The following is a 57,671-nucleotide window of genomic DNA, read 5'->3' as shown; positions in this document are numbered from 1 at the left end:
CAGTTGAATACAACAGGAGCGTATTGGGGTATGGGTGTTATACCATGCAAACCACGACCAAATGCAGATGAAGAAAAAGAACGTCAGAAAAAACTCTTTACCGACAACGCTTTCTACCTTTTGGCCCATAGTGAGCGTATCTTACGCGACAGCAGAATGTTTCTTGCTCCTGTTGCCGTTCAAAACGGACTCGCATACACTGGCACATCAGGCTTCAATGCCCCTACAGTGGGCATATATTTGGAATGGTGGGCAACTTGCCCAAAAGCATTGCGCACAAATAAAGAAGGTCTTCGAAGTCTTGTCTTTCACTTGGCAGGCAGCCCGTTGAGTGGTGCGAACCGCTGTGCAGAGGTCTATGAAGACGGTCGTGTTAAATCTGTATCCGTCTCCTTATTTGCAAGCCATTGGCAATCATTCACGGCTATCAACACACGGTATGACGAGGCTAAGCACATCTATCAAGTCTACACGCTTGAGCAGGTGCTTGACATCTTGCACGCTGAGGATAGTGAAGATTGGAACTATTCTGTTGAAATCAAGGAGCACTTTATGCAATCTGAGATTAACCAACTGAAAAAGAGCATAGAACAAATTACTGCGGAATCGGACAAATGGCACTCTATGTATGCGGACACTTGGTTAAAGCACAACGATGAAGAGATAAGTGGAGCCTTTTCCGAATTTCAATCCTTCAAAGAGCATACTGAGAGGGAAATCGACCTGATCAACAAACAGAAACGAAAATTGAAAGTCGAACTGAAAAACGGTCATATAAAGAACACCACTTACCAACGAACATTAACGCCGTTGAACAAGCAGATAGATGCCTTAGAACTTAAGGTAATAACAAGGCAGCACGAGCTTTTCGACCAATTCCTCTCAGCTGGCATCAGTTATTGTATGATAGAAAGTTACATGAACAAAAAGAATGAAGGGTGGTTCTAAAAATTCTGTTTTTAGAGTTCTGCTATTCTGAAATGTGATTTGCACGCTCTCGAAAGTGTCTTTCTGAAAGTTTGTTCGGTCACATAGCCCGCTATGCTCCCTCACAAACTTTCAGAAATACACTTCCGATAGCGCACAAATCCCTATTTCAGAATTATTAGAACCACCCTAAATGCAAGCAGGCATAAGTAGGGACGAAATCGGGAACGATTTTTGATAAATCGTACAAGAAAGGGGGATTTGTTGACAATCAGTAATTCACGTCAACAAATCCCCTACTCTTTAGGCTAAAACCAAATTACATGACATTTAGCCCCTATATTTCGGCATTCCGATCATTCCCACTCAATAGTTGAAGGCGGTTTTGACGAAATGTCGTAGCATACGCGGTTAACACCCTTCACATGGTTAATGATGTCGTTCGACACCTTAGCCATAAAGTCGTAAGGCAAATGCGCCCAGTCAGCCGTCATGGCATCAGTACTTGTCACAGCACGCAATGCTACAGGGTGTTCATAAGTACGCTCATCACCCATCACACCAACCGAACGTACGGTTGAGAGCAACACGGTACCAGCTTGCCATATTTGGTCGTAAAGGCTTACTTCTATCTCGCCGTCCTTCATGTCAGCCGGCACACCTGCGGCAAGCACGCGACGTGCTTCCTCTCCCGAGAGTTTTACCTTATAGTCGCGCAGGCCACGTATATAGATGTCATCAGCATCTTGCAAGATGCGCACCTTTTCGGGTGTAATATCGCCAAGAATGCGCACAGCCAAGCCCGGTCCGGGGAATGGGTGACGCGTAATCAAATGCTCGGGCATGCCCATTGAGCGTCCCACGCGGCGCACCTCATCCTTAAACAGCCACTTGAGCGGCTCACAAAGTTGCAAGTTCATCTCCTTGGGCAGACCGCCCACATTGTGATGGCTCTTTATAACCTTGCCTGTAATGTTCAACGATTCTATGCGGTCAGGATATATCGTGCCCTGTGCCAACCATTTGGCATCAGTAAATTTCTTAGCTTCGGCGTTGAACACCTCCACAAAGTCACGACCGATAATCTTACGCTTTTGTTCAGGATCAGTAACACCCTCCAAGTCGGCAAAGAATTTGGCCGAAGCATCAACTCCGATCACATTCAAGCCCAAGCATTCATAGTCGTGCATCACATCACGGAACTCGTTCTTGCGCAACATGCCATGGTCTACGAATATACACGTAAGATTCTTGCCGATGGCACGGTTGAGCAACACGGCAGCTACTGAACTGTCAACACCGCCCGACAGACCAAGAATAACACGGTCGTTACCAAGTTGCGCCTTCAGTTCGGCCACTGTTGTATCCACGAATGAGTCAGGACTCCAATCCTGGCGGCTGCCACAAATGTCTACCACAAAGTTCTTGAGCAACTGCGTACCTTGCAGAGAGTGGAACACCTCCGGGTGGAACTGCACACCCCACAGCTTCTCGTTGTCAGCCTGATAAGCTGCAAACTTTACCTTTGACGTTGAGGCAATGCAATGAAAGTTTTCGGGAATAGCTGTAATGGTATCGCCATGGCTCATCCACACCTGAGAGTTTTCGTCAAACCCCTTAAACAAGGGATTCTCATGGTCAAACTGCTCCAAGTTAGCACGTCCATACTCACGGCTGCCGGCTGATTCTACCTTTCCGCCATAAGTCTGCGCCATATACTGTGCACCATAGCAAATGCCCAGGATAGGATACTTGCCACGGATATTGGTCAAATCTACCTTAAAGGCCTCCGGATCGTACACGCTATAAGGTGAACCAGAAAGGATTACACCAATCACGCTCGGGTCGTCGTGTGGAAACTTGTTGTAGGGCAGAATTTCGCAAAACGTGTCGAGTTCGCGCAAGCGGCGACCGATCAACTGAGTCGTCTGCGAGCCGAAATCGAGAATAATGATTTTCTGTTGCATACGTTATAAAATGGTTTTGCGTACAAAGATAGTGCAAACCGAGCGCAATACAAAATGAAAGGCCCAAGACTTTCATTTTTATTGCCGAGGTGCAGCCTATCATAACAAAATCACATATCCAAAGGCATATAAAACTGCAAACAAGAAGGCATATAAAACCGCAAACAATTTATACAAAAAGCCACACCTCACGCCGCAAATTCAACCACATCAAACAATTTTCCCTCCGAGTGAATGCAGTTTTGAATAATTTTATGTAAGTTTGCACTTGTCGCATCATAAGATTATGACTGCCCATAAAACAGACATACTCATTAACTGCAAGCTAATAACACACCGATTATGAAAACAATCAAAAAGCAAGCCACAATGTGGACACTCGCACTCATCACACTGATGACCATGTTCAGTTGTGACGAAGATTGGTGGAACGACTGGGACGGTGGTTCAGACATAACAGGCCAATGGAGAATTGTCGAGACCACAGGCTACGGCCCATACAGACAAGACGACTATTGGACGTTTTACAAAAACGGCGATTTTTACACCGAGGGATATGGCACACAGCCAGAGCATGGATATTGGCGCATGAACGGCCGGCGCAACATACAAATATTATTTGGCGATTACGTCAGCATGGACGCATACGTCAGCACCTTCAGCGGCGACTACATGACACTCAACGTCGATGACTACGACAGCCGCACCAGTTACACGCTGAGATTTGTACGCGCCGGTGGTTACGATTGGTAAACAGGCAGACAACGCCAAGACGACGCCGTCAATGCACCACTGCTACACACCATCTATATTAAGACTGCAAGCACCTGATGAAAATTCTTACACAAGAAGAGATAAAGCATAAAATAGACACCCCACTTTTTAACAAACTTACCGAAACCGCCGACGAGTTGCAGCTTGAATGCTATCTGGTTGGCGGTTACGTGCGTGATTTATTCTTAGAGCGACCCACCAACGACATTGACGTGGTAGTAGTTGGCAGCGGCATCAAAATGGCCGAAGCCTTTGCCCAAAAGCTTGGGCGCGGCGCCCATCTGTCAGTGTTCCGCAACTTTGGCACAGCACAAGTCAAGTGGCACCACAACGAGGTTGAGTTCGTGGGCGCACGCAAAGAGAGCTACTCACACGACTCACGCAAACCCATTGTCGAAGACGGTACCCTTGAAGACGACCAAAACCGCCGCGACTTCACCATCAATGCCATGGCCATCTGCCTCAACGCAGCCCGGCTCGGCGAGTTGGTCGACCCTTTCGATGGTGTGCGCGACCTTGAGGACGGCATCATAGCCACCCCACTCGACCCCGACATCACTTTCAGCGACGACCCGCTGCGCATGATGCGCTGCGTGCGCTTTGCCACCCAGCTCAACTTTACTATTGAGGACGAAACCTTCGAAGCCCTAGGCCGCAACCGCGACCGCATCAAGATAATCAGCGCCGAACGCATCATTACAGAGCTGAACAAAATAATGATGTCGAAGGTGCCATCTATCGGCTTCGTAGAACTGCAACGCTGCGGACTGCTGCCCATCATTCTGCCCGAAGTGGCCAATCTCGACTGCGTGGAAACGCGCAACGGCAAATCGCACAAGAACAACTTCTACCACACACTCGAGGTACTCGACACCGTGGCATCAAAGAGTGACAAACTCTACCTGCGCTGGGCAGCCTTGCTACACGACATTGGTAAACCACGCAGCAAGCGATGGGAGCCGGCCATAGGTTGGACCTTCCACAACCACAACTATCTGGGCGAAAAGATGATAAAACCGCTCTTCAACCGCATGAAACTGCCACTTGACGAGCGTATGAAGTATGTGGCCAAACTTGTAGGATTGCACATGCGCCCCATTGCCATAGCCGACGACATCGTGACCGACAGCGCCGTGCGACGACTGCTATTTGAGGCTGGCGACGACATTGAAGACCTCATGCTGTTGTGCGAAGCCGACATCACCAGCAAGAATGAGCAACGCAAAAAGAACTTTCTGCAAAACTTCAAAATCGTGCGCCAAAAGCTCATCGACATTGAAGAGAAAGACCGCATACGCAATTTTCAACCACCCGTTACAGGCGACGAAATCATGCGATTGTTCACCTTGCCCCCTTGCCGCGAAATTGGTACGCTGAAGAGTGCACTCAAAGACGCCATACTTGACGGCAAAGCCGAAAACAAACCCTTGGCCGCCCTTAATTTTGTGATGGAACGCGCCCAACAAATGGGATTGTCTGCCAACCAAGAGGCCTATGCCGAAATCAGGCAACAAAAAGAAACTGACGAAAAGGCATTGGCTGAAACTGCCGGTTAACAACATCAAGGTGCAGCCCACCACGGTGACTTGCAAAATCCCCCCACACACAAACAAAAGATCAAAAGCGTATGACCCCCGACATCATCGAAGCCAACAAGCAGCGCTTCATAGCCCTCTGTCATGAACACATCAAGCGTGAGGGTGTTGACAAAGTGTTGGCCTATCTCGAAAACACCGACTTCTACACGGCACCAAGCTCTACAAACTTCCATCTCAACGAGGACGGTGGCCTGTGCCAACACTGCATCAACGTGTTCGAAACGGCATGCAGCATCTACGACAGTGTGGCACAGCCTGCCATCGAAAACGGCACATCGCCATTTCAAGAGCAAATATCGCGCGAGAGCATTGCCATTGCCACATTGTTCCACGATATATGCAAAGTCAAAATGTACCACAAAGCCGAACGTTGGAAAAAAGACGACAAAGGCAAATGGCAGTCGTACAATGGATATGAAATAAAAGATGATTTTCCCTTCGGGCATGGTGAAAAGTCGTGCCTTATGCTCAGCTGGTATATGCGCCTCAAACCCGAGGAGATGTTGGCCATACGTTGGCACATGGGCATGTTCGATGTGGGCGAAAACGGCAGCACCAACCGCTACTCCTTTTTCACAGCCAGCGACAAATCGGCCCTCGTAAGCATTGTACACGCCGCCGACTTTTTGTCATCAAAACTTAAGGAGAAAACCACTACATACTAATGATGCACTTTGGTGGAGTGTATACACTTTACTGCATCGTCAGCACCCTACAATTTATTTTTTGCCATTTTGTCTACACTCTACACTAATAGCACGTAACACAATGAATATCAACGGCTTTAGGAGTGTAGACAAACTCGTAATTTATCTACACTATATCTGCACACCGCATTCGGCAAGCTAAATGCACAGCAAGCGCACCAGCCATACTGTGCACAAGCATCAGTCAACGCGGTCATGCGCGCAAGCAATGACAGTAACGGGAGGCCGTTATAACACACGGAGCAACACATTTTTCTACCTCCCGCAACTGTTTTTTCTATCCCACATGACTGAAAATTACACCGGCGCGCCCCAACTGACGCACACGTATATAATTAAGATGGTGCAAGTGATTGATTGCGGGCTGAGGGGGTAGAAATAGAGAGGGTGAATATAGCGTGTAGAGGGTAATGTGCTAACAAAGAGTGTAGATGACAAGTGCAGGCAAAGTGTAGATGGTTTTACAAGTTGTCTACACGCAATAACAAACTGATTATCAGTACATTAAACACGCTTAGTGCAGAGTGCAGACAAAATGGATATAACTACTTTTTAGGGGTAAGCACAAAGCGTGCATACACCATCTGCACAACCGACATTACCCACACCCACTTACTACAATAACAGACAGAAACACAAGCCCCATTGCACCACCATGCCATGAGGCCAATCATACAAAGAAATATCACATTAACCATTCAACCCCATACATCGATGAGGCATTACAAACATCACTTCAAAAGCATCAAACTCTTCGTTGTGCTTTTGGCCTTGGCTTGCGTGCAAACACTTGCAGCAGCCACACAAAATCCGCCCGCTGTAACTGCCCTGCTCAATCGCATTGGTGGCGACGGCACAGCCGACCGCTTTGTCACCATTGTCGACGAGCGCATCAGCAGCAACGGCAAGGAAGCCTTTGTCATTACACGCCAAGATGGCAAACCTTGCATCAAGGGCAGCAACATTTCGGCGGTGACAACGGGTATTAACTGGTATCTCAACCACTATGCCCACGTCAATCTGTCGTGGAACAATCTGACCACGGACCTAAGCAGCAAAACACTGCCCGTGCCCACTACCGACGAGACACACGAGAGCAGCGTTGACTACCGCTACTACCTCAACTACTGCACCTTTTCATACTCCATGTCGGTATGGACCTGGGACCGCTGGCAAAAGGAAATTGACTGGATGGCCCTGCACGGCATCAACATGCCGTTGCAGATTGTGGGCCTTGACGTAGTGTGGAGAAATCTGTTGGTCAACGACCTTGGCTACACCAAGGACGAGGCCAACGCATTTATTGCCGGCCCCTGTTTCCAGGCTTGGTGGGGCATGAACAACCTTGAGGGTTGGGGTGGTCCCAACCCCGATTGGTGGTACACACGCCAAGAGGGTTTGGCCAAAAAGATTTTGGCCCGCGAGCGCGAACTCGGCATGCAGCCCGTACTGCCTGGCTATGCTGGCATGGTGCCGAGCAACATCGAGAGCAAAAAGGGCTACAAAGCTAACAACCAGGGCAACTGGTGCGAATTTGTGCGCCCTTACATTCTCGACCCCAACTCCGACGCATTTACCGAAATATCAGCACTTTACTACAAGCGTCTTAAAGAGTTGATGGGCACATCTGAATATTACAGCATGGACCCCTTCCACGAGGGGGCCAACACCAAGGGCATAGATGTAGCCTCGGCTTATAGCAAAATAGCCGGTGCCATGTACAAGGCCAACAGCAATGGCAAGTGGGTCATTCAGTTTTGGCAATGGAGTGACGCGCAATACAATGTATTAGACAAAGTAGAAAAGGGCAAACTCATTGTGCTTGACCTCTTCAGCGATGCACACACACATTTTAATGATTACAAAGGCCATGATGCCGTTTACTGTGCACTGCCCAACTTTGGTGGCCGCACGGGTTTGTTCGGCCGTCTGTCTAAAATCATGACCGATTTCTTTACACAGAAGTCTACATACAGCAACATCAAGGGCATTGGCGCCACTCCCGAGGCCATTGAGCAAGTGCCTGTACTTTACGATGCCCTGTTCGAACTGCCATGGCGCAGCAGTGCCCCCGACCCCAAGGCGTGGCTTGCCGCATACAGCACAAGCCGCTATGGCACAGCCAATGCCAAAGCCGAGGAGGCTTGGGAGAAAATGCGCAACTCGGCACTTAATTGTCAAACCGCACTGCAAGGCCCCCACGAGGCGGTGCTCTGCGCACGTCCGAATTTGAGTGTTGGCCAAGTGTCAAGCTGGGGCGGTACTGAGATTTTCTACAATGCGCAAGATGTGCTTGATGCGGCCTACAAAATGCTGCAGGCCAAAGACGAACTGAGCGGCGAAAACTATAGCTACGACCTGACCGACTTTGCACGTCAGGCTCTGACAGACTATGGCTACTATCTGCTCAAAGGCATTAACGAGGCCGCCACAAGCAATAATGCCACGGCCTACGCTACGCGTCGCGATGCGTATTTGCAACTCATTCTCGACCTCGATGCGCTGCTCAACACCAACTCCAACTTTATGCTGGGCCGTTGGACCAACATGGCACGCAACATTGCCGACGAAGCCAATGGCACAACTGGAAATGACAAGCAATGGCTCGAACTTAATAACGCCCGTACACTCATCACGACATGGGGTGAAAACAGCAACAGCGAAGGAGCAGGGTTGCGCGACTATTCATACCGCGAATGGGGCGGCATGCTCAAGGATTTTTACTACAAGCGTTGGAAAGCTTTCTTCGACAATAGAGACAATGGCACCACCCTACCCAACTGGTTTGACAACGATTGGGCATGGGCGCACAATGCCTCACTCAGTTACAACAATCAGCCTACGGGCAACACCGCCGATGTAGCAACAGAACTATTCGGCAAATATTTCATTACTGTTAACCCGGCCAATGCCAGCTCGCGTTGCTTTTACCGCTATATGAGTACAGACCTTGGCACAGCCCTCAACGTGTCTGCCACACGTGGCGCAGCATACACCTTCCCCACCACTCTGCCCACGGGAGTGACTGCCACACTGAGCATTGACTTTAACAACGACGGCACTTTTGGCGAAAACGAGACTGCCAACGGACTTACCATCAACGTGCCCACCACAGCTATTGCCACGCAAGTGGCTGCCCGTCTGACATTGAGCGATGGCACAGCGGCTGACTTCAGCATTTTGCTTAAAGACAACATCACTACGGCGCGTACCGTAAGCGTAAACTGTGACAACAAGCAAGGTTCTGTGGCTATTGAGGGCAGCGACGCACTCAGCGTGACAAACACCGAGGCGGTAAGCCTCAAAGCCACACCTGCTGGCAGCTATGACTTTAAGAATTGGACCGATGCCAACGGCAATGTGGTAAGCACCGCCAATCCATACATATATGGCGGAGCTGATGCAGCTACCTTCACGGCTAATTTTGTAAGTAACAAGTGGGCTATGCCCAAAGAAGACCTTTCTGAAATTGGTACAATCCGCGATTATAACCAGTATCTGAAATCACTGACTTTCAAGCAGAACAACAGCGATGAGCTGAATGTTTACTCCACAGACGAATGTCCAAGTTCATTGTTCCACACGACCGAGATGGCTGCGGCTGCCAAAGGTAGCGAAATCATCTTGCATTGGTTGGGTGCAGGCGGCATGGGTTATACCAACTTGTCGGCCTACATTGACCTGAACAGCGATGGCGACTTTGACGATGAGGGCGAACTGATAAAGGTTGAAGGCAAAAAAGAAAGCGAAGAGAACACCCAATTCAACGACTACACGCTCAAGGTGCTGCTGCCCTACAATATGCCCGAGGGCATTACACACATACGTTTGCGTCTTGATGGTGCTTGGCAGGATGGTTACGATGCCCAAACGGGTGCCATGCCTGCCGACAACGGTTTGATGCGTATGGCCTATGATGTGCCTGTCGACATTTTGCCTCAATCCTCAGCCCCCTGCACCGTGACTGTGAAGGCTGATGACAGCGGACACGGCACGGCAGATGCCAATGGCCAGACCGAGACCTATACTTATAAAGCTGGCGAGAGCGTTGTGCTGCGCGCCTCCCCCGCCGATGGCTACCGCGTGTACTGGACCGACCAATACGGCCGACGCATACCGCAAAGCTGGATTGAAGGCAACACAATTCGCTTCAAGGCTTCTGAGAATGGTACTTACACGGCCAACTTTGAGGTTTCGGATTTGACCTTTGGCTCATGGAAATTTGACTACCAATATGATGACAATGGCATCACACTGACCAAAGTGCTCAGCGGCGAAGGTGAACTGACAATTCCTGCAAGCTATGAGGGGCGCCCCATCGTGGGCATCGCCCCTACAGCCTTGCACGGCCAAACGGCACTCACGAGTCTCTCGCTCTCTGAAAATATCAAGCAACTTGGCGGTTCGGGCCTTGTGCTCAAAGATATAACAGGCGCAAAGATTGAGAACGCACCTATCGCACTACCTGATACACTTAAAAACCTGTTGGCGGAATTAATTTAGTGCATACTTAATTCTGCCAATGGGCTTGTCGTTAATGAAGTTTACGTATTGCAGAATGGTAAGTGCACTAATTTTGCCAATGATCCTGGCAAACAAACCATTCGTTATTTTCGCATAGTTCCTGATGACCAAGAACTGGTCTGTAAGTTGTGAGAATATTGTCTCAATCCTCTTTCTTGCCTTTGCAAACGGAATGAATGTCGGTTTCCAATCCTTTTGGTTGAGCCGATACGGACACTCCAGTCTTATGTGTGCGGTTTCGAACAAGTCAAGCTGTACGTCAGCTCCAATATACCCTTTGTCACCATAGATGCTACAGTCGTGATAAGTATGTTTTACATCCTTCATATAATGGAGGTCCGCCACACTTGCCTTTGACAGATCATATAAATACCTGTTGGCGGAATTAATTTAGTGCATACTTAATTCTGCCAATGGGCTTGTCGTTAATGAAGTTTACGTATTGCAGAATGGTAAGTGCACTAATTTTGCCAATGATCCTGGCAAACAAACCATTCGTTATTTTCGCATAGTTCCTGATGACCAAGAACTGGTCTGTAAGTTGTGAGAATATTGTCTCAATCCTCTTTCTTGCCTTTGCAAACGGAATGAATGTCGGTTTCCAATCCTTTTGGTTGAGCCGATACGGACACTCCAGTCTTATGTGTGCGGTTTCGAACAAGTCAAGCTGTACGTCAGCTCCAATATACCCTTTGTCACCATAGATGCTACAGTCGTGATAAGTATGTTTTACATCCTTCATATAATGGAGGTCCGCCACACTTGCCTTTGACAGATCATAGGAATGGATAACTCCACTTAACCCACAGAGAGCGTGTAACTTATAACCAAAATAATACGTGTTCTGCGAAGCACAGAAGCCGAAGTCGGGAGCTTGCGAGAAATTGCCGGTACGTCCCATCTTGCAACGTTTTCCTCTTGCAACCCTACAGACCTCTATCGGCTTGGAGTCAACAAAGAATTGTTCCTCTCCGCCATCCATTTCCATGGCAATCCGCTTGCGCAGTTCCTCACACAGGCCTGCCGTTTTCTTCCTGCGGTCATTGAACTGTCTCCTTGATATGAGATTAGGAATGTTGTCCTTGTACTCTTGCAATTTATAGTCGAACAACCACTTCTCACTATCAATGCTCTCGGTCTCTGCCGTCAAGGATAGCGCCACCACTTCCAAATCCGAAAACTTGGGAACAGGACCACGACGTGGAACATTACCCGATTCATTGACGAGATTTTCAGAGAATTGCTTGCATATCTCGAGTATTTTGACGAATTTTGTATAAAGGTTGTACATACGATGGTTTGGACTTAATGTTTTGAACACCACTAAGTTACTAAAAATCAGCGATATGTGCAACTTTTTACTCATATTTATCAACTTAAATTAATTCCGCCAACGGGTACTTAAAAACAATAAGGATTGGCAAGTTAGCTTCAAGGTGCAGAACAATGGCAACACTTTTAACAAATGGGGCTCAAGTTTGTTAGCCACAGGCAGCATTGCCTTGGACGAATACTATCATAACGGCTTCCAGTTTTATCTGAAGAAAGACGGAAGCCTCATCATTAAGACAAATGGCAATAAGGAAACGACGCTGACTGCCACACAGAATGTGTCGAGTTTTGACTTGAAGATTTCGCACACGAAAGATGGCACGCTGACCTTTACGGTTGACAATGGCACAACGACCGAAACGCACACCGAACAGTCGTACCAGCTTAATGATATTACGCAGTTTAGCACCGCACTGCCCCAAGGCATCAATATTGAGAACCTTTGCGTTAGCATACCCAGTATGGCCGTTAACCCCTTCAAAGGTTGCACAAACTTGGCAAGTGTAAACATTGACAATGCCACCTACAAGAGTATTGACAATGTGCTGTACACGGCTGATGGCAAAACGCTACTGGCCCGTCCTGAGGGATTGGTTCAAGCACTCAGTTTGCCAGCTGAAGTAAAAGCGATTAACACGCATGCCTTCACCAACACGCAGAACTTGCGTTGCATCATTGCCAACACAAGTGAACCTGCGCTTATGTTGAATGAAGCTTTTGATAACAATACCATATATGTGCAGACGGCACCTGCAAATGCTGCCGCTTACCGCGAAGCATGGTCGCAGCCTGTGGTGTTTGATGTGAAGGCTACCAGCTCATTGAGCGAAACAGATGCTGCCCTGCTTGCAGCCGGCGATGCGGTAAACCTTAATGCCACTGCCACACAAAGCGGTACCGCACCCACACTTGCCACCACGCAAAAGGTGTGGCTGACTACCACACTGTCTGCCGATGAAAAGCGCCCTTTTTGCTTTCCGTGCACACCGAGCAAACTTTGGGTTGAAGGCGTTGGCACGGCTGACCTCAGCGCACTGAAGTTGTTCACTTTCAATGGCAAATCATTTGAAGATGTGTCGACCATTGCAGCTGGCTCGTATTTGGTGCAAGTGCCCGAAGCTTGGAACAACCGCACACTCACCTTTGAGTTTGACAAAACGCTTGATAAAGCCACTACTGGCAGCGCCCCAAGTTTTTATGGCAATGCCACTACAAAAACCATTAGCGTAGAAGCACCTTACTACACCTACGACGAAAGTGAAAACGAGTTTGTAGCACATAACACAGGCAGCGCACTGACCTTATACCCTTTCATGGCTGCCATCAAAGCGAGCTCTGCAACAAGCAAAGACTTTGATGGTCCGAGTCCGGTGGTTTACCACAAAGTAAATGCACTAACAACTGACAGAGAATATTTAATTGTGGCAACAGACGACGAAGGCAATTATTATAGCTTTAATGCCAACAAATTATCAACTAAATATCAAACCAAAATTGATGCTACCCCAATCTCTGTTAACGAAGGACAAGCCACACGTTACAACGAAACAGAGGGACTTTACTGTGAGTTATCTTCAGGCAAGGCCAAACTGGAAAGTTTGCTAAATGGAAAATATCTCATTGTTAATGATAAAGGCTTTGTGGTTGGTAGCAGTTCTGATTTCACAATAACTCCTGACGCCACTAATGAAACCTTCAAATTGAAAAGTAAAAACAATTACTATATTTACTTTAACAAGAATACCAAGCAGTTTAAGTATACAAAGAGCACTAATCTTGCGTCATACGAAACTGCTGATTTCAAATTATTAGAGCGCGAACCTATCGCTTACATCAACGTGGTTGCTCCCGAAGGCTACACTACATTCTATTGCAAGGACAAATACATTTGGCCTGAGGGCATTGAACAGTTTGCCAGCATTACAGGAGTAAAAGATGGCAAGATAGCCATAGAATGGAAGCCAAGACCTGACTACAGCCAAATGCAGGCTAAGCAAGCCTTGCTAATCAAGGCCCCGCAAGGGAAATATCCCTGTTACAAGGCATGGTTTAACGGTGCACATGAGATAAGCGGCAACTGCCTTTTCGGTACCGAAAGAGACAAGATGATTGAAGCTGATGACAACAGTTACTTCTATCAACTGACATACGGCACCATTGACGGCAAACGCACATTTGGCTTTTTCTGGGCTAAGGCTGATGGTGCACCATTCATCAACAAAGGTGGTAAAGCTTACCTCAAACTGCCTAAGAATGTGGCAAACAATGCTCAAGGCTTTGCATTGCTGCCAACCACCACAGGCATTGACGCGGTATCGACCGACAATCACGCACCCTTGGCAATCTTTACACTCGACGGCAGAAAGCTGCAAGATAAGTCTGTTGAGGAACTGCCTGCCGGTGCATACATCGTAAATGGCAACAAGGTTATTGTAAAATAACAGGACCATTACTTACGTAATGCCCGTAGCTATAAAGGAACGACCTCCGTCAGGTGCTTTACACACCCTGACGGAGGTCGCCTTTTGCAATGCACTTTATGCCCTGACTTGGTTCACGCAAATGCGCTCGCTACATTTTAGCGCACAAAAAGTTTTGTGCATCGCTTATCTTACACTACCTTTGTAGGAGTAAATTACAACAGCAATTATATGAACAAGCAACAACTCATTGACAACATTCGCGCCAAGCACTCTTTTCTGTGCGTTGGCTTAGATACAGACTTGAAGAAGGTGCCCGAACACCTGCTCAAGGAAGAGGACCCCATCTTTGCCTTCAACAAGGCCATTATCGATGCCACAGCCCCTTATTGTGTAGCATACAAGCCCAACCTGGCATTTTATGAGTGCTTTGGCTTGAAGGGCTGGACTGCTTTTGAAAAGACAGTGCGCTACATCAAGGACAACTATCCCGACCAATTTATCATAGCCGATGCCAAGCGCGGCGACATTGGCAATACTTCTGCCATGTATGCCCGCTCCTTCTTTGAAGAGATGGACATCGATTCGCTGACAGTGGCACCCTATATGGGCGAGGACAGCGTGACCCCATTCTTGCAGTATGAAGGTAAGTGGGTTATTTTGCTTGCTCTCACCAGCAACAAAGGTTCACACGACTTTCAGCTGACCGAAGATGCCGAAGGCGAACGTTTGTTTGAGAAGGTGTTGCGCCGCTCACAGCAATGGGCTGACGACAAACAAATGATGTATGTGGTAGGTGCTACACAGGGCCGCTTGTTTGAGGATATCCGCAAAATTGTGCCCAACCACTTCTTGCTCGTACCCGGTGTTGGCGCACAGGGCGGCTCACTGCAGGAGGTTTGCAAATATGGCATGACCAAGGACTGTGGCTTGCTTGTCAACTCCTCACGAGGCATCATCTATGCCGACAACACCGAAAACTTTGCACAGGTGTCGGCACAGAAAGCGCACGAATTGCAGCAGCAAATGCAAATCGAACTGGCCAAGGTTGGCTTGTAACACGTTGTTGGGACATTAACCAAACACAAGGGCGTGTCAAATTGCAGTATCTATCATTCTCTGCAATTTGACACGCCCACTCTTTTTATCGTGAAGTAAGTGTGATGCAACCGCGCCTTATTTATCGGCTATTTATGATTTCGGAAATCAGGTATCTCAACCGGCATTCCACCCTGAATGGCCGACTTTTGTGTCAACTCTGCCAAACACGACCACTCGGCGGCATCATACACGTCCATGTCGAGCGGCAAACCATTGTTCAAGCAATAAATCAAGCGCGCGTCCATGGCATAGTTCATCTCGTTGGGAACACCAAGCGCATGGCCCTCCTGCCAGAGCAAAGCTGCCGGTTGTGTGGCATAGTGTTGCATGGCATCGAGTGCCTCAGCCCCAGTCAATGGCTCACCCTCTGCCCTCTGCAAGGTGGGGAGGGGGTATTTCTGCACAAAGGCTTTCGTGCCACAAACGGTCTGCAGGCGATTGTACGGACGAGGGGTGGTGACATCGAGCTGCAACATGATGCTCACGCCATTGCGTGTTTGTATCAAAGCAGTGTTGATGCGCCCCATGACATCAGTCTCATCGCCCTCGAAAGCCCCCTTTGCCGTAACCGACACAAGTGAAACCATGCGGTCGGCATGATGGAAGTCCAACAACTGTGCTATCGGCCCAATGGCATGGGTGGGATAAGGATTGCCCCCATGAGCTGCACAAGAATGCACCATCCAGTTACGCTGGGTGTCGCTATGATAGCACCCCGTGGGCTGTGGCGATTTGATGTGGTGAATGTAGGCTCCCTCGCAATGGGTGATATGCCCGAAGTGGCCCTGACGAGCCATCTCTAACGTTTCGAGAGCAAACAAATCGTAGCAACAATTCTCGGTCATGAACAAATGCCGCCGTGTGCGTTCTGCGGTTTCAACCAACTGCCAGCATTCTGCTACGCTTGTGGCTGCGGGCACCTCAACGGCTACGTGCTTACCACAATTCATGGCTTCGACAGCAATGACAGTGTGCCACCGCCATTCTGTACAGATGTACACCAAATCGATGTCTGCCAACTGACAAGCCTCCTTCCATGCCTCTGCACCCTGCATAGCACGTGCCAACGGACGCCCCGTTGCCGTCAATTTGGCATTGGCCTCGTCAAGGCGTTGCTTGTCTATGTCGACAAGACAACAGATTTCAGCATTCTTTATGTACTGATAGCGTTCGAGTGTCTTCATACCACGATTGCCAAGGCCTATCAAGGCTATGCGTACAACAGGTATTGGTTGACAAGCGAGTAGTTGTGCTGATGGCATAATGCGATAATGGTTTTTCATTAGCAGCATTTGGCTGCTTTATATATTAAAAAAGTGGACGTGCCCTTTCAGACACATCCACTCTACCACTTGGGTGTTACCTTGCCCTTTGATAAGATCGATCTTTATTAGAGCGCGAGTAAGGAGAATTACTTGCGGCTCTTGCCGTAACGGCTCATGAACTTGTCCACACGACCTGCGGTGTCCACCAGCTTTGACTTGCCAGTGTAGAAGGGGTGTGAAGTGCTTGAGATTTCAAGCTTTACTACGGGATAAGTCTCGCCTTCGAATTCAACTGTATCAGTTGTCTTGCAAGTTGAACGTGAAAGGAACATATCGCCGTTGCTCATGTCCTTAAATACTACGGGACGATAATTCTCAGGGTGAATACCTTTTTTCATTGTGCTATAGCTTTTATGGTTTATCAAATTGTTTTGGTAACAACTTAGTGTAATGGTCTGATAATCGGCTGCAAAAATACGACATTTTGAGTAAAGAGCCAAATATCTATCTTTTTTTCTTTGGCATTCACGCGTTAAGCCTTAACTTTGCCTATATGAAACGATTATTGTTGTTGGTCATTTTGCTCAGCAGCCTTATGCCGCGCTGCATGGCCCAGACACTTGATATATACTTTGTCAATGCACCAAAGAGTGTGCTTCCGCTACTCGACCGGACAGCACGACTCGACTTGATGGACTTGTATGCCAGCGGACTTCCGGCCAAGGCCGAAAACCTGTATGGCGGGCAATCTGAACTGCTGAAAAAGACAAGCGATTACCTGATGCTCAAAACATCGGACGCCGGCACATGGCAACTGAAAGTGCTGACTGCCGGACACGACACGCTACTTGTTTGCATACAATCGGTTGAAGCTGATGGCGTGTCGTCACGCATCAGTGTATATCAGAATGATTGGAAAATGGTTAAGCGCGACATGCCACATCTCACTAACGAGAAGTTTGTGAAGAACAGCACCGAAGTGACAGACTTTGACAGACAAAGACTGATGCCCACACTACTGCATCTGCCTATACAAGCCACATGGCACGCTGACGAACCGGTAATAACCTTCTGTCTGAGCCTGAACAGTCTGCCGAAAGAATATATCAATTTGGCAAAGGAACTCACGAAAAGCATATCTTACAAATGGCAGTCTGGCAAATTTGTCGCACAGCCCTAATACATACGAACACAACAAAAGTTATACATGAACAAGCATTTGATGGCAGCAACCATGCTGGCCCTGACACCGCTTTGCAGCCTTGCCGAAAACGAAATATCAGACAACAACCCTTACAATAACCCCGACTACGAGACTGCTGGTTACACCTTTAGAGCCAAAGGCGACTCTAAACTCATGCAGCAGATGCAACCGACTATCAAATTTGGCGGTTACATCATGGGCAAATACAGCATCAGCGACCGCAGCGGTCAGAACACCAATGGCGGTTTCGACCTGCGCTTTATACGTCTGTATGCCGACGGCCACGTTTACAAAGACTTTTACTATAAACTGCAGATGGAGGTCAATGGCGCACCGGGTGAGAACAAAGGGCCGCGCGTATTGGACGCCTTTATTGAATGGCAAAAGTTCAAGTTCTTCCGCGTCAAGTTGGGCCAGTTCAAGCGGTCATTCGGCTTTGAAAACCCCATGAGTCCATTGGCCATCGGCATGGGCAGCTATTCACAAGCTACCATGAAATTGGCCTCGATAAACGATCGTAACGGCGAGGGGGGCTACAACAAAAGTTCGGGACGCGACCTTGGCGTGCAAGTGCAAGGCGACTTTATCACAGCCCCCGACGGACACAACTGGCTGCACTATCAGTTGGGCGTATTCAACGGACAGGGCATCAACCATGCTGATAAGGATCACCACAAGGACTTGATTGGTGGATTATGGTTCTCTCCCATAAAGGACCTTTGCATTGGCGGTTTTGGGTGGAACGGCAAATATACCAACGAGAAATATAATGCCACGGACCCAGCCTCGCTCAAAAGTGTAAAGCGCGTGCGGTGGGGAGCTGGTCTGAAATATGAAAGTGACTGGACGGTGCGCGGCGAATATATGAGCTCGGTGGGCGGCGTCGTAACGAAGGCTACCGAACCTGACCGCTCTGACGCATGGTATGCCACACTCGGTGTGCCCGTGGCAAAGGGTTTGAAAATATATGGACGCTATGACTGCTACCGCAACGACAAACACTCGTGGAAATCGTTGCGCACAGATTATGGCTTGTCGGGCAATTACACCCTGGGCAAGAACCTCATATTCCAACTCAACTACACCTTCACAGATGACCGTTCGGCACGCCATGCCACAAATCCGAAGGACTCACACTACAACACATTTGACGTGCAAGTGACAGCACGTTTCTGACGCCAATCAAACTATTTGGAGGCTAAGGAGTTATAAACACACAACAAAGTAAAGAGTATTATGGGCGAATTGAAAAGACTTGAGACTGAGCGTCACGACTTTGTCAAAGCGCTGCACAACATTTACAACAACGAGCATATACGTCCCCAACAGGCTGAGGCACGCAAATTGGCCGACTTTATAGCAAGCGCAATCGAAACCGACAACTCGCTGCTACGCAACGAATTTGGACATAACCGCATCATACTCGCCCTGCAAGCCATCAGTTTGGCTGGACAGGAGATTGGCTTGCGTGGCCATTCGCTCACAGCCTACTTGCTGCGCGCAGTTATACGCAAGCCAGAACAATGTGCACTCGTAGAGCGCTACTTTGGCCAGGACGTGGCCAACACGCTGCAAGGTTTTCTGCGTGTTGAAGCCATCGAGGTTAAAACCGAAGCCATGCGCACCGACAACTTCCGCAACCTGCTCATTTCACAAGCTGGCGACATGCGCATCATTCTCATGCTCATTGCCGACAGTGTAAACTTGATGCGTCAGATCAAGGACGTTGAAAACATTGAAGCCCAAAGACGTGTCAGCACCGAGGCGGCATGGCTCTACGCACCTCTGGCCCATAAGCTGGGACTTTACAAGCTAAAGAGTGAACTTGAGGACCTCAGCCTCAAATACCTGGAGCACGATGCCTACTATATGATTAAGGAGAACCTTAATGCTACAAAGCGTGCCCGCGATGCTTATATCGAAAACTTTATTGCTCCTATCCGCAAAATGCTTGATGCCGAGGGACTGCGTTACCACATGAAGGGGCGCACAAAGAGTATACACTCCATTTGGCAGAAGATGAAGAAGCAGCAATGCGGCTTTAATGGGGTGTACGACTTGTTTGCCATACGCATCATTCTCGACTCTCCGCTCGAGAAGGAGAAGGAACAGTGCTGGAAAGTGTTCTCTCTCATAACCAACAAATACGAAAGCAATCTGAAACGCTTGCGCGACTGGCTCACTGTGCCCAAGAGCAACGGCTACGAGAGTTTGCACATCACCGTCAAAGGCCCCGAGGACAAATGGGTCGAAGTGCAGATACGCACCGAGCGCATGGACGAAATCGCCGAACATGGCTTGGCAGCTCACTGGCGCTATAAAGGCGTCAAAAGCAGCGGTGGTGGTGTGGACTCCTGGTTGGCCGACATTCGCTCAGCACTCGAAACTGGCAACGAGGGGTTGCTCACACAAAGTTTGAGTTCTGACCTCAAGGAACAAGATGTGTACGTGTTTTCGCCCAAAGGCGACTTATACCGTCTGCCACCACACTCTACCGTACTCGACTTTGCATATACCATACACACGGGGGTTGGAAATCGCTGTGTGGGCGGGCGCATCGACGGCAAAAACTTCCCGATACGCCAACAACTCGAAAGCGGACAGACTGTCGAAATTCTTACCTCGAACAACCAAAAGCCCAAAAGCGAGTGGATAAACATTGCGCAATCGAACCATGCGCGCTCAAAAATACGTGCCGCAGTGCGCGAACTCACAGCGGGCGAGATAGCACTTGGGAAAGAGACGCTTGAGCGTAAAATGAAGAACCGCAAGCTGGAGTGGGACGAGGCTCTTATCAACCAACTTATAAAGAAATTAGGATATAAGGAAAGCTTTGACTTTTTCAGAGCCATTGGCGATGACAAGGTTGACATTAACCGCGTCATAGACACCTACATCGAACTGGGCAAGCGCGAACAAGGATTGGCCGAACGTGCCGCCACCCGCTCGGCTGAAGAGTTCAGCATGGACAGCGAAGTGGTGGCAAGGGCTAAAGGCGATCAGGACGAACTCGTTATCGGGCGCGACCTCAAAGGCCTCGACTACCAACTGGCACGCTGCTGCAACCCTGTGTATGGTGACGATATATTTGGCTTTGTAACCGTCAATGGCGGTATCAAAATCCACCGCACGAGCTGCCCCAACGCCCCAGCATTGCGCCAACGATTTGGCTACCGCGTTGTCAAGGCTCGTTGGGCCGGCAAGGGACAAGGCTCCTACCCCATCACACTACACATTGTGGGACAAGACGACCTCGGCATTGTCAACAACATAACCTCTATCATATCAAAAGAGGAACATATCATGCTGCGCAGCATCAACATCGACTCTAACGATGGTCTGTTCTCGGGCATACTTACCATCTTGGTCGACGACACACAACGCCTTACGGGGCTCATAAAAAAGCTGCGCACCGTCAAGGGGGTCAAGGCCGTAAGCCGCAGTTAACAAAACACCCTATCAAAAGAAATGGCGTCAGCACTTTATAAAAAAGCAAACATGGCCACATGGCAAGCAGCAAGACTACTGCTTGTCATGTGGCTTTCTGCTTCTTCGCCATTCGTTGTTCACGCACAAACTGCTACCCCACACCCCGAACGTCTGATATTCCATTTTGCCGACAGTATCAATGCCCTGCTCGGCAACACTGCACATGGCCACAATATTGACGAATGCACCACCACATTATACCTAAAACACAATATGTTCACCAAGCGCCGTGGCCCTATTGTGCGCTATATACCCAACATGCCGCGCCTCGAACGCGGCATGCACCACTACCAGACTGAGGTACAAATGCGAATACAGTTTCACCCACATGGCAAAACTGACTGCAAAATCGTAGCGTGTAACTCAAACGCACCTTATTTACAGCCCGAACGTTTTGGCTCTTGGGGGCGGTTTAGTTTCCAAATATATCAGCCCAAACTGTTCATCGACCGTTTGCTCAATCCCTTCAGCCGCCGCAACAGCATTTACTACAAATATACGGTGCGGCAAACCATGCCAACCCATGACGCGAAACCCACAACCATGCGTGTGGACATTCGGCCACGTTTCAACAACGACCAGTTGGCCAAGGGATATGCCGACATCAATATGCTCACTGGCGCCGTAGTACATTTTGAGTTATCCTTTCACCACCAACTGCAAAACATCACAGTTAACGCCCAAATTGGTCAAGAAGGTTACCAGCAACTCGTGCCGACAACCATGCGCACCACATCAGATTTCAAGTTATTCGGGAACCGAGTTTATGAAATCTGCGACATCTACCCCACATACAATTTCAAATGCCCCACAGCCACACTGCATAACAAAAAGCGCCAGTACGACCTTACACAACAATGCGTATTACGCATCGACACCACCCACGTCAAATTGTCCGCCGCCTACTTTGACACAATACGGCCCGTTGCACTACATGATGATGCTGAACTTATCATAGCCCAAATCATGCTGCAACAGGCCAAGACAGACTTGTCCGATCCCATCTCACAACAAAAAGACAGCACCATTCACACAACAGACAAACACGCCATTATCAACGAACAGGCAAAAGACATACTGCTTTCATCGCACAAATTCAATATCACCAACAATGGTAATGCCAAATTGGAGCTGCCACCAATCATCACGCCATCGATGATTCAATGGAGCGGCAACAAAGGACTTTCATTGCGCACACGCCTGCGTTTCAACTTTAACAAACAACACAATTATTCCGACTACAAAATAGAGATTTCGCCGAGTGTTGGCTACAGTTTCAAACAGAAACAAATATATTGGAGCACACCTTTGCTATGGTATTGTGCACCCGCCATCAACGGCAAACTACATTTCGAGGCGGGAGGCGGCGCACGCAATTATAACAACAAACAAGCCGAAGAGCTACGCCACAAATTACAAGGATACGAACATTACGACTCGCTACAGAACGTCATCGACAACTATGGCTTTCACGACTACCGCGACACGCACCTGCAAACAGACTTTTCACTTTCGCCTATGCCTGGCATCGTGCTCACTTCTGGCTTTCGTTACCACCGCCGTACATTGGTTGAGTGGAATGATTTGGCAAAATCAGCCGGATTGGCACACTATTTATCGGCCATTGGTCCACGCATACAAATAGAATGGACACCCGCACAGTACTACTACCGACAGGGTAAAAGGCGCATTCCGCTCTACTCGCGCTACCCCACGTTCATCTTCTGTTACGAGCGCGGCTACGATCTGGAACATGGCGACACACATTTTGAGCGTATTGAGGGCGATGTACGCTTTCGCATAGCCCTTTACGCCATGCGCACCCTTTATGTCCGGGCGGGAGGTGGCTTTTTCACACAGCGTGGCAAGGACTGCTTTCTTGATTACGACTTTTTCCGCTTCAACTACATGCCCCAAGAGTGGAGCGACGAACTCAGCGGAGAATTCCAGCTACTCAGTTCGCGATGGTACAATGAGTCACGCTACTATGCACACATCACCACGTCGTACGAAAGTCCCATGCTCTTCCTTTCACGCATTTCGCTATTATCGCGCATCATACAAAAGGAACGGCTTTATTTCAACGTATTGAGTGTGCGCTCGCTCGGCATCTACACCGAACTTGGTTACGGCATCAGCACCCATCTGTTTGATGCAGGATTGTTTACTGGCATATCGCGACACAACACCATCAAGTTTGGCTGCAAAATTGCCTTTCATCTTTTTGAAAACTGATTTAGCCTGCCCCACCTCTTCTGATTAAGCAATAAACTTCAAACAAGTTTGACTTTATTCGCTCAGCTTGCACTATCTTTGGATAAGATAGGCGGCGCCTCGGAATAAACTTCAAACAAGTTTGACTTTATTCGCTCAGCTTGCACTATCTTTGGATAAGATAGGCGGCGCCTCGGAATAAACTTCAAACAAGTTTGACTTTATTCGCTCGGCTTGCACTATCTTTGGATAAGATAGGCGGCGCCTCGGAATAAACTTCAAACAAGTTTGACTTTATTCGCTCAGCTTGCACTATCTTTGCACGATGATTAACGAACAATACCCCTCAAAACTATTGGAGCACGCTGTGCAGGAACTTACCAAGCTACCTGGCGTGGGACGCAAAACAGCCCTAAGATTTGCCTTGCACCTGCTTGCACAAGACAAAGAAGCAGTACATGCATTCAGCAACAGCCTCACCACACTATGCGATGACGTAAAACACTGCAAAGTTTGCCACAACATATCAGACACCGAAATTTGCGACATTTGCGCCAATCCGCAGCGCGACCGTTCTACCATTTGCGTAGTCGAGAACATTCACAGTGTTATGAGCATTGAAAACACTGGGCAATATCATGGACTGTACCACGTGCTGGGCGGAGTCATTTCGCCAATGGACGGCGTAGGCCCCTCTGATTTGGAATTGGAATCACTGTTCGAACGCGTAAAAGCTGGCAATGTAAACGAAATCATACTGGCCTTGAACCCCACCATGGAAGGCGATACCACCAACTTTTACATTTCGCGACGTTTGGCCGACAGTAACGTCAAACTCTCTGTACTTGCGCGCGGCGTAAGCATTGGCGACGACCTCGAATACACCGACGAAGTGACTCTCGGACGCTCCATCTTGGCACGCACGCCCCTTAAATAAGCAAACTTATTTTGTAGACCTACCTAACCATTACACCACATATTAAAATGACAAACGAACACACAACCAACAACAATAAAACAGACCTCACCCTTGCGCGCGCCATATACATAGGCGTATGGGCCGCAACCATTGTCATAGCCATTCTCTACGAATGCCACTTCCTGACCGAAGGATACATCAAGGCTGATGCCGAAACAGAATATGCACTGAACATGCTTTGCGTCTTATTCACACTCGGCGGCACCTGGGGGAGCCTCAAACTCTTTGCCACCAAACACGTGCGCACAGCACTTCACGACCAACCATCAAAACTGCCACAATGGAATATGTTGCGTACCGGCATTTTAGCATGCTGCATATTCATCAACCTCATTGTCTATTATGGACTAATGAGTGGCACCTCGGCACTTTTCTGCCTGCTCATTTCACTCACAGGCTTCGTATTCTGCTGGCCGAAACAAGGCGAAACGGACTAAACAAGCAGGTATTCACAAATCCATATCAACCAAATTCGAACACCTACTTACCACATAAAAGCAAAAGCCATGTACCTACGCCCATTAGAGCCCGAAGACCTTGAGCTGCTCTACACCATAGAGAATGACCCAAGCCTGTGGGACACCTCCAACACCGATGCGCCATACTCACGCTTTGCACTGAAAAATTACATCGCATCATCAGCAAGTATACACGAATGCGGTCAGCTACGCCAAATTATCGACCTCGCCAACAGCAGCAACGAACCAACGCAACCCGTTGGCATGATTGACCTCACAAACTATTCGGCACTCAACGCACGTGCCGAAGTGGGTATCACACTGCTTAAAGCGCATCGGGGCAAAGGACTGGGCAGCCAGGCACTGCAACTGCTCGAAATGTTTGCCGTACAACGCCTGCGCATACACACCCTCTACGCAAGCATCTCACCCAACAACAAAGCGTCACTCAATCTCTTCATTGGCAACGGGTACAAACAGGTGGCCACTCTCCCCGAATGGCAATATTCACAAGGCAAATACCACGATATGGCACTATTCATGAAGTTTTTTTGAAAAAAACTCGGAGAAAGTTTGGTACTTCACAAAAATGTTGTACCTTTGCACTCGCAATCGAGAACGAAAGCAACCAATCAAGAATGGTGTGTTAGTTCAGCTGGTTAGAATACATGCCTGTCACGCATGGGGTCACGGGTTCGAGTCTCGTACACACCGCAACATTCAAACATTGGTACCCTGACCGAGTGGCTAGGTAGCGGTCTGCAAAACCGTGTACAGCAGTTCGAATCTGCTGGGTACCTCAACAGAGAGCAAGCAATTACATTGTTTGCTCTCTTTCGTTTTATATAGCGTCACCACCCCAAAGCACACAGCAAACCGAAGACACAAAAGCAACCTGCAAGCACAAAAGAGAGCGGCTTTGCCAATCACCATCATTACGTGATTGTCAAAGCCGCTCTTCGCTTCTAATCAAGTTACGCACGTCGCCTTAAGGATTATTACTCTGAACTGCCATACGCAGCTGTGCTTGTTGCAAATAAGCCCTCACAAAGGGGTCTGACAGAAAATGAACTGGAGCACCCTCCACTATGCGCTGAATTTGTTCAGTCATGACAGGAGTTGGAAACTGGCTGCATAATAATCTGAAAAAGCCCGGACCAAGTACATTGTTATAGTTGTCTTTTACAAACTGCGTTTCGAGTTCCTCAGTGCGCTTGGCCAGTTGTTTTGTTTTCTTGCCCACACGGCGCTGAATTTCCACTGGCGAGTAACCTTCACGCATCAAGCGCATTGTGGTTTGTTGCACCTCCCACATCTCGTTGTCCAAACGGTTGCGCTTTTTGAAAAAGGCATAAAGCTTATCATTTAGCGGTCCACCTGTCACACGCTGGGTAACATTATCCACCTGGATGCTCAATTTACCATTCTCAAGCACAAGGGGCATCACACACTGGTTGCCTGTGTAAAGCATGGCCATTCTAGCAGAATCGACATCGCCCTCAAAGTTAAAACGCCCATGTACCACCTTGCACGAGTCAAGGCACACAGACACAATCTGTGTCACATTGCGGTGAACCGGCTCATCAGCCGACGACGACACACGCAAATAAAGCATACGTCCATCAAGACAAGCTATGTTCGAATTGCCCGCTATGTTGTATTGCTCTGCACACGAAGTTAACATGAGCAATGAGGATAATATAAGTAAAAGTTTATCCATAAGCCTCTGGTAATAAGCTGTGTAATGTACATCATGACGTGTCTGGCGCCAAACAAGCCGCCAGACCAAGATACCCGACGGCGCCCCAACCAAAGTTGCAGTACGCCTCATGCACCTTTTCTTAATACAAAGATATAATCAAAAATCCATTATGTGACAGCACAACATAGAAACTCAATACACCATAAATTTTTTTTGAGAATTGAATATACGAGTGTAAACAAAACGGACATCTTTTTCACACTTCAGGATAGTTTTTAAGTCTAACATAGCAAGGGGTGCCCCCCCACTGAATACATCTTTCGCCACATCAGAAAAGCGAGTGTTCGATATTATCCCCACATAGTAAATATGAGAATAATTACGAACACCCACTTAAAAACTAACGTTTGCCTGTAAGCCATGATGCCCCAATAGGGCACCCGCCCACTTCATATCAAAAAAACAAGGCTACAATAATATATCCCCTCTATCGAGAGCGTGGGGCAAATATTTCAAAAAAACACAAATCTATCACAAAAAACACATTTTTTGTGGCGCGGTATCACATAAAGCACGACCTTTGCAAATAGAGAATGAATTACGCGTTGGCATAAAAGTTGACGCGTAAACTTATTTACAAACCCTAAAGGGCGGTTCTAAAAATTCTGATTTAGAGTTCTCCTATTCTGAAATGTGATTTATTCTCTCTCGAAAGCGTCTTTTCGTAAGCAAGCTCAGTCACATAGCCCGCTATGCTCCTTCGCTTGCTTGCAAAAATACGCTTCCGATAGAGAACAAATCCCTATTTCAGAATTATTAGAACCGCCCTTAAAAACAAAAGCCCTATGAAACACCTGCTGCCCGAATTACCGTATGCGCTGGACGCTCTGGCACCAGCCATGAGCGCTGACACGCTGAATTACCACTATGGCAAACATCTGCAAACTTATCTCGACAATGTCAACCGCATGATTGAAGGCACGCCTTTTGCCGACATGAAACTGAAGGACATGATTACAAAAGCCCAAGGTGCGCTTTATAACAATGCCGCACAGGCTTTCAATCACATCATTTTCTTCAAGCAACTCACCCCCACCCCAACAACCATCAGCCCTTTGCTTACACAGGCGCTTGTTGCGCGATTTGGTAGCGTAGACGCATTCAAATCCGAATTCTCAAACGCCGCAGCCACGCTCTTTGGTTCTGGTTGGGTATGGCTGGCACTCGATGCCAACAATGTGCTGCAAATTGTGCCAGAGCCAAATGCAGGCAATCCCATTACCCGCAACATGAGACCTCTCATGTGTATCGACGTGTGGGAACACGCCTATTACCTTGATTATCAGAACAGACGAGGCGATTATATCAAAAACTTCTGGAATCTTGTCAACTGGGACTATATCGAAAAGAGAATGCAAGATAAAAACTACCAGCTTTATTACTAACCAGTTATTCAAACATAGTTTATATCACCATGTCCAACATCAGTCGATATGCCTTGGTGCAATGTTTGTCACATAAGTTCAGGTTTCGTCGCTCACGTAGCCGCAATCTTCAACCTAAACTTCAGGAACAAACACTGCACCAAGGCATATCGACTATTTTGAGGTACCAACTTATATTTACACACTTATGTCAAGAGGCCAATGCGCCCCGCCCAATCACAGCAGATTTCAAAATCTGCAACTAATGATGAAAGCAAGACTAATGGTGCTTACACATATCCACAACACAACACCTTGAATCATAGGTTTCAATCCAACCTTTCTTAAAGTATTGATAGTAAGAGAGGCACCTATAAAGAACATGGAAAGCGTAATCATGTGTTTTGCCAAATCAGCAACCATGCGACTGAAATTTCCTCCAATATTTGCTACCTCCTCTCCCAAAAGAGAGGAATTACTCAATACATAGGTATTGAACAAAATCGCAAGCAAAAACCATACAATAAAGGTCGGAATATTCCTGTACCATGCTTTGCCCCTCACATTGTTTGCAAAGTGACTTTTCATGAAAAAGGGCGTCAGCAACACCAAAACAACAATCCACAAGGCACGGGTCAACTTGATAGTTGTAGCCAACTCCAACGCGCTGACGCCTTGTGACGAAACAAGTTCCGGGTGCAGTTGGTCATAAGCAGCACCAGCGCCGACAACAGACGATGTGTCATGTATGGCTATGGCTGCCCACATTCCAAATTGTTTCATGCTCATGCCCAAAGCTGAACCTATGCTGGGGAACAGAAACAAAGCCAGGGCATTAAGCACAAACACCACTGCCAATGCCACAGAAAGATTTTCTGATTTCGCATTCAGCGCAGAACCGACCGCAGCAATGGCTGAACCGCCACATATCGCTGTGCCAGAACTCAGCAAATAACTCGTTTCCGAGTCCACACCGAGGAGTTTCCGGCCAATAACCCACCCAAGACCCAACGTGGCAAACACGCTGACTACTGTCAACAACATGCCTTCCCAACCAGAAGCCAGGGCTTTTTCAATATTCATTCCGAAACCAAGGGCTACAACTGAATACTGCAACATTTTCTTCGACATCAGCTTGTTGAATTTAGAATAAACTTCACCCATCAACATGGCAAAAACAATTCCAACAGCCAACACGAATGGTGATGAAACTTTCTTCAATACACTACTCAAACAACCGGCATCTACATTGAAGGTGTCAACAATAAAGCTCAGAAACAGGAAGGCTGACAGCACAACGACAATGAAGATATAGCTCAATTTTTTCAATTTCATGACTTGACGCTTAAATATTATTTGCTGCAAAAATACCACTTTCTTATAAGGTACAAATGACATGGAAGCATTATTCAGGAAAATAGCATCTAAGGCAAAGTCAACTAACGAGTGCAATATTGTGCACAAAGTGTTTGACGAATTCACCCCTTGGTGTTGAGGAATCTACTGTATCAATGCGCTATATTTTATAAAGTGTCATTTTGTCTACACTCTGCACTCTACACACCTAAGCTCATGATTATCAGGATTTTGCGAAGTGTAGACAACACGCTAAATTACCTACACTCATGTCTGCACTCGTCACTTTGTCTACACACCCACACACACTGGTTCAAACAGTCACGCCAGCTGCATGGCCTGGCATAGGGGGAGAAGATTTTCTTTCAGAGCAACAGAAATGTCTCCCCCTCATAAGCGTACAACGCCATTGGCTGAACCCATTTGTTAGCATGTCTATGCCGACAAATACGTCGAAAAGTAGATGGGGGCAGGCACTTGTGCAGATAAGTGTAGATGCGTGCAGACGAGTGCAGACAAAGTGTAGATGAGTGTAGACAAGGTGTAGATGAGTGCAGACAAAGTGCAGATGAGTGTAGACAAAGTGCAGATAAGTGCAGATAGTATCTACGCTCCATAAATCACTGATAATCAATCTATTAACTACAAAAAGTGTAGAGTGTAGACAATTTGCACAATTATATTTAGAGTTATTGCCGATGAAACGTAAACATGCGAACAGACTCAAACACTAATGGGGGCGACGCGTCTCGCGTTCATCGGGATAGAGAAAGGGGAGGGAAATACGACCCCCACTAAACAATAGCTGCATCTTTTCCAAAGGAACGAGGCTGCCGAAAAAATCCCGACGCGAGACGCGTCACCCCCATTAGAGGTAGCGTTTGGTGTATGTTTTGCACACCCCAACCTTACAGGGCGCGACTGCTCCAACACGTACTTGATAACCCGTTAGCTAAGAATTTTGCCAACAGATATCATATACGATCGAGTACCAACTTGATGAGTGTGTCAATACTGTTCTTATAATTAGGATTGGCACGATGCGCCACACGATTGGCTATCACCATGCAGCAAGTAAGTGCCTTATGCCCCATCAAGAGCGACAGACCGGCAACGGCACTGCTCTCCATCTCAAAATTGGTGATGCGCTTGCCCTCATACTCAAATGCCTCAATCTTGTTGTTTTGCTCAGGGTCGGCCAATGGCAAACGCACCTGGCGCCCCTGTGGCCCGAAAAATCCGCCACAGGCGATGGTGATGCCGCGCACCATGTCGTCGGCCGCTATACGGTTGAGCAACTCCTCATTGGCATGCACGGCATAAGGATGGGCTATACACTGGGTGCCATGCCAATTCATGTGTTTAAGAAATGCAGCTTCGAGCGGGAGGTCTGCCACCTCATTACGACCCGCATAAAAGTTGAGCAAACCATCAAACCCTATACTGATTTCGCTGGCAATGAAAGTACCCTCGGGCGTGTTGGGTTGCAAACCGCCACAAGTGCCAATGCGCACCAACTCAAGTTGGCGCAAGTTATCGTTTATGGTGCGTGTGGCAAAATCGATGTTTGCCAAGGCATCGAGTTCATTCACTACAATGTCTATATTGTCACACCCTATCCCTGTTGACACCACCGTGATGCGCTTTCCATGATAGGTGCCCGTTATGGTACGAAATTCGCGGTTTGACACATCACACTCTTTCGTGTCAAAATGTGAAGCCACAAGCGGCACACGCCCAGGGTCGCCCACAAGAATTACCTTGTCGGCCAACTGCTCGGGTTTAACGTGCAAATGAAAGATACTGCCATCGGAATTTATAATCAACTCCGAGGGCGCAATAGGTGTTTTAGTCATGATATCGTCATTTTCGCGAGAGCACACAGCCCTCTGGTCTTTATTGTAGTTCAGCCTTGCGCATATTCTTTTCCAACGTGTGCAGCTGCACCTTCAGCGCAGGCAATTCCTTATTTATTTGCAATAGCTGGTTGGTCACCGACTCAGTGCGCCCCCCAGCAGCCACTTGCTGCTGCAAGCGGTCATACATCTGCTGCAAGCGCTCTATTTCATCGCTTGTGCGGTCGGCTTGTTCGGCTATGCGTCGTGCCGCCTCGCTGCGAAACTGCGACAACCGTGTATACACCATTTTGTCATTTATCACATAGAGGCGTGCCTTTTCGCCTTGTTCTGTGACATTAGCTGACTTCAGGGCAGCAAGACGCGCCTGAGCTTGTTTTACCACCTCAGCGTCAGTTTGCGTGTCGGCAATGGCGTGCAGTTGGGCCGCATGGAGCACCTGGCTGCGGTTGGCATCACTCATTTCGTACACCTCGCGTGTGGCATTAGGCACAAACACGTAAACACAAGCGCTGTCGGCCTCTTGATGACGGTCAGTCACCAACCACCCCAAATTGTTTTGCTCGTCAATGGCCAACATATAGTCATTGGCAGGCGAATTGAAAGGCATACCCATATTTTCGGCTTTCAAGAACTGCTTGGTGTCGGCATTGTAACGCGTTACAAATATATCGTAGCCACCTAAAGAGCCCTCGCCTTGTGCCGCATAATAAAGTGTCACACCATCAGGCATCAAGAAGGGGAAGTCCTGACAAGTGGCACCGTCTTGCATGCCCTCAAGCGGCACTGCCCTGCCCCAACCATTGCCCGAGCGATAAGCCTCGTGCAGCAACACATTGTCGTGCGCACTGTCGGCGGCAGCAAACACTATGCGGTCTTTCAACTCGTTGATATAGCCCGTTGTGCCCAATTCGGCAGGTTGCACACGCAAGTTTGACGCCTCGGTTTTCATTTTTACTATTTGTCCGGCTCCTCGTGACAAGCGCAAAGAGGCAAGCACCTGCTGCCGTCCTACCTTGAAACTGTCAACAAAGACCACGCGCTCTGTACCGCGCAACATGTCTGCCCCCATATTAGCACGTTGCAAGTCGGCCTCCAAACGCTCTGTTGAACGGCCTGCTGCACGGGCTGCATCAATCTCGCGCTGCAGCACACGGGCGGCATCACTAAAGCGATAATTCTGTATCAGTTGTTCAGCCGACTGCTTGGGCACTGCCGCCGCATTTGTCTTTTTTTTCTGTGCCAATACAGGCGAACTCAAGCCAAATGCCAACAAGCATACGGCACATATCAATCGTTTCATTGTGGTTTGCATCAGTTTAATATATGGTGTATAAGTTGGTGTTCAGTATTATTCCATAACGCGTTGACAGAATGTCTCCATGCTACAAGCGCGTTTCCGGGCGCATTTATAACCTTTTGTTTTCAGTCACATCGCCCGCTTGGCAAGGCTCTTTTGATGCTTTGCAAGTTCAAATGTACGATTTTCTTTTATATGTAAAGGCGCGAATGCTATCTTTTATGTAATTTTGCATTCAAATGAGGAGCTAAGCAGGCGTTCTAAATCAATTAAGTTGATATGTATTGAACGCTGAGTCTAATTCAGAAATTCAAGCTTGAAGAACGAACGTGGCAGACTACGCGAATGATGAAACTTGAACGCATGCAACCAAGCAATATGCCAAGACATATCAGCTAATGCGTGATGCGAATGCCTACTTATATCCATAAAACAACAATAACCGTGAAACTGCGAAGACTCTATTACATACTCACGCTCTGCGTGTGCATCGGCATTGCCGCCCCCCGACAAGCTATGGCACAACAGCGCACCGAAAAGATTGAGAAATACACTGTACAACCAGGCGAGACTATATTGGGCATAGCCCATCGCCATGGCACTACGCTCGACCATCTACTCAGTCTTAATCCGGGCGTACAGCCCGACTATGTGCAGTCGGGTCAAGTAATTAACGTGCCTTACGTGCCAGGCGGTGCAGAACCTGCTCCCACCCCGGCACAACGCGCTGCCGCAGCCAAGCAGAAAGAGGCTGCCCTGAAGCAACAAGAGCAACAGCCTGTCAACCCCTCGAAGGTGACATACACCACCGTGGGGGCCAACAAGCCTCAACCGAAAATAACCTATAAGGAGTACAAGGTAAAGAAGAAAGACACTGCCTACGGCATAGCCAAGGCCAACGGCATTACCGTTGACGAACTGATTGAGGCCAACCCCATTCTGAAGCAAGACGGGGGACTCAAGAAAGGCGTCACACTGCGCATTCCCGTCAAAGTTTACCCTCCCAAACCCAAGTATACCGGACTTGCCACAATCCGCGTGGCCGTTATTCTGCCCATGTTGGGCAATGGGGTTGAAAATGTGCGCAGCGTTGAGTTTTATCGCGGTCTGCTCATGGGAGTTGACGAACTCAAGAAGGCGGGCACGAATGTGGTCATAAACGTCTACAACGAACCCGCCCCCGATGCGAGCATTGCGCAGCAAATGGTGCAAGTCATGTTGCAGTCGCCCGACGTAATAGTAGGCCCATTGTACCCCACCCACTTTACCGATGTAACAGCTGTGTCGTCAAAGCACACAAAAGTGGCGGTTCCATTCTCGTCGAAGGTGCCACAGGTTGACTATCGCCCCGAAGTGTTTGTGGTGAACACGCCCGCATCTTACGAGACATCGCTGGCCATTGACTTGTTCATGACAAACTTCAAAAAGCAGACACACGTTATCATGCTGCACAGCGGCAATGGCAGCAAAAAGAATTTCAGCGAATCATTGCAGCGCCGGTTGGGCAGCGCCGGTTATGATGTGATTAGTTTGGCATCAAGCTCTACGGCCCAACAAATAAACGTGGCACTTTTAGGCAAGAAACGCGGCGAATACATCATCGTGCCCGATGATGCCAGCGAGGCCACCATGAAGCAGATGCTGGCCAAGACAACCGAACTGCAAAAGATGCTGCCCGAATCCTCTATCTCGCTTTTGGGTTTTGACACTTGGCTGCCAAGCACAGAGGGCACCGACCGCAATTTGATACATGCCGCCGACACCTACATACTGACGTCTAATTATTATTATCCCTACACCGCAGCAGCCAAAGCTTTCCGCGCCAATTACGAGACATGGTTTAAGAGCGACTTTGTAAAGTGCACTCCGCGCATGGCGCCATTGGGCTATGATTTTGCCCGTGGATTTCTTGGCGGCATGGCCACATACGGCTACGACTTCAACACACAATCACCGCAAGAAGGCAGCGTGGCAGCACAACCCAAACTGCAATCTGAGCCTCGATTTATAACCGTGGGCGGCAATGGTGGCTACGTGAGCCGCAGCATGTGGTTGGTACGTTTCAAGAAGGATATGAGCATTGTGAAAATAGCTGCCCAATGATACGCCGAACTATGATACTCCACACACTTGACATTAAACGCACTTTGATGTGGCTGCTACTGTGTTTGGTGCCAGCCTTGGCCCAAGCCCAAATTGGCGAAGCCCGTCACAACATCTGTATTGGCGTATCGGGTGGTATGACGATGAACCGCATCGGATTTGACCCTACTATTAAGCAAAGCTGGCACTACGGCCCCACATTTGGTGTGGTGGCGCGCTTCACGAGCGAACGCTATTTCAAGGCTTTTTGTGCTTTGCAACTTGAATTGAACTATGCCACGCTCGGCTGGCGAGAGAATGTGCTCGACGCCCAGTCACAACCATTGCCCGACACCTATCAACGCGACTTACATTACATTCAGCTGCCCGTTTTAGCACGCTTGGCATGGGGACGCGAAAAGCGCGGCTTGATGGGATATGTACTGGCCGGGCCTCAAGTGGGCTACTGCTTTAAGGAGCACACAAAAAGCAGCGCTTTCACACTCGACAGCGAGGGCAATCCCAACAGGCCGAACGGCATGTTTGCTCAATATGGCATGCCCATACAAAAGAAGTTTGACTACGGCATCACAGCTGGCGCTGGCATGGAACTGACCACAAACATAGGGCACTTCCTGATAGAAGGACGTTACTACTATGGTTTGTCTGACATATACAAAAACTCGAAGAAGGACGTGTTCAGCCGTTCAAACAATGGCGCTATCGTGGCCAAGGTTACTTACCTGTTCGACGTTAAGAAATAAGTGCACGCAACAAGCGCGCTTTCAATGCAAATAACGTGCAAGCTTAACGCAACAATGTTTACCCAAATTGCCGAGGTGCTGCCACTTTAACTAAAAAGACACTGGCTGAATAACTATTTTGAATACTCACTAAGTAATTAAACATACACAATATAATGGAATTAGCAAAGACGTACAATCCCGAAGAGGTTGAAGGCAAATGGTACCAATATTGGACAGACAACCATCTTTTCTCTTCAAAGCCTGACGGCCGCAAGCCCTATACAGTAGTTATCCCTCCCCCCAATGTGACAGGTGTGCTGCACATGGGCCACATGCTCAACGAAACCATTCAAGACATCTTGGTGCGCCACGCACGCATGGAGGGCAAAAATGCCTGTTGGGTGCCTGGCACCGACCATGCTTCAATCGCTACCGAAGCCAAGGTGGTAAATCGCCTGGCTGAGCAGGGCATCAAAAAGACTGATTTGACCCGCGAGGAATTTTTGAAACACGCTTGGGACTGGACCGAGGAACATGGAGGCATCATCTTGAAGCAGTTGCGCCGCGTGGGTGCATCATGCGACTGGGATCGTACTGCATTTACTATGGACGAAGAACGCTCGAAGAGCGTCATTCACGTGTTTGTTGACCTCTATCGCAAGGGGCTCATCTACCGTGGCGTGCGCATGGTCAACTGGGATCCTAAGGCCAAGACAGCACTTTCGGACGAGGAAGTGGTGTATAAAGAGGAGCACACCAAGCTCTACTACATGAAGTACTATGTGAGCGAGGACGATGGCACTGGTGCCACTGGCGAAGAGGGTGAAATCATTCATCAAGACGCCAAAGGCCGCTATGCTGTGGTTGCCACCACACGCCCCGAAACGATTATGGGCGATGTGGCCATGTGCATTAACCCTAACGACCCGAAGAACCACTGGCTCCGAGGCAAGAAGGTTATTGTACCACTCGTTGGCCGCGTTATTCCTGTTATTGAGGACGAATACGTTGACATTGAGTTCGGTACGGGTTGTTTGAAGGTGACTCCGGCCCACGATGTGAACGACTATATGTTGGGCGAGAAGTATAATCTGCAGGCTATCGACATCTTTAACGATGACGCCACCATATCTGAAGCCGCTGGCATGTACGTAGGACAAGAGCGCTTTGCCGTACGCAAGCAAATTGCCATCGACCTGCAAGAGGCTGGATTGATGGAGAAGATTGAGGACTACGACAACAAGATAGGTTGCTCTGAACGTACTGGTGTGCCCATTGAGCCAAAATTGTCGATGCAGTGGTTCTTGAAAATGCAGCACTTTGCCGACTTGGCCCTGCCGCCCGTAATGAACGATGAAATCAAGTTCTACCCTACCAAGTATAAGAACACTTATCGCCACTGGCTCGAAAACATCAAGGACTGGTGTATCTCACGCCAACTGTGGTGGGGACACCGCATTCCGGCTTACTATTTGCCCGAAGGTGGCTATGTAGTGGCCGAAACCATTGACGAGGCTGTAAAACTGGCTCAGGAGAAGAGCGGAAATGCCAACCTTACTGCAGCAGACTTGCGACAGGACGAAGATGCACTCGACACGTGGTTCTCTTCATGGCTTTGGCCTATTTCACTCTTCGATGGTATCATGAATCCCGACAATGAAGAGTTCAACTACTACTACCCCACGAGCGACCTTGTAACTGGTCCGGACATCATTTTCTTCTGGGTGGCACGTATGATTATGGCTGGCTATGAGTTTACGGGCAAAATGCCGTTTAAGAATGTATACTTTACCGGTATCGTTCGCGACAAGTTGGGCCGTAAAATGTCAAAATCGCTTGGCAACTCACCCGACCCGCTCGACCTCATCGACCGCTTTGGTGCCGATGGCGTACGCATGGGCATGATGCTTGCCGCACCTGCTGGCAACGACATCCTGTTTGACGAAGCGCTTTGCGAACAAGGTCGTAACTTCTGCAACAAAATATGGAATGCCTTCCGCTTGGTACAGGGTTGGCAAGTTGACGACAACGCCGCACAACCCGAAACGGCACGCTTGGCTGTGGAATGGTTCGATGCCAAACTGCGTCAGAGCGCAGCCGAAATTGCTGACCTCTACTCAAAGTACCGCTTGAGCGAGGCCTTGATGGAGGTGTACCACCTCTTCTGGGACGAATTCTCAAGTTGGTTCCTCGAAATGGTTAAACCGGCCTATGGTTCGCCCATTGACAAGGCTACATATCAGTCTGTGCTTGGTGCATTCGATCATTTGCTGCACCTGCTCCACCCCTTCATGCCATTCATTACCGAAGAATTGTGGCAGCACCTCACTGAGCGTAAAGCCGGCGAGAGCATCATGGTAAGTCCGCAGACCATTGCAGCACCGGCCGAAGGCGACAACGCTATCTTGGCCAACGTTGAAATTGTTAAGAATGTAGTGGCTGGCGTACGCGCCATTCGCAACACTAAGAATATCTCTCCGCGCGAGACACTCGACCTGCAGGTTATTGGCACCGACCCCGTGCCGGCCTACGATTGCATTATCGTGAAAATGGCCAACGTTGGCAGTGTAACAGCTACCGAAAACAAGGGCGAAGGCGTTAGCTCATTCATGGTGGGCACCACCGAATACGCTGTACCCCTCGGCGGCTTGATTGACGTTGAGGCTGAACTGGCTAAGGCTGAAGCTGAGCTGAAGCACCTCGAAGGTTTCTTGAACGGTGTGAAAAAGAAATTGCAAAATGAGCGCTTTGTCAACAACGCACCCGCAGCTGTGGTTGAATTGGAGCGTAAGAAGCAAAGTGACGCTGAAAGCAAAATTGCCACACTGAAGGAGACTATTGCCTCGCTCAAGAAGTAAAATGTATCTTGCCACACAAAGGCAAGTCTTTTAACGAAGTCATTACTCTGTAAATGTGCAAATGAATATGTGCTGTGAACTATAAGTATTTGTAGTTCCTTGCATATGTCATTTGCACATTATCACGTTTGCAGGTTACGACTCTTGACTTTACACTCAGATAAATAGAAGATGAGACACGCCATTGTCATCACAATCCTTTCATTACTGGCAGGTACCGCACAAGCACAGACTGACCCTTTGCGAAGTACCGTGCATAACTACATACGCAACTATCAATTGGCCGGCTACCAACCCCGCGATGCCATGTCGCTCGACTCTGTGCGCGCCGACGACCAGCAACACGAGGTGCGTATATATGCCAACGAACCTTTCTGTTCGCAACCCTTCACGCCCGAAAGTGTGAAGCGCATTTATGCCGACATACAACGCCGCCTGCCTGCGCCATACAACACCTACCACCTTGCTATATTCAACAAGAAGGGTATGCTCATTGAGGACCTCATACCTAACATTTACCGCACCTCGGGACAAGACAAATCACGTGTGTGGGGCAAAACGGATTATGCCGGACTGCCATGGGTTGAGAATACTTCAAAGCCCTACAAAGTGACCGCCGGACTGCAAAGGCGACACTTGTTTATATGGCCGAGCCACGGACGGTATTATAAAAACGGCGGCTGGCAATGGCAACGCCCCTACTTGTTCTGTACAACCGAGGATTTGTTTACCCAGTCGTTTGTGTACCCGTTCTTGTTCCCGATGCTCGAAAATGCGGGTGCCATAGTTGATTGTCCGCGTGAGCGTGACTATCAGACGCACGAAGTGGTGATAGATAACGACACACAGGCCAACGGACAAGGCTTCTATGCAGAAGTGACGCAACAAGACGCAACCTGGACATCGTCAGCCGACTCTACGGGATTTGCGGTTCCAAGGTATTTGCTCAATGATGACAGCCGTCCATTTGCCAGCGGCACATACCGCATGGCTCCGGCAGTAAGCAGAAGAGCAAAATTGGCCACTGCATCATGGACACCTAACATACCCGAGAGCGGACGCTATGCGGTGTATGTAAGTTATGCCTCGCGCCCTAATTCTGTGCCTGACGCACACTATACAGTGCTGCACAAAGGTGGACGCACAACCTTCGTGGTGAACCAACAAATGGGAGGTGGCACCTGGCTTTACCTTGGCACATTTGAGTTTGACAAGGGGAGTAACATGGAAGGACGTGTTGTGCTTAGCAATCAGAGTGACTTTAGAGGTATTGTAACAGCCGACGGTGTACGGTTTGGCGGTGGCGTAGGACAAACAGAACGCGGCACGGCTGCCACATCGGGCCTGCCACGCTACCTTGAAGCAGCACGTTATTATGCACAATGGGCCGGTATTCCTGATACCTTGGTGAACACTGAGAATGGGGCCAACGACTATAACGACGACTTGCGCGTGCGAAGCAATATGCTCAACTATTTAAGCCGTGGCAGCGTGTTTAATCCTGGACGCGATGGGCAGCATGTTCCGTTTGAACTGGCGTTGGCCCTACACAGCGATGCCGGAGCAAGGACGGACGGGAGCATCTATGGCGCACTGTCAATCTCGACCACCCAAGACGGCAATGGCAGCATGAGCTACCCCACGGGACTTTCGCGACAGGCGTCGTCTGATTTTGCGCAAATGCTGTTGACTGGCCTCACCGACGATTTGAGCCGGTCATTCTGTACCAATTGGACTCGACGCGAACATTGGGACCGTAATTATGCTGAGACACGTATGCCTGACGTACCATCTGCCATACTTGAAATGATGTCGCATCAAAACTTTGCCGACATGAAGTTTGGTCACGACCCGTTGTTCAAATTTACATTGGCGCGCTCTGTATACAAAAGTATACTGCGCTTTGTCAATTTTGAGCATGGCATCAAGGACTATGCCGTACAACCTTTGCCGCCACATGCCTTTGCCGCTACCTTTACGGCCGATGGCAAGAGCGTGCGACTTACGTGGCAAGCTACGCGCGACACGCTGGAAACGACTGCAGCGCCGAACGGTTTTGTGCTCTACACACGTGTGGGTGACGAGGATTTTGACAATGGTTTGGCTCTTGGCAATGTCAACGAATACACCTTGCCCATATCGCCAGGCCGCATGTATGCCTTCAAAATAGCAGCCACCAACGCTGGCGGACAGAGTTTCCCGTCTGAAGTGCTTACCATCTACAAAAGTACCAACGAACAGGCTCCACAGGTGTTGCTGGTCAACGGCTTTACACGTGTCAGCGGTCCGGCATGGGTTGAAACGCCCGATTCGCTTGGTTTCCGCCTCGACATCGACCCTGGTGTACCCTATCTGTCAACCACAGCCTTTAGTGGCGAACAGCGAGTGTTTAACCGCGAAGCTATTGGTCATGAAGGTAGCACCGGGCTTGGCCATTCGGGACACGAATTAGTGGGTCACGAAATGGCGGGCAACACTTTCGATTTTACCATTTGTCATGGCAAGTCTATTGCTGCCACCGACCAATACTCATTCACCTCGGTAAGCCGCGAAGCCTTTCAAAGTGCCACGCTTAACTTGAACAATTATGCAGCCATCGACTTCATAGCAGGTTTGCAAGGCAATATGCCACAGAACCTGCGCCCCTACCCCGTGTTCAATTCTGGCATACGCAACAAGTTGTCACAATACTTGCAAAGCGGTGGTGCGCTTATGTTGAGCGGAAGTTTCATCGCTTCTGACAACATTGAGAATGACGACGAACGCAACTTTATTGAGAATGTGCTCAAATACAAACATGATGGTACGGCACGTAACGACTCTACAAGCTATATAAATGGTCTGAACCTGCAATTTGACATTCAGCGCAAGCCATCTGCCCGACATTATGGGGCCATTGCGCCCGATGCCCTGCTGCCTGCAAATAACAAGGCTTTCACAGCCTTTGCCTATGGCGGCGGACAGAGTGCGGGGGTGGCTTATAAAGGTAAAAACTACCGCACACTCTGCATGGGATTTCCGTTTGAATGTATCAGCAGTGAAAAGGTGCGCAATCAGGCCATGAGGGCTATTCTCACATTTTTAACGAAGAACTGATAGAATATATGCTGCAATTAGAGGAGAGCAAAGGTATACCTCGCAAAATATTGCTCATGATGGCCATTGTGAGCGGACTCACTGTGGCCAATCTTTACTACAACCAGCCGTTGCTCGAAGACATACGTAAGGACATCGACATCAACGAGTTCCAAGCCAACTTGATAACCTTTATCACACAGGCCGGTTATGCCTTGGGCTTGTTGTTTGTAGTACCATTGGCTGATATGTGGTCACGCCGTCGCATCATAGCCACGAGCATGGTGCTGGCCACCATCATGACGCTGGTTATAGCCACCACGCAACATATTGGCATACTATGGGCCGCGTCACTTGTGTTGGGCATTTGCTCGGTTGTGCCACAGATATTCGTACCCATGGCACGCTTGTACTCTCGGCCCGAACATAAATCGCAAAACATGGGCATTGTTCTGTCAGGACTGCTGAGTGGCGTGTTGGGAGCACGTGTTTTGAGCGGTTACATTGGCGATTGGTTTGACTGGCGTACCATGTTTTACATTGCTGCCGCCATCATGCTGATATGCTTGTGCATCACACTGCGCGCCCTGCCACAAATGCAACCAAGCTACAAAGGCACCTTTGGCGGACTGATGCGCTCCATCATAAGCATATACAAGCAGCACCAGCTTATACGCCTCTACTCACTGCGCGCCGCCTTTGCCTTTGGCAGCATGATGGCTGTATGGTCGTGTATGGCCTTTCATTTGGCGGGTAGTCCGTTCAACGCGGGCAGCGAGGCTGTTGGCATGCTTGGCCTGTGTGGTATGGCAGGTGCCATAGCGGCAAGTGGCATTGGCCGCCTGATACCACGTTTTGGTATCAGACGCATCTCGCTAACAGGTAGTTGGCTACAACTTGTGGCTTGGACTACAGCCTGGCTGTTTGGACACACTTATGCAGGACTCATTGCCACCATCATTTTGGTAGATATTGGCGCACAATGCCACCAACTTAGCAACCAAAGCGGCTGTTTGGCTCAAACCCCACAAGCCACCAACCGCAGCAATACCATCTTCATGTTCCACCTGTTTATTGGCGGCAGCATCGGCACACTGTGTGCCGGCATGGCATGGCAACATTATACCTGGGCAGGTGTTTGCATAACGGGACTTACATTTGCGCTCGTTTCGCTCTGCATCACAGTGCTCAAACGCATATAAGTGGCAAAACCATTGGACAAAGCTTCCCGTTTTCTGACTTCATCACTTTTCTGCGTCATCACATAGCGCATATTGAAAAACGGTGAATTACGTCATTTGATTGGGTGGTGCATTAACGAAGTCCGCAAAAAACGCTATCATTAAACGCAAGTACAAAACGCTATCACTAATGGGGGCGACGCGTCCCGCGTCGGGATTTTTAAGGCAAAGGCTCACAAACAAGCGTGTAATTAGCGCTGTCTGTGAGCCTTTATTTGGTGTATGAGCCTTTGCCTTAATGCCCGACGCGAGACGCGTCGCCCCCATTAGTGCTTGCGTTTTGTGGTAGCGTTTTGTGCTTGCTTTTAGTGGTAGCGGGACCTTTACCATACTACCAAAACTTTACATGCAGAGTATCTTACATCTTACACTAACACGCTACAACTCATTGATTGTCAACACTTTACTCAGTGTAAGATACTGCAAATTCCACCTACACACAACCTACACAACCTACATGCTGCCACACGGCACAAGCACGGGAGGACGATATTACGGCATAGGGGAGCAGAAATGTCTGTTGCTCCGACAGATTTCTCTACGTCCCCGTGGCGTAACCCCCACCGCATACGTCCAAACCGACTGCACGGCAGCGGGGTGTGATGTGTAAGATGTATGCAGGGGTGTGTAAGATACTTTGAAATCATCTTACACTCTTGAAATATCTGTATATCAACTCGTTACGCACAAAAAGTGTAAGATGGCAGTAAAAACACACGCACTCTTTTACATGTAGGCAGACGGGGAGGGTACAAATATTTGTGTACAAATTGTACACTTTTTTTGATGGATACAGTGCCTTGGTGTTACCTTTGCAGCACTTAATTTTTATATCAAATTGTATTGACTACCATGAAACGAATACTTAACAGAATGCTGCGCTATGCCGATGCCATTGTGAAACGTGGCGTTGACAAACTGATAGACGCTATCGGACATAGCGCGGAACCACAAACTAAAAACGCAGAAACGCCGGCGCACCCGACAAACCCTGTGGAGGGCTGTGCAGATGCTAACCCAAAAACTGAGTTGCCAAACGATACATGATTGCCCAAAAGTAGTACCTTTGCACTATGAATCAGAATGGCAATAAAAATATGTATGAGGGCCTCGCCTCATATTTCCTCCCCGAAGGAGTTCTTAAATATTTCGAGGTGACAGACTTTGCAACACAGCGTACTCTGGACAAGGATGTTCTTTACACAACAGAGCTTCACATCTATCTGGATGAGCGCGACAATCGCACACCAGACATGAAGGATTCCGTGAGCAATGGTTTTGGGGAAGAATCATGTTTACTTGACTATCCAGCCCGAGACAAGAAGGCGGTACTTCACATACGAAGAAGGCGTTGGACAATGCCGGATGGCACAACAAGAAGTGTTGACCTTGACAAGGAGTTTGAACTGAAGCATAAGGGCACTCGATACGCGAAGGACTTCGCGCTTTTTTTAAAGAGGGCGAATGGACTCTGAGACGATAACCGCTCGTCAGATTGGTTATACGTACATGATTAACAGCTCCACGTTTGCCAAAAGATACAAGGACGCCCTGAGTAACTTCGAGACGTGGGAGCAGAAGGATCACGCATCCAAGTGGATTCTTATTCCGCAAAACGTAGGTAAGGAGCAAGGCATAGACGAGACCTCCCTCCAGGGCGAACTGTACACTATCGTTCACAACAAGGATGCCCATGGTCGCAAGGGTGCAATCATAGCAGTAGTCAAGGGAACGAATCCTGCTGACGTACTGAAGGTTCTCATGCAACTACCTGCAGATAAGCGTGAAATGGTTGAGAATATCACGATGGATCTCTCAGATTGCATGCGTGTCATAGCCCGAGAGGCATTCCCTAAAGCCACAGTCATACGTGACTGCTTCCATGTCGTAAAACGCGGTGGAGAGGGCTGCGAAGAGATACGCCTGCGCCTGAAACGAAAAGCCGTAAAGGAGGCGAACAGACAGAAGGCAGAGTTTCGCAAATACCTCGAAAATCTGGCAGCGCAGAGAAAGGCTTACCGCGAGCGAATGAGGAAAAGGCATGGGAAGAACTGGAAGAAGAGCAAGCGCGGAAGAAAGCCTATGAGGCTGAACACTCGCTTTGAACCCAAAAGGCTTGAAAATGGCGAGACTCTTGTAGAGGCACAGACACGATGTCGCAAGCAATTGTCCATGAGCCGAGAGAAGTGGAGCGCAACGCAGAAAAAGCGTGCGAAGATACTTTTCGCACTCTACCCAAAACTTGAAGAAGCATACAATCTGATCAACTCCCTTAGAGCCATATTCAGAAACAAGAAACTCACAAAGGAGACTGCCAAACAGAATTTCAAGGGGTGGTATGAGAAAGTGGCTTCCTGCACTCTGCGTGAAATCAAGTCCGTACGCGATACCATCAGATTCTATGAGGATGAAATCCTGAACTACTTTGACGGACGTAAGACTAACGCTTCAGCTGAATCGTTGAACTCAAAGATCAAATGCTTTCGTGCACAAGTAAAAGGAGTCATAGACATACCATTCTTCATGTATCGTTTAGCAACAGTTTTGGGTTAGCATCTGCACGGCCTACTCCACAGGGTTTGTCGGGTGCGCCNNNCCGGCGCACCCGACAAACCCTGTGGAGGGCTGTGCAGATGCTAACCCAAAAACTGAGTTGCCAAACGATACATGATTGCCCAAAAGTAGTACCTTTGCACTATGAATCAGAATGGCAATAAAAATATGTATGAGGGCCTCGCCTCATATTTCCTCCCCGAAGGAGTTCTTAAATATTTCGAGGTGACAGACTTTGCAACACAGCGTACTCTGGACAAGGATGTTCTTTACACAACAGAGCTTCACATCTATCTGGATGAGCGCGACAATCGCACACCAGACATGAAGGATTCCGTGAGCAATGGTTTTGGGGAAGAATCATGTTTACTTGACTATCCAGCCCGAGACAAGAAGGCGGTACTTCACATACGAAGAAGGCGTTGGACAATGCCGGATGGCACAACAAGAAGTGTTGACCTTGACAAGGAGTTTGAACTGAAGCATAAGGGCACTCGATACGCGAAGGACTTCGCGCTTTTTTTAAAGAGGGCGAATGGACTCTGAGACGATAACCGCTCGTCAGATTGGTTATACGTACATGATTAACAGCTCCACGTTTGCCAAAAGATACAAAGACGCCCTGAGTAACTTCGAGACGTGGGAGCAGAAGGATCACGCATCCAAGTGGATTCTTATTCCGCAAAACGTAGGTAAGGAGCAAGGCATAGACGAGACCTCCCTCCAGGGCGAACTGTACACTATCGTTCACAACAAGGATGCCCATGGTCGCAAGGGTGCAATCATAGCAGTAGTCAAGGGAACGAATCCTGCTGACGTACTGAAGGTTCTCATGCAACTACCTGCAGATAAGCGTGAAATGGTTGAGAATATCACGATGGATCTCTCAGATTGCATGCGTGTCATAGCCCGAGAGGCATTCCCTAAAGCCACAGTCATACGTGACTGCTTCCATGTCGTAAAACGCGGTGGAGAGGGCTGCGAAGAGATACGCCTGCGCCTGAAACGAAAAGCCGTAAAGGAGGCGAACAGACAGAAGGCAGAGTTTCGCAAATACCTCGAAAATCTGGCAGCGCAGAGAAAGGCTTACCGCGAGCGAATGAGGAAAAGGCATGGGAAGAACTGGAAGAAGAGCAAGCGCGGAAGAAAGCCTATGAGGCTGAACACTCGCTTTGAACCCAAAAGGCTTGAAAATGGCGAGACTCTTGTAGAGGCACAGACACGATGTCGCAAGCAATTGTCCATGAGCCGAGAGAAGTGGAGCGCAACGCAGAAAAAGCGTGCGAAGATACTTTTCGCACTCTACCCAAAACTTGAAGAAGCATACAATCTGATCAACTCCCTTAGAGCCATATTCAGAAACAAGAAACTCACAAAGGAGACTGCCAAACAGAATTTCAAGGGGTGGTATGAGAAAGTGGCTTCCTGCACTCTGCGTGAAATCAAGTCCGTACGCGATACCATCAGATTCTATGAGGATGAAATCCTGAACTACTTTGACGGACGTAAGACTAACGCTTCAGCTGAATCGTTGAACTCAAAGATCAAATGCTTTCGTGCACAAGTAAAAGGAGTCATAGACATACCATTCTTCATGTATCGTTTAGCAACAGTTTTGGGTTAGCATCTGCACGGCCTACTCCACAGGGTTTGTCGGGTGCGCCGAAACGCCCCAGCCGCAAAAAAGCATGGGCAACGACACGGACTGCGCACCGCAAACAACTGACAGCACTACGAACTGCGGTCTGACAGAACACGCCATCAGCCTGATGAACGAACTGTATGTCATGCGCTATAATGTGCTTGACCGCACGCCCGAAGTGCAACGACACGCCCCGGCGGACAAAGGGCTTGTGTCCGTGAGCAAACCGTATTTGAGACCGCTGAAAAACCCAACGCGGGACGCGTCGCCCCCATTAGTGCTTGCGCTTTTTACCAACTTCATCACTTTTTTGTACCATTGAATGGCGCATGCTGAAAATCAGTGAGTTGCGCCATTTGTTTGGGTGACGCATTGACGAAGCCAGAACGGGGCTACTTTTACGTTTGTTTCGCTCTGCATCACAGTGTTCAAACGCATATAAGTGGCAAAACCATTGGGCATGGGACTTTCTGTTTTGCAGCTGCAACACAACAGCAAAGGCTGCAAACCAGCAACACTTAATTGCCAGTTTGCAGCCCTGTTTTTGCTTGTAACCAAACTCTTGCAAGCAAGTTACATTTCTAAGCTTTGTTAATCCAATCAACAATCCAAGCACCGACTTCTTTAGTGCCATACTTTGAACCATCGGCCACTTGAATTTCGGGTGTACGTACATTGGCATCAAGACTCGCATCTACCGCTTTACGCACCAAAGCACCTTCCTTTACAAGATTGAAGTATTCAAAGAGCATGGCCACAGACAATATCTGCGCCAAAGGATTGGCTATGTTCAATCCCTTAGCTTGAGGCCATGAGCCATGAATTGGTTCAAACACTGGTGTGCTTTCACCTGTCGAGGCTGACGGGAGCAGACCCATCGATCCCGTAATGCAAGAGCCTTCATCGGTCAGAATATCGCCAAAGGTGTTCTCCGTCACCATCACGTCGAAGAAGGTAGGCTCCTGTATCATGCGCATCGAAGCATTGTCAACATACATAAAATCTGTTGTCACATCAGGATACTTGGGCGCCATTTCTTGGGCCACTTTGCGCCAAAGACGCGATGATGCCAGCACATTGGCTTTGTCTACTACCGTAAGGTGCTTGCGACGACGTTGTGCATAAGCATAGGCTACCTTGAGAATGCGTTCAACCTCCTCACGCGAATAGGCATTGGTGTCGTAAGCATAGTCATCGCCTTCTTTTTTCTCACCAAAATACATGCCGCCAGTAAGCTCGCGAATGCACACAAAGTCCGCGCCACGCACTAACTCGTCCTTTAATGGCGACTTGTGAATGAGGCAATCAAATGTTTGCACCGGACGAATGTTGGCAAAGAGCCCCAATTTTTTGCGCATGGCCAACAATCCTTGTTCGGGGCGCACCTTGGCATTCGGGTTATTGTCAAACTTAGGATCGCCTACTGATGAGAACAGTACGGCATCAGCCTTTTTGCATATTTCATAAGTATCCTCGGGGAAAGGGTCTCCCACTGCGTCAATTGCCGCAGCACCAACCAAGGCTGGCGTAAATGTGGCTTCGTGTCCGAACTTCTGACACACGGCCTGCATCACAGCCACGCCTTGTGCTGAGATTTCGGGCCCTATACCATCACCGGCCAATACAGCTATGTTCAGTTTCATATTGCTCTATTTTTGATTTGTTTTCAAGTAAAAAGTCTATATCGTCAAGTGCATTTTCGAGGCAATACTTTTTGTAGCCATTTATATCAAAATGCTCGCTTTCGCCTGTAGCCTCGTTGGTAATGGATTGGTTGGGCAGGTCCACCTTCACCTTTGTTTGATGGTCGGCCTCTATGCTCTTGAATAATTGTTGCAAGAAAGGCTCACTTACCACCACCGGCAACACAAAATTGTTCAACTCATTCTGCTTGTGTATGTCGGCAAAGAATGAGCTCACCACGACACGGAAGCCATAACCGGCTATGGCCCATGCAGCATGTTCGCGACTCGACCCGCAACCAAAGTTTTTGCCAGCCACCAACACCTCGCCCGAATACTCAGGGTCATTCAGTACAAAATTCTTTTTACTGCCATCAGGATTGTAACGCCAATCACGGAACAAATTATCGCCGAACCCTTCCTTGTCGGTAGCCTTTAGGAAGCGAGCAGGAATAATCTGGTCGGTATCTATATTTTCAAGCGGAAGAGGCACGCAAGTGCTCTCTATGATATTGAATTTACGTTTCATACGCTAAGTGCTTACATTAAGGTTCGCGGATCAGTTATCACACCCGTCACAGCAGCCGCAGCAGCCACCATTGGCGATGCCAGGCAAGTACGGGCCCCAGGCCCCTGACGCCCCTCAAAATTGCGGTTGGAGGTTGACACACACAACTTGCCAGCGGGCACCTTGTCGTCATTCATGGCCAAACAAGCAGAACAACCAGGCTGACGTATTTCAAAACCAGCCTCACGCAAAACTTTATCAATGCCCTCTGCTTCAATCTGGCGCATCACAGGCCACGACCCTGGCACAAGCCAGGCCGTTACATTAGGTGCCTTGTGGCGTCCTTTGGCTATTGCGGCAAATGCACGGAAGTCCTCGATGCGACCATTGGTACAAGCCCCGAGAAAAACATAATCTACCGGTTTGCCTATCATTTTGTCGCCTGCAGCAAACTGCATATAAGCCAAAGCTTTCTCGTCCGATGAATTTTGCGCAGCAGGTATCGTGTGCGTTATGCCAATGCCCATGCCCGGATTGGTGCCATAAGTTATCATGGGTTCAATGTCGGCTGCGTCAAATGTCACCTCTTTGTCAAATATGGCATTATCATCGCTTTTCAACTGTTTCCAGCGCGCCACAGCCTCGTCCCAATCCTCATCTTTAGGCGCATAGGGCTTGCCCTTCAAATAGGCGAACGTCACCTCGTCGGGAGCTACAAATCCACCACGGGCTCCCATTTCTATCGACAGGTTGCAAAGCGTCAGACGTCCTTCCATGCTCAAAGAGCGAATGGCCGAACCGGCATACTCTACGAAATATCCCGTGGCACCACTTGTTGTAAGCTTGCTCATCAGGTATAGTGCAACGTCTTTAGCCGTCACTCCCTTACCAAGTTTGCCCTCCACATTGATGCGCATCGACTTTGGTTTGGCTTGCAGTATGCACTGCGATGCCATCACCATTTCCACCTCCGACGTACCAATGCCAAAAGCTATGGCCCCAACTGCTCCGTGGGTCGAAGTGTGCGAGTCGCCACACACAATGGTCATACCGGGCAATGACAAGCCTTGTTCAGGCCCTACCACGTGTATGATGCCATTGTTAGGGTGCATCATGCCCCAATAGGTCAGCCCAAAATCCTTGGCATTTTGTGTCAACGTATCAACCTGCTTACGCGATACGGGGTCGGCTATGGGTTTATCCTGGTCATGCGTGGGCGTGTTGTGGTCTGGCATACAATATATATGGTCAGGACGGAAACAACCTATGCCCCGCTTTTTAAGTCCGGCAAAAGCCTGCGGGCTTGTCACCTCATGTGCATAAAGGCGGTCAATATATAATTGATCGGGACCATCAGCCACATGCTGCACCACATGGGCGTCCCATATTTTGTCAAAAAGCGTATTCATGTGCTTGTCCTTGAGTTACTAATTACTTTCTGAAATTGTTGATAGCGTCAATATAAGCCTCAACACTTGCTGTCACAATATCGGTGTTAGCACCAAAGCCATAATAGACGGCACCATCATATTCAACCTGCATGTGCACCTTGCCCACATCGTCCGAGCCCTTGTTGATAGCTTGAATAGTGAACTCCTTCAGCGTCATTTTGCGCTTGATAATGTTTTTAACAGCATTGATGGCGGCATCAACAGGGCCATTGCCTTCAGCTGCGGCATTAAATTTCTCACCAGCAATATCAAGTATGATGGCTGCCACAGGACGCACACCGTGTCCGCTTGTCACCTGCAGATAATCCAACTTAATGCTGTGCGAGGCAGAGCGCTCTGCACCGGCCAACACCAAGATGTCATCATCGGTAACCTCTTTTTTCTTATCGGCCAAAGCCAAGAAACGCTGATAAATGTCATTCAGTTTCTCGTCGTCCACCTCTACGCCAAGCACTTCAAGGCGGTGCTTGAGTGCGGCATGGCCAGAGCGTGCTGTCAAGATGATAGAATTATCGTCAATACCCACATCTTTAGGATTGATAATCTCGTAGGTCTCAACATTCTTCAGCACACCGTCCTGATGTATGCCACTTGAGTGCGCAAAAGCATTGCGGCCGACAATAGCCTTATTGGGCTGCACCGGCATATTCATGAGTGAACTAACCATGCGCGACGTGGCGGCAATCTTCTGTGTGTTGATATTGGTTTGGATATCAAGGTGGTGACACTTCAGTATCATGGCTATTTCCTCCTCGGCCGTATTGCCGGCACGTTCGCCTATACCATTTATGGTCACCTCCACCTGTCGGGCACCGTTCAGCACACCCTCGAGTGTACAAGCTGTGGCCATGCCCAAATCGTTGTGGCAGTGTGTTGACAGTATGGCTTTGTCCACACCGTCTACGTGCTCCATCAAATACTTGATTTTGTCGCCATACTCATGAGGCAGACAATAACCCGTTGTATCAGGAATGTTCACCACAGTGGCACCCGCCTTAATCACGGCCTCTACCACCCGTGCCAAATATTCATTGTCAGTACGGCCTGCGTCTTCCGCATAGAACTCCACGTCCTCAACATAACGTTTGGCATATTTTACAGCAGCAACTGCACGCTCAATAATTTCCTCGCGCGTCGAATTGAATTTGTATTTAATGTGGCTGTCGCTCGTACCGATGCCTGTGTGAATGCGCTTGTGTTTGGCATACTTCAGTGCCTCTGCTGCACAGTCAATGTCTTTTTCTACGGCTCGGGTCAATGCACAAATGGTAGGCCATGTTACAGCCTTCGATATTTCAATAACCGAGTTAAAGTCGCCCGGACTTGAAATAGGGAAACCGGCCTCTATCACGTCGACGCCGAGTTGTTCAAGTTGTTTGGCCACCTGTATCTTCTCTACCGTGTTAAGCTGGCAACCAGGCACCTGCTCGCCATCACGCAACGTTGTGTCAAAAATGTAAAGTCTGTCACTCATTGTATTATGATTTTTGTTCTTTATTATTCAAGTGTATATATTGCAAGAGCCTCACTTCTGCTTGCTGCGGTAGTGAGGCTCTTGTTTGGTTTTTAGGCTATGATACAACACCAAGTATTTTTTGGCGGCGCCGTATCCATGCACCATGGTTATACCCATAACTCTCACTCCCGCGTACCCAATGTACGCAAGCTAAGCACGTTGCAAAGTCGGAAGTAAGATGTATAAGTCATGTTATTTCGTTTTGTGATGGCAAAGTTATAAATAAATTACAAAATGCAAACAATTATCCGAGATTTTTTACAACATCGGCATAAATATGCTTATTTCCTAACCGATCTACCATTCCCATACACCCAACGAGCGACCATTCAAGCCACTGGCAATTACAGCAAAACCCGGAGCGACGCCCCTATCAAGGGCAACCGTTCCGGGTCTTGTTCAACTATCAGTTGTTTAGCCTACCGCTTCATTATCGAATGAAAAGGAGTTCACGATATTTAGGCAGCGTCCACATCTCGTCCTCAACAATGAGTTCGAGCTTGTCAATGTGGTAACGGATAGCATCAAAGTAAGGTGCAATCTCGTCATGATATGCTACAGCCAACGTACGTATATCGGTGATTTTGTTCACCACCTTGCGCTTTTCAACCATAGCCTCCACATTTTCAGCTACGAAACTAACGTGCTTGTTGATTTTCTCAATCAAGTCGATGTTATACGAGGTCAGATCCTTCACCTTTGCGGGGTCGGCAAAAGCCTCCTGTATCTTATGCACATTGTCTACCAGTTCGCTCTGATACTTCGTTGCGACGGGAATGATATGGTTCATGCAAAGGTCGCCGAGCACACGTGCCTCAATCTGTATCTTCTTCTGATAAGTCTCCCACTTGATTTCGTTACGAGCTTCAAGTTCGGGCTTAGTCATCACGTTCATGCTCTCAAACATCTTGATGGTAGCATCGTCAAGGTAACGGTCAAAGATTACGGGGCAACTTGTCTCGCAGTCCAAGCCACGGCGTGCAGCCTCAGCCTTCCACTCATCGCTATAGCCATTGCCATCAAAATGAATAGGCTTGCAAGTCTTGATATCTTCGCGCAACACTTCGAGTATGGCAGTAATTTTGCCTTCGCCCTTGGCCATGAGCGCATCTACACGTGTCTTAAAGTCGGTGAGAGCCTCAGCCACAGCTGTGTTCAACACAATCATTGCGCTGGCACAGTTGGCAATAGAACCTACTGCACGGAACTCAAAGCGGTTACCCGTAAAGGCGAAAGGCGAAGTACGGTTACGGTCGGTATTGTCAACCATCAACTCCGGAATTTGCGGAATATCAAGTTGTACGCCGTGCTTGCCTTCAAGCGTAAAGAGTTCGTCCTTTGTAGAGTTCTCCACCTTTGACAAGAATTCGCTGAGTTGCTTGCCAAGGAAGCTTGAGATAATTGCGGGAGGTGCCTCGTTTGCACCAAGGCGGTGAGCATTGGTTGCACTCATGATAGAGGCTTTGAGCAAACCATTGTGCTTGTACACACCCATCAAGGTTTCAACTACAAACACAAGGAAACGCAAGTTGTCCTCAGGCGTCTTGCCAGGTCCATGCAGCAATACGCCGGTGTCGGTGGTCAAGCTCCAATTGTTGTGCTTGCCCGAGCCATTGATGCCAGCAAAGGGTTTTTCGTGCAACAAGCAGCGGAAACCATGCTTGCGGGCAATCTTGCGCATCAACGACATGATGAGCATGTTATGGTCAACAGCCAAATTACACTCTTCAAAAATCGGCGCCAACTCAAACTGGTTGGGAGCTACCTCGTTGTGGCGGGTCTTGCACGGAATGCCGAGTTCAAGAGCCTGAATTTCGAGGTCGCGCATAAACTCCTGCACACGTTCAGGAATGGCACCAAAGTAGTGGTCGTCCATCTGCTGGTTCTTGGCAGAATCATGTCCCATCAAGGTGCGTCCTGTGAGCAGCAAGTCAGGACGTGCGGCATACAAGCCCTCGTCAACCAAGAAATACTCCTGTTCCCAACCCAGGTTAGCCGTTACACGGGTCACATTGGGGTCAAAATAGTGACATACAGCCGTTGCAGCCTTGTCTACAGCAGCAAGTGCCTTTTTGAGCGGAGCCTTATAGTCAAGGGCCTCACCAGTGTAACTTACAAAGATGGTTGGAATCATCAGCGTGTCGCCTACAATAAACACAGGCGAAGCAGGATCCCAAGCCGAATAACCACGGGCTTCGAAAGTTGAACGGATACCACCATTAGGGAACGATGAGGCATCGGGCTCTTGCTGTACAAGTTCCTTACCCGAGAAATCCTCTACCATGCCACCTTTGAAGTCATGCTCCACAAAGGCATCATGCTTCTCAGCAGTACCTTCGGTCAAAGGCTGGAACCAGTGTGTGCAGTGTGTCACACCCATTTCGATGGCCCATTGCTTCATGCCTTTAGCCACATCGTTGGCTACAGACAATGGCAGCGGCGTGCCTTTTTCTATTACTTCACGAAGCTGCTGGTAGGTATTCAACGGCAGATACTTGAACATCTTTTCCTGGTTGAACACATACTTGCCAAAGTATTCAGACGGGCGCTCAGCTGGCGCCTTAACTTCGAGAGGGCGCTTCTTAAACGCCTCTTCCACGACTTTGAAACGAAGGTTACTCATTTTGTTGTGGTTTAGTGATTATGTTTGCTTTTGTGCGATTCTGTTATTGATGTATGCTATTTGTAAGAATTGAAACACTGAAAGTTCAAAGCTTGAGTCGCATAAAAAGTGCACACATTTTTACCGACCGCAGCCTTATTGCCACAAAGTTAAGTAATAAAACCTACAAAACCCCGAAATGCCTCACAAAATGTTTCAATCATTGACTGATTACTTCAACCAGTTCTTCAGTCGGCGCATGGCTTCCTCGCAGTCCTCGCGTTTGCCAAATGCCGTCAAACGGATAAAACCTTCACCCGCAGGGCCAAAGCCCACGCCTGGCGTGCTTACCACATTGATTTGGGTGAGCAGCTGTTCAAAGAACTCCCAACTGCCCACACCCTCAGGTGTTTTCAGCCAAATGTAGGGCGCGTCTACCCCGCCGTACACTTTCAAGCCCACCTCGGTCAATGCCTCGCGCATGATGCGCGCATTGGTCATATAATAGTCGATAGTTTCGCGCACCTCGCGCTTGCCCTCTTCACTATAAATGGCCTCGGCCGCGCGCTGCACGATGTAGGCTGTACCATTAAATTTGGTGCACTGACGGCGGTTCCAAAGTTGATTAAGCTGCACGTCTTCACCACGCTTGCTTTTGAACACGAGTTCTTTGGGCACAACGGTGTAACCGCAACGCAAGCCTGTGAAGCCTGCCGTCTTTGAATATGAGTGGAACTCCACAGCACACTTCTTGGCACCCTCTATTTCATAAATAGAATGGGGCACGCCTTCGCGTGTGATGTATGCTTCATAAGCGGCATCGTACAGCAGCAGGCTGTTGTGCTTCAGTGCATAGGCCACCCACTTTTCCAACTCTTCACGACTGAGTGTCGTGCCTGTCGGGTTGTTGGGGTAGCACAGGTAAATCATGTCTGTGGCATGGTCGGGCAGTTGCGGCACAAAGCCATTGGCCTCATTACAGGGGCAATAAGTTATCTTGCTCCACGAACCATTTACGATGTCACCGGCACGGCCGCCCATCACATTTGAGTCTATATATACGGGATAGATAGGGTCTGTTACGCAGATGCTGTTGTCTGTGCCAAGTATGTCGCCAAAGTTTCCCGTGTCGCTCTTGGCACCATCGTTAATGAATATTTCGTCCTTATCGATGCTTATGCCACGCGGTGCGAAATCATTTTCAACAATGGCCTGACGCAAAAATTCGTACCCATGTTCCGGGCCATAACCTCTGAAGGTGTCGGCACTGCCCATCTCGTCTACAGCCTTGTGCAACGCCTTGATTACGGCCGGAGCCAGCGGACGTGTCACATCGCCTATGCCCAAGCGTATAATGTTTGCCTCGGGGTGCGTTTCCTTATAGACTGCCACCTTTTGGGCTATATCAGCAAAAAGATAGTTCTTTTGCAGTTTCAAGAAATTCTCGTTTATCGTAGTCATATTATAGTAATGTTGTCAAATATTTGCGCAGGTACAACCCACACCACCCTTAAAAAGTTGCCTCTCCCCACCCGCTCGATTTTGTGAGAGGGAGAAGGGAGAGGCTATTATTCCATTATGGCAAGTCAATTTTTCCGTCAAACACTTTGGCAGCTGGCCCAGTCATCAGCACCCGGCCGTCGGACTCTCGCCATTCAATGCTCAGTGTGCCGCCGTCCATTACAATATGGCTATGTCGCAAGGCACGGTGCGTCAGTGCTGCCGCCACTGCCGTAGCACAGGCTCCTGTGCCACATGCCATGGTTATGCCCGAACCGCGTTCCCACACACGCATACGTATGCTGCCATCGGGGCGCACTGTAGCAAACTCTATGTTACAGCGTCCGGGAAATATGGGAGCGAATTCCAACGTTGGTCCTACTCCGGCCACATCAAAATTTTCGGCATCGTCGACAAACACCACGAAGTGCGGATTTCCCATCGACACGAAAGTGCCCACATAGGTTTTACCATCTGTGGCTGTCACCGTGCCCTCTGTCATCGAGCCGTCGGGAGTAGCCAACTGTGTGGGCACGGCCAAACGGGGTTCTTCCATATCAACCGTCACACTGTCTACGTGGTTCGTGTCATCAACATGCAGTTTGAGCACCTTTATGCCCGACAGGGTTGACAAGCGGATTTCTGTTTTGTTTGTCAAACCATATTCGTAAAGGTACTTGCCAATACAGCGCGATGCATTTCCACACATGCGTGCCTCCGACCCATCGTTGTTGAATATGCGCATCGAAAAGTCGGCACCCGCTGCCCCCTTGCCTATCAGCACCAAGCCGTCGCCACCTATTCCTTTATGGCGGTCGCTCCACAGCTCCGACAGATGCTCAGGATTGTCAATCGGGTATTTCAAGGTATTGACATATATATAGTCGTTACCCGCACCATGCATTTTTGTAAATTCTATTGTTGTTTGCATCGCTGCTTTGTGTTTGAATCCTTAATTCGGGTGCAAATATATAACATTTCGAGCAAATACCAACGTCACTACGAACATTTTTCTTACAAAAAAGCTTTATTGTTTTCGTTTTGCCATTTTATACATACTTATCCGCACATAAAAGTCTTTAATTCATTACAATAATTACAAATAGTCATATTATTCAGCATTACGGAGTTATTTGTAAATTTGCAGCATTCAAAGCCAAGCGAATGACACATTTATATTTAGCGCGCCACGGCGAAACCGAAGAGAACGTGGCCCAAATACTTCAAGGCCTCATGCCCGGCCACCTTACTGCACGCGGACGCGAGCAGGCTGCCGAACTGCGCGACAAGTTGGTTGCCGCACACACCGCTTTCGACGTCATGCTGACGAGCGACCTGCAACGCGCGCTCGACACGGCCGACATCATCAATGGCGGATTGCATCTGCCGCTCAGCCCATGCCCCTTGCTTCGCGAGCGCGATTGGGGGAGTTTTACCGGCACTCCCATCACCATAGCCCGCAGCAGCCAGATGCCCGACGATGCCGAAAGCGTGCAAGCCATGTTTGAGCGTGCCAAGCGTTTTATTACCTATATATATAAGGTGTATCACAATCAGTCGGTGTTGGCCATAGGCCACGGTTTGTTCAACCGCACCATACAGGCGGCCTTTGCCCACT

General features: G+C 48.6%; 43 protein-coding genes, 2 tRNA genes and 1 pseudogene (2 of these 46 only partly in view). 30 read left to right on the top strand and 16 right to left on the bottom strand.

The window, feature by feature from the left end; genetic code table 11:
- Nucleotides 1-948, top strand: partial view of a hypothetical protein gene (locus BQ5453_RS10120; protein WP_143033373.1) — the 3' portion only. The gene continues 69 nt to the left of window position 1, outside the view; the window shows 948 of its 1,017 coding nt (coding positions 70-1,017); the start codon falls outside the window, past its left edge; the stop codon is at nt 946-948.
- A 335-nt stretch (nt 949-1,283) separates the two neighbouring features.
- Here BQ5453_RS10120 and guaA read toward each other — a convergent pair whose 3' ends face one another.
- Nucleotides 1,284-2,894 (bottom strand): glutamine-hydrolyzing GMP synthase, encoded by a 1,611-nt coding sequence (guaA, locus tag BQ5453_RS10115; protein ID WP_071123124.1) that lies wholly within the window; start codon nt 2,892-2,894, stop codon nt 1,284-1,286.
- 342 nt (nt 2,895-3,236) lie between these two features.
- Here guaA and BQ5453_RS10110 point away from each other — a divergent pair, with 342 nt between their 5' ends.
- The 4 genes from BQ5453_RS10110 to BQ5453_RS10095 all read left to right on the top strand — a co-directional run bounded on the left by BQ5453_RS10110 (nt 3,237) and on the right by BQ5453_RS10095 (nt 10,476).
- Nucleotides 3,237-3,647, top strand: coding sequence for a hypothetical protein (locus tag BQ5453_RS10110; protein WP_071123123.1), 411 nt, complete (start codon nt 3,237-3,239; stop codon nt 3,645-3,647).
- A 77-nt stretch (nt 3,648-3,724) separates the two neighbouring features.
- Nucleotides 3,725-5,224 (top strand): CCA tRNA nucleotidyltransferase, encoded by a 1,500-nt coding sequence (locus tag BQ5453_RS10105; protein ID WP_083361206.1) that lies wholly within the window; start codon nt 3,725-3,727, stop codon nt 5,222-5,224.
- A 71-nt stretch (nt 5,225-5,295) separates the two neighbouring features.
- Complete coding sequence (locus tag BQ5453_RS10100; protein ID WP_022101668.1) at nt 5,296-5,931, top strand: HD domain-containing protein; 636 nt, start codon at nt 5,296-5,298, stop codon at nt 5,929-5,931.
- A 756-nt stretch (nt 5,932-6,687) separates the two neighbouring features.
- Nucleotides 6,688-10,476: an alpha-N-acetylglucosaminidase TIM-barrel domain-containing protein gene (locus tag BQ5453_RS10095; protein ID WP_071123122.1), complete on the top strand. Its 3,789-nt coding sequence runs from the start codon at nt 6,688-6,690 to the stop codon at nt 10,474-10,476.
- Here BQ5453_RS10095 and BQ5453_RS10090 read toward each other — a convergent pair.
- Nucleotides 10,468-10,863: pseudogene (locus BQ5453_RS10090) on the bottom strand (IS982-like element IS1187 family transposase); the annotation flags it as partial. The gene BQ5453_RS10095 and the pseudogene BQ5453_RS10090 sit on opposite strands and share 9 nt — an antisense overlap.
- Before the next feature lie 19 nt (nt 10,864-10,882).
- Nucleotides 10,883-11,863: an IS982 family transposase gene (locus tag BQ5453_RS10085; RefSeq protein ID WP_071121765.1), complete on the bottom strand. Its 981-nt coding sequence runs from the start codon at nt 11,861-11,863 to the stop codon at nt 10,883-10,885.
- 112 nt (nt 11,864-11,975) lie between these two features.
- Between BQ5453_RS10085 and BQ5453_RS10080 the strand changes: the two genes are divergently transcribed.
- The gene (locus tag BQ5453_RS10080) at nt 11,976-14,270 is read left to right on the top strand and encodes a hypothetical protein (protein ID WP_143033372.1); all 2,295 of its coding nucleotides are present in this window, start codon (nt 11,976-11,978) and stop codon (nt 14,268-14,270) included.
- 210 nt (nt 14,271-14,480) lie between these two features.
- Entirely contained in the window at nt 14,481-15,308 is an 828-nt protein-coding gene (pyrF, locus tag BQ5453_RS10075; protein ID WP_022101666.1) for an orotidine-5'-phosphate decarboxylase, read from the top strand.
- A gap of 128 nt (nt 15,309-15,436) precedes the next feature.
- Here the strand turns inward: pyrF and BQ5453_RS10070 are convergent, their stop codons facing one another.
- Nucleotides 15,437-16,633 (bottom strand): Gfo/Idh/MocA family protein, encoded by a 1,197-nt coding sequence (locus BQ5453_RS10070; RefSeq protein WP_071123120.1) that lies wholly within the window; start codon nt 16,631-16,633, stop codon nt 15,437-15,439.
- A 128-nt stretch (nt 16,634-16,761) separates the two neighbouring features.
- The gene (locus tag BQ5453_RS10065; protein ID WP_022101664.1) at nt 16,762-17,013 is read right to left on the bottom strand and encodes a type B 50S ribosomal protein L31; all 252 of its coding nucleotides are present in this window, start codon (nt 17,011-17,013) and stop codon (nt 16,762-16,764) included.
- Nucleotides 17,014-17,168: 155 nt separating this feature from the next.
- On the opposite strand from BQ5453_RS10065, the gene BQ5453_RS10060 reads away from it, so the two are divergent.
- The 9 genes from BQ5453_RS10060 (at nt 17,169) to BQ5453_RS14345 (ending at nt 25,759) form a co-directional block, all read left to right on the top strand.
- Nucleotides 17,169-17,795, top strand: coding sequence for a DUF3256 family protein (locus tag BQ5453_RS10060; protein ID WP_071123119.1), 627 nt, complete (start codon nt 17,169-17,171; stop codon nt 17,793-17,795).
- A 27-nt stretch (nt 17,796-17,822) separates the two neighbouring features.
- Complete coding sequence (locus BQ5453_RS10055) at nt 17,823-18,995, top strand: porin (RefSeq protein ID WP_143033371.1); 1,173 nt, start codon at nt 17,823-17,825, stop codon at nt 18,993-18,995.
- 60 nt (nt 18,996-19,055) lie between these two features.
- Nucleotides 19,056-21,266: a RelA/SpoT family protein gene (locus tag BQ5453_RS10050; RefSeq protein ID WP_071123118.1), complete on the top strand. Its 2,211-nt coding sequence runs from the start codon at nt 19,056-19,058 to the stop codon at nt 21,264-21,266.
- A 21-nt stretch (nt 21,267-21,287) separates the two neighbouring features.
- The gene (locus tag BQ5453_RS10045; protein ID WP_071123117.1) at nt 21,288-23,543 is read left to right on the top strand and encodes a DUF5686 family protein; all 2,256 of its coding nucleotides are present in this window, start codon (nt 21,288-21,290) and stop codon (nt 23,541-23,543) included.
- A 307-nt stretch (nt 23,544-23,850) separates the two neighbouring features.
- Nucleotides 23,851-24,459 carry a recombination mediator RecR gene (gene recR, locus BQ5453_RS10040; protein WP_202614973.1) on the top strand — a complete coding sequence of 203 codons (609 nt, stop codon included), beginning with the start codon at nt 23,851-23,853 and terminating at the stop codon, nt 24,457-24,459.
- Between the two features lie 47 nt (nt 24,460-24,506).
- Entirely contained in the window at nt 24,507-24,938 is a 432-nt protein-coding gene (locus tag BQ5453_RS10035) for a hypothetical protein (RefSeq protein ID WP_071123116.1), read from the top strand.
- A 69-nt stretch (nt 24,939-25,007) separates the two neighbouring features.
- Complete coding sequence (locus BQ5453_RS10030; RefSeq protein ID WP_071123115.1) at nt 25,008-25,514, top strand: GNAT family N-acetyltransferase; 507 nt, start codon at nt 25,008-25,010, stop codon at nt 25,512-25,514.
- An 85-nt stretch (nt 25,515-25,599) separates the two neighbouring features.
- A tRNA-Asp gene (locus BQ5453_RS10025) sits at nt 25,600-25,673 on the top strand.
- Between the two features lie 15 nt (nt 25,674-25,688).
- Nucleotides 25,689-25,759 (top strand) — tRNA-Cys (locus BQ5453_RS14345).
- A gap of 188 nt (nt 25,760-25,947) precedes the next feature.
- Here BQ5453_RS14345 and BQ5453_RS10020 read toward each other — a convergent pair.
- Nucleotides 25,948-26,679: a DUF4369 domain-containing protein gene (locus BQ5453_RS10020; protein ID WP_071123114.1), complete on the bottom strand. Its 732-nt coding sequence runs from the start codon at nt 26,677-26,679 to the stop codon at nt 25,948-25,950.
- Between the two features lie 827 nt (nt 26,680-27,506).
- Between BQ5453_RS10020 and BQ5453_RS10015 the strand changes: the two genes are divergently transcribed.
- Nucleotides 27,507-28,106 (top strand): superoxide dismutase, encoded by a 600-nt coding sequence (locus BQ5453_RS10015; protein WP_071123113.1) that lies wholly within the window; start codon nt 27,507-27,509, stop codon nt 28,104-28,106.
- A 228-nt stretch (nt 28,107-28,334) separates the two neighbouring features.
- On the opposite strand, the gene BQ5453_RS10010 is transcribed toward BQ5453_RS10015, so the two are convergent.
- The 3 genes from BQ5453_RS10010 to BQ5453_RS10000 all read right to left on the bottom strand — a co-directional run bounded on the left by BQ5453_RS10010 (nt 28,335) and on the right by BQ5453_RS10000 (nt 32,600).
- On the bottom strand, nt 28,335-29,420 hold the full coding sequence (locus BQ5453_RS10010; RefSeq protein ID WP_071123617.1) for a YeiH family protein: 1,086 nt from the start codon (nt 29,418-29,420) through the stop codon (nt 28,335-28,337).
- 995 nt (nt 29,421-30,415) lie between these two features.
- Entirely contained in the window at nt 30,416-31,297 is an 882-nt protein-coding gene (locus BQ5453_RS10005) for a nucleoside phosphorylase (protein WP_071123112.1), read from the bottom strand.
- Between the two features lie 40 nt (nt 31,298-31,337).
- Complete coding sequence (locus tag BQ5453_RS10000; protein WP_143033370.1) at nt 31,338-32,600, bottom strand: hypothetical protein; 1,263 nt, start codon at nt 32,598-32,600, stop codon at nt 31,338-31,340.
- 441 nt (nt 32,601-33,041) lie between these two features.
- Here BQ5453_RS10000 and BQ5453_RS09995 point away from each other — a divergent pair, with 441 nt between their 5' ends.
- The 12 genes from BQ5453_RS09995 (at nt 33,042) to BQ5453_RS09945 (ending at nt 47,116) form a co-directional block, all read left to right on the top strand.
- Nucleotides 33,042-34,700: an amino acid ABC transporter substrate-binding protein gene (locus tag BQ5453_RS09995; RefSeq protein WP_161942413.1), complete on the top strand. Its 1,659-nt coding sequence runs from the start codon at nt 33,042-33,044 to the stop codon at nt 34,698-34,700.
- Nucleotides 34,701-34,711: 11 nt separating this feature from the next.
- The gene (locus BQ5453_RS09990) at nt 34,712-35,443 is read left to right on the top strand and encodes a porin family protein (RefSeq protein ID WP_337814013.1); all 732 of its coding nucleotides are present in this window, start codon (nt 34,712-34,714) and stop codon (nt 35,441-35,443) included.
- Between the two features lie 155 nt (nt 35,444-35,598).
- Nucleotides 35,599-38,283 (top strand): valine--tRNA ligase, encoded by a 2,685-nt coding sequence (locus BQ5453_RS09985; protein ID WP_071123109.1) that lies wholly within the window; start codon nt 35,599-35,601, stop codon nt 38,281-38,283.
- A gap of 171 nt (nt 38,284-38,454) precedes the next feature.
- Entirely contained in the window at nt 38,455-41,379 is a 2,925-nt protein-coding gene (locus BQ5453_RS09980) for a golvesin C-terminal-like domain-containing protein (protein WP_071123108.1), read from the top strand.
- A gap of 8 nt (nt 41,380-41,387) precedes the next feature.
- Nucleotides 41,388-42,560, top strand: coding sequence for an MFS transporter (locus BQ5453_RS09975; RefSeq protein ID WP_071123107.1), 1,173 nt, complete (start codon nt 41,388-41,390; stop codon nt 42,558-42,560).
- A gap of 385 nt (nt 42,561-42,945) precedes the next feature.
- The gene (locus tag BQ5453_RS14180) at nt 42,946-43,209 is read left to right on the top strand and encodes a hypothetical protein (RefSeq protein ID WP_143033368.1); all 264 of its coding nucleotides are present in this window, start codon (nt 42,946-42,948) and stop codon (nt 43,207-43,209) included.
- A gap of 242 nt (nt 43,210-43,451) precedes the next feature.
- A complete protein-coding gene (locus BQ5453_RS14175) occupies nt 43,452-43,646 on the top strand; it encodes a hypothetical protein (protein ID WP_143033367.1) in 195 nt (64 codons plus the stop codon).
- Nucleotides 43,647-43,696: 50 nt separating this feature from the next.
- The gene (locus BQ5453_RS09965; RefSeq protein ID WP_143033257.1) at nt 43,697-44,074 is read left to right on the top strand and encodes an ISAon1 family transposase N-terminal region protein; all 378 of its coding nucleotides are present in this window, start codon (nt 43,697-43,699) and stop codon (nt 44,072-44,074) included.
- Between the two features lie 34 nt (nt 44,075-44,108).
- Nucleotides 44,109-45,152: a transposase gene (locus tag BQ5453_RS09960; RefSeq protein WP_074027632.1), complete on the top strand. Its 1,044-nt coding sequence runs from the start codon at nt 44,109-44,111 to the stop codon at nt 45,150-45,152.
- A gap of 168 nt (nt 45,153-45,320) precedes the next feature.
- Complete coding sequence (locus tag BQ5453_RS09955; RefSeq protein ID WP_143033257.1) at nt 45,321-45,698, top strand: ISAon1 family transposase N-terminal region protein; 378 nt, start codon at nt 45,321-45,323, stop codon at nt 45,696-45,698.
- Nucleotides 45,699-45,732: 34 nt separating this feature from the next.
- A complete protein-coding gene (locus BQ5453_RS09950) occupies nt 45,733-46,776 on the top strand; it encodes a transposase (protein WP_074027632.1) in 1,044 nt (347 codons plus the stop codon).
- 64 nt (nt 46,777-46,840) lie between these two features.
- The gene (locus BQ5453_RS09945) at nt 46,841-47,116 is read left to right on the top strand and encodes a hypothetical protein (RefSeq protein WP_071123105.1); all 276 of its coding nucleotides are present in this window, start codon (nt 46,841-46,843) and stop codon (nt 47,114-47,116) included.
- 259 nt (nt 47,117-47,375) lie between these two features.
- On the opposite strand, the gene leuB is transcribed toward BQ5453_RS09945, so the two are convergent.
- The 7 genes from leuB to dapF all read right to left on the bottom strand — a co-directional run bounded on the left by leuB (nt 47,376) and on the right by dapF (nt 56,984).
- The gene (gene leuB / locus BQ5453_RS09935; protein WP_071123103.1) at nt 47,376-48,437 is read right to left on the bottom strand and encodes a 3-isopropylmalate dehydrogenase; all 1,062 of its coding nucleotides are present in this window, start codon (nt 48,435-48,437) and stop codon (nt 47,376-47,378) included.
- On the bottom strand, nt 48,406-49,005 hold the full coding sequence (leuD, locus tag BQ5453_RS09930) for a 3-isopropylmalate dehydratase small subunit (RefSeq protein WP_071123102.1): 600 nt from the start codon (nt 49,003-49,005) through the stop codon (nt 48,406-48,408). The genes leuB and leuD overlap by 32 nt, the downstream gene beginning before the upstream one ends.
- An 11-nt stretch (nt 49,006-49,016) precedes the next feature.
- Entirely contained in the window at nt 49,017-50,393 is a 1,377-nt protein-coding gene (leuC, locus tag BQ5453_RS09925; protein ID WP_071123101.1) for a 3-isopropylmalate dehydratase large subunit, read from the bottom strand.
- A gap of 22 nt (nt 50,394-50,415) precedes the next feature.
- Entirely contained in the window at nt 50,416-51,909 is a 1,494-nt protein-coding gene (locus tag BQ5453_RS09920) for a 2-isopropylmalate synthase (protein WP_071123100.1), read from the bottom strand.
- Between the two features lie 472 nt (nt 51,910-52,381).
- The gene (locus tag BQ5453_RS09915) at nt 52,382-54,574 is read right to left on the bottom strand and encodes a glutamine synthetase III family protein (protein ID WP_071123099.1); all 2,193 of its coding nucleotides are present in this window, start codon (nt 54,572-54,574) and stop codon (nt 52,382-52,384) included.
- Between the two features lie 210 nt (nt 54,575-54,784).
- The gene (locus BQ5453_RS09910) at nt 54,785-56,014 is read right to left on the bottom strand and encodes an LL-diaminopimelate aminotransferase (protein ID WP_071123098.1); all 1,230 of its coding nucleotides are present in this window, start codon (nt 56,012-56,014) and stop codon (nt 54,785-54,787) included.
- Between the two features lie 115 nt (nt 56,015-56,129).
- The gene (gene dapF / locus BQ5453_RS09905; RefSeq protein ID WP_071123097.1) at nt 56,130-56,984 is read right to left on the bottom strand and encodes a diaminopimelate epimerase; all 855 of its coding nucleotides are present in this window, start codon (nt 56,982-56,984) and stop codon (nt 56,130-56,132) included.
- Between the two features lie 233 nt (nt 56,985-57,217).
- Between dapF and BQ5453_RS09900 the strand changes: the two genes are divergently transcribed.
- Nucleotides 57,218-57,671 carry the 5' portion of a histidine phosphatase family protein gene (locus BQ5453_RS09900; protein ID WP_071123096.1) on the top strand. Its footprint extends 113 nt past the window's final position, so the window shows 454 of its 567 coding nt (coding positions 1-454); the start codon lies at nt 57,218-57,220; the stop codon falls past the right edge of the window.

Source organism: Prevotellamassilia timonensis (genome assembly GCF_900106785.1).
GTDB classification, from domain to species: Bacteria; Bacteroidota; Bacteroidia; order Bacteroidales; family Bacteroidaceae; genus Alloprevotella; species Alloprevotella timonensis.
The sequence above is the reverse complement of the archived record's forward strand: the minus strand, read 5'-3'. Positions and strand labels throughout refer to the sequence as shown.

Excerpts from the sequence above, each read along its gene's own strand:
- BQ5453_RS10030 (WP_071123115.1), top strand. The coding sequence starts at position 25,008 with ATGTACCTACGCCCATTAGAGCCCGAAGACCTTGAGCTGCTCTACACC.
- BQ5453_RS09950 (WP_074027632.1), top strand. The coding sequence starts at position 45,733 with ATGATTAACAGCTCCACGTTTGCCAAAAGATACAAAGACGCCCTGAGT.
- BQ5453_RS10050 (WP_071123118.1), top strand. The coding sequence starts at position 19,056 with ATGGGCGAATTGAAAAGACTTGAGACTGAGCGTCACGACTTTGTCAAA.
- BQ5453_RS10060 (WP_071123119.1), top strand. The coding sequence starts at position 17,169 with ATGAAACGATTATTGTTGTTGGTCATTTTGCTCAGCAGCCTTATGCCG.
- BQ5453_RS10100 (WP_022101668.1), top strand. The coding sequence starts at position 5,296 with ATGACCCCCGACATCATCGAAGCCAACAAGCAGCGCTTCATAGCCCTC.
- BQ5453_RS09975 (WP_071123107.1), top strand. The coding sequence starts at position 41,388 with ATGCTGCAATTAGAGGAGAGCAAAGGTATACCTCGCAAAATATTGCTC.
- BQ5453_RS10045 (WP_071123117.1), top strand. The coding sequence starts at position 21,288 with ATGGCGTCAGCACTTTATAAAAAAGCAAACATGGCCACATGGCAAGCA.
- BQ5453_RS10110 (WP_071123123.1), top strand. The coding sequence starts at position 3,237 with ATGAAAACAATCAAAAAGCAAGCCACAATGTGGACACTCGCACTCATC.
- BQ5453_RS09915 (WP_071123099.1), bottom strand. The coding sequence starts at position 54,574 with ATGAGTAACCTTCGTTTCAAAGTCGTGGAAGAGGCGTTTAAGAAGCGC.
- BQ5453_RS09990 (WP_337814013.1), top strand. The coding sequence starts at position 34,712 with ATGATACTCCACACACTTGACATTAAACGCACTTTGATGTGGCTGCTA.
- BQ5453_RS09985 (WP_071123109.1), top strand. The coding sequence starts at position 35,599 with ATGGAATTAGCAAAGACGTACAATCCCGAAGAGGTTGAAGGCAAATGG.
- BQ5453_RS10020 (WP_071123114.1), bottom strand. The coding sequence starts at position 26,679 with ATGGATAAACTTTTACTTATATTATCCTCATTGCTCATGTTAACTTCG.
- BQ5453_RS10085 (WP_071121765.1), bottom strand. The coding sequence starts at position 11,863 with ATGAGTAAAAAGTTGCACATATCGCTGATTTTTAGTAACTTAGTGGTG.
- leuB (WP_071123103.1), bottom strand. The coding sequence starts at position 48,437 with ATGAAACTGAACATAGCTGTATTGGCCGGTGATGGTATAGGGCCCGAA.
- BQ5453_RS09945 (WP_071123105.1), top strand. The coding sequence starts at position 46,841 with ATGGGCAACGACACGGACTGCGCACCGCAAACAACTGACAGCACTACG.
- BQ5453_RS10095 (WP_071123122.1), top strand. The coding sequence starts at position 6,688 with ATGAGGCATTACAAACATCACTTCAAAAGCATCAAACTCTTCGTTGTG.
- BQ5453_RS10005 (WP_071123112.1), bottom strand. The coding sequence starts at position 31,297 with ATGACTAAAACACCTATTGCGCCCTCGGAGTTGATTATAAATTCCGAT.
- BQ5453_RS14180 (WP_143033368.1), top strand. The coding sequence starts at position 42,946 with ATGCAGAGTATCTTACATCTTACACTAACACGCTACAACTCATTGATT.
- BQ5453_RS10015 (WP_071123113.1), top strand. The coding sequence starts at position 27,507 with ATGAAACACCTGCTGCCCGAATTACCGTATGCGCTGGACGCTCTGGCA.
- BQ5453_RS10010 (WP_071123617.1), bottom strand. The coding sequence starts at position 29,420 with ATGAAATTGAAAAAATTGAGCTATATCTTCATTGTCGTTGTGCTGTCA.
- guaA (WP_071123124.1), bottom strand. The coding sequence starts at position 2,894 with ATGCAACAGAAAATCATTATTCTCGATTTCGGCTCGCAGACGACTCAG.
- BQ5453_RS10070 (WP_071123120.1), bottom strand. The coding sequence starts at position 16,633 with ATGAAAAACCATTATCGCATTATGCCATCAGCACAACTACTCGCTTGT.
- BQ5453_RS14175 (WP_143033367.1), top strand. The coding sequence starts at position 43,452 with ATGAAACGAATACTTAACAGAATGCTGCGCTATGCCGATGCCATTGTG.
- dapF (WP_071123097.1), bottom strand. The coding sequence starts at position 56,984 with ATGCAAACAACAATAGAATTTACAAAAATGCATGGTGCGGGTAACGAC.
- BQ5453_RS09965 (WP_143033257.1), top strand. The coding sequence starts at position 43,697 with ATGTATGAGGGCCTCGCCTCATATTTCCTCCCCGAAGGAGTTCTTAAA.
- BQ5453_RS10000 (WP_143033370.1), bottom strand. The coding sequence starts at position 32,600 with ATGAAACGATTGATATGTGCCGTATGCTTGTTGGCATTTGGCTTGAGT.
- pyrF (WP_022101666.1), top strand. The coding sequence starts at position 14,481 with ATGAACAAGCAACAACTCATTGACAACATTCGCGCCAAGCACTCTTTT.
- BQ5453_RS09980 (WP_071123108.1), top strand. The coding sequence starts at position 38,455 with ATGAGACACGCCATTGTCATCACAATCCTTTCATTACTGGCAGGTACC.
- BQ5453_RS09920 (WP_071123100.1), bottom strand. The coding sequence starts at position 51,909 with ATGAGTGACAGACTTTACATTTTTGACACAACGTTGCGTGATGGCGAG.
- BQ5453_RS10035 (WP_071123116.1), top strand. The coding sequence starts at position 24,507 with ATGACAAACGAACACACAACCAACAACAATAAAACAGACCTCACCCTT.
- leuD (WP_071123102.1), bottom strand. The coding sequence starts at position 49,005 with ATGAAACGTAAATTCAATATCATAGAGAGCACTTGCGTGCCTCTTCCG.
- BQ5453_RS09910 (WP_071123098.1), bottom strand. The coding sequence starts at position 56,014 with ATGACTACGATAAACGAGAATTTCTTGAAACTGCAAAAGAACTATCTT.
- BQ5453_RS10065 (WP_022101664.1), bottom strand. The coding sequence starts at position 17,013 with ATGAAAAAAGGTATTCACCCTGAGAATTATCGTCCCGTAGTATTTAAG.
- BQ5453_RS09955 (WP_143033257.1), top strand. The coding sequence starts at position 45,321 with ATGTATGAGGGCCTCGCCTCATATTTCCTCCCCGAAGGAGTTCTTAAA.
- BQ5453_RS09960 (WP_074027632.1), top strand. The coding sequence starts at position 44,109 with ATGATTAACAGCTCCACGTTTGCCAAAAGATACAAGGACGCCCTGAGT.
- leuC (WP_071123101.1), bottom strand. The coding sequence starts at position 50,393 with ATGAATACGCTTTTTGACAAAATATGGGACGCCCATGTGGTGCAGCAT.
- BQ5453_RS10055 (WP_143033371.1), top strand. The coding sequence starts at position 17,823 with ATGAACAAGCATTTGATGGCAGCAACCATGCTGGCCCTGACACCGCTT.
- BQ5453_RS10105 (WP_083361206.1), top strand. The coding sequence starts at position 3,725 with ATGAAAATTCTTACACAAGAAGAGATAAAGCATAAAATAGACACCCCA.